This window comes from Sunxiuqinia sp. sy24 (assembly GCF_052677165.1).
The window spans coordinates 1-43,309 of record NZ_JBQYLH010000022.1; the positions used below are offsets into that span (position 1 = coordinate 1).

31 protein-coding genes and 1 tRNA gene are annotated in these 43,309 nt (G+C 43.3%); 8 read left to right on the forward strand and 24 right to left on the reverse strand.

The window, feature by feature from the left end:
- Positions 1–359: 359 nt before the first annotated feature.
- A tRNA-Arg gene (locus tag ACUNWA_RS16730) sits at positions 360–433 on the reverse strand.
- 89 nt (positions 434–522) lie between these two features.
- Positions 523–1,557 carry an aspartate--ammonia ligase gene (gene asnA, locus ACUNWA_RS16735; protein ID WP_445593078.1) on the reverse strand — a complete coding sequence of 345 codons (1,035 nt, stop codon included), beginning with the start codon at positions 1,555–1,557 and terminating at the stop codon, positions 523–525.
- A gap of 216 nt (positions 1,558–1,773) precedes the next feature.
- On the opposite strand from asnA, the gene ACUNWA_RS16740 reads away from it, so the two are divergent.
- Positions 1,774–2,946, forward strand: a complete 1,173-nt coding sequence (locus tag ACUNWA_RS16740; protein WP_445593079.1) for an MFS transporter — start codon at positions 1,774–1,776, stop codon at positions 2,944–2,946.
- A gap of 74 nt (positions 2,947–3,020) precedes the next feature.
- Here the strand turns inward: ACUNWA_RS16740 and ACUNWA_RS16745 are convergent, their stop codons facing one another.
- On the reverse strand, positions 3,021–3,800 hold the full coding sequence (locus ACUNWA_RS16745) for an MBL fold metallo-hydrolase (RefSeq protein ID WP_445593080.1): 780 nt from the start codon (positions 3,798–3,800) through the stop codon (positions 3,021–3,023).
- A gap of 79 nt (positions 3,801–3,879) precedes the next feature.
- Here ACUNWA_RS16745 and ACUNWA_RS16750 point away from each other — a divergent pair, with 79 nt between their 5' ends.
- Entirely contained in the window at positions 3,880–4,581 is a 702-nt protein-coding gene (locus tag ACUNWA_RS16750) for an SAM-dependent methyltransferase (protein WP_445593081.1), read from the forward strand.
- Positions 4,582–4,664: 83 nt separating this feature from the next.
- On the opposite strand, the gene ACUNWA_RS16755 is transcribed toward ACUNWA_RS16750, so the two are convergent.
- Genes ACUNWA_RS16755 through ACUNWA_RS16770 form a run of 4 tightly spaced genes read right to left on the reverse strand, consistent with a single transcriptional unit; the run spans position 4,665 to position 7,838 of the window.
- Positions 4,665–5,726 (reverse strand): NUDIX domain-containing protein, encoded by a 1,062-nt coding sequence (locus ACUNWA_RS16755; RefSeq protein WP_445593082.1) that lies wholly within the window; start codon positions 5,724–5,726, stop codon positions 4,665–4,667.
- A 38-nt stretch (positions 5,727–5,764) separates the two neighbouring features.
- Positions 5,765–6,271: an FKBP-type peptidyl-prolyl cis-trans isomerase gene (locus ACUNWA_RS16760; RefSeq protein WP_445593083.1), complete on the reverse strand. Its 507-nt coding sequence runs from the start codon at positions 6,269–6,271 to the stop codon at positions 5,765–5,767.
- 17 nt (positions 6,272–6,288) lie between these two features.
- A complete protein-coding gene (locus ACUNWA_RS16765; protein WP_445593084.1) occupies positions 6,289–6,792 on the reverse strand; it encodes an FKBP-type peptidyl-prolyl cis-trans isomerase in 504 nt (167 codons plus the stop codon).
- 8 nt (positions 6,793–6,800) lie between these two features.
- Positions 6,801–7,838 carry a DHH family phosphoesterase gene (locus ACUNWA_RS16770; RefSeq protein WP_445593085.1) on the reverse strand — a complete coding sequence of 346 codons (1,038 nt, stop codon included), beginning with the start codon at positions 7,836–7,838 and terminating at the stop codon, positions 6,801–6,803.
- Positions 7,839–7,954: 116 nt separating this feature from the next.
- Here ACUNWA_RS16770 and ndk point away from each other — a divergent pair, with 116 nt between their 5' ends.
- Positions 7,955–8,380 carry a nucleoside-diphosphate kinase gene (gene ndk, locus ACUNWA_RS16775; RefSeq protein WP_445593086.1) on the forward strand — a complete coding sequence of 142 codons (426 nt, stop codon included), beginning with the start codon at positions 7,955–7,957 and terminating at the stop codon, positions 8,378–8,380.
- On the opposite strand, the gene ACUNWA_RS16780 is transcribed toward ndk, so the two are convergent.
- On the reverse strand, positions 8,377–8,667 hold the full coding sequence (locus tag ACUNWA_RS16780; RefSeq protein WP_445593087.1) for a DUF721 domain-containing protein: 291 nt from the start codon (positions 8,665–8,667) through the stop codon (positions 8,377–8,379). The two genes, ndk and ACUNWA_RS16780, sit on opposite strands and share 4 nt — an antisense overlap.
- Positions 8,664–9,782: a DNA replication/repair protein RecF gene (recF, locus tag ACUNWA_RS16785; protein WP_445593088.1), complete on the reverse strand. Its 1,119-nt coding sequence runs from the start codon at positions 9,780–9,782 to the stop codon at positions 8,664–8,666. Before recF ends, ACUNWA_RS16780 begins: the two co-directional genes overlap by 4 nt.
- 239 nt (positions 9,783–10,021) lie before the next feature.
- On the opposite strand from recF, the gene ACUNWA_RS16790 reads away from it, so the two are divergent.
- Positions 10,022–10,711 carry a tetratricopeptide repeat protein gene (locus ACUNWA_RS16790; protein ID WP_445593089.1) on the forward strand — a complete coding sequence of 230 codons (690 nt, stop codon included), beginning with the start codon at positions 10,022–10,024 and terminating at the stop codon, positions 10,709–10,711.
- Between the two features lie 75 nt (positions 10,712–10,786).
- Positions 10,787–11,281: a 6,7-dimethyl-8-ribityllumazine synthase gene (gene ribH / locus ACUNWA_RS16795; RefSeq protein ID WP_445593090.1), complete on the forward strand. Its 495-nt coding sequence runs from the start codon at positions 10,787–10,789 to the stop codon at positions 11,279–11,281.
- 265 nt (positions 11,282–11,546) lie between these two features.
- Here ribH and ACUNWA_RS16800 read toward each other — a convergent pair whose 3' ends face one another.
- From ACUNWA_RS16800 to ACUNWA_RS16820, 5 genes are all read right to left on the reverse strand, one after another.
- A complete protein-coding gene (locus ACUNWA_RS16800; protein ID WP_445593091.1) occupies positions 11,547–13,145 on the reverse strand; it encodes a hypothetical protein in 1,599 nt (532 codons plus the stop codon).
- Between the two features lie 3 nt (positions 13,146–13,148).
- The gene (locus tag ACUNWA_RS16805) at positions 13,149–14,213 is read right to left on the reverse strand and encodes an HlyD family secretion protein (protein ID WP_445593092.1); all 1,065 of its coding nucleotides are present in this window, start codon (positions 14,211–14,213) and stop codon (positions 13,149–13,151) included.
- 32 nt (positions 14,214–14,245) lie between these two features.
- Entirely contained in the window at positions 14,246–15,574 is a 1,329-nt protein-coding gene (locus ACUNWA_RS16810; RefSeq protein ID WP_445593093.1) for a TolC family protein, read from the reverse strand.
- Between the two features lie 85 nt (positions 15,575–15,659).
- The gene (locus ACUNWA_RS16815; protein WP_445593094.1) at positions 15,660–16,517 is read right to left on the reverse strand and encodes a helix-turn-helix domain-containing protein; all 858 of its coding nucleotides are present in this window, start codon (positions 16,515–16,517) and stop codon (positions 15,660–15,662) included.
- Between the two features lie 169 nt (positions 16,518–16,686).
- Positions 16,687–17,097, reverse strand: a complete 411-nt coding sequence (locus ACUNWA_RS16820) for a Spy/CpxP family protein refolding chaperone (protein ID WP_445593095.1) — start codon at positions 17,095–17,097, stop codon at positions 16,687–16,689.
- Between the two features lie 193 nt (positions 17,098–17,290).
- Here ACUNWA_RS16820 and ACUNWA_RS16825 point away from each other — a divergent pair, with 193 nt between their 5' ends.
- A complete protein-coding gene (locus ACUNWA_RS16825; RefSeq protein WP_445593096.1) occupies positions 17,291–18,034 on the forward strand; it encodes a nucleotidyltransferase family protein in 744 nt (247 codons plus the stop codon).
- A gap of 105 nt (positions 18,035–18,139) precedes the next feature.
- Here the strand turns inward: ACUNWA_RS16825 and ACUNWA_RS16830 are convergent, their stop codons facing one another.
- The 10 genes from ACUNWA_RS16830 to pta form a co-directional block, all read right to left on the reverse strand.
- Positions 18,140–20,947 (reverse strand): M16 family metallopeptidase, encoded by a 2,808-nt coding sequence (locus ACUNWA_RS16830; RefSeq protein WP_445593097.1) that lies wholly within the window; start codon positions 20,945–20,947, stop codon positions 18,140–18,142.
- A gap of 404 nt (positions 20,948–21,351) precedes the next feature.
- Positions 21,352–22,818, reverse strand: coding sequence for a rhamnulokinase (gene rhaB / locus ACUNWA_RS16835; RefSeq protein WP_445593098.1), 1,467 nt, complete (start codon positions 22,816–22,818; stop codon positions 21,352–21,354).
- Between the two features lie 109 nt (positions 22,819–22,927).
- Positions 22,928–24,202 carry a glucuronyl esterase domain-containing protein gene (locus ACUNWA_RS16840; RefSeq protein WP_445593099.1) on the reverse strand — a complete coding sequence of 425 codons (1,275 nt, stop codon included), beginning with the start codon at positions 24,200–24,202 and terminating at the stop codon, positions 22,928–22,930.
- Positions 24,203–24,351: 149 nt separating this feature from the next.
- A complete protein-coding gene (locus ACUNWA_RS16845) occupies positions 24,352–25,632 on the reverse strand; it encodes a cation:proton antiporter domain-containing protein (RefSeq protein WP_445593100.1) in 1,281 nt (426 codons plus the stop codon).
- A gap of 151 nt (positions 25,633–25,783) precedes the next feature.
- Positions 25,784–27,898, reverse strand: a complete 2,115-nt coding sequence (locus tag ACUNWA_RS16850; RefSeq protein ID WP_445593101.1) for an amino acid permease — start codon at positions 27,896–27,898, stop codon at positions 25,784–25,786.
- Between the two features lie 413 nt (positions 27,899–28,311).
- The gene (gene buk / locus ACUNWA_RS16855) at positions 28,312–29,415 is read right to left on the reverse strand and encodes a butyrate kinase (protein ID WP_445593102.1); all 1,104 of its coding nucleotides are present in this window, start codon (positions 29,413–29,415) and stop codon (positions 28,312–28,314) included.
- 4 nt (positions 29,416–29,419) lie between these two features.
- Positions 29,420–30,325, reverse strand: coding sequence for a phosphate acyltransferase (locus tag ACUNWA_RS16860; RefSeq protein ID WP_445593103.1), 906 nt, complete (start codon positions 30,323–30,325; stop codon positions 29,420–29,422).
- A 184-nt stretch (positions 30,326–30,509) separates the two neighbouring features.
- A complete protein-coding gene (locus tag ACUNWA_RS16865; protein ID WP_445593104.1) occupies positions 30,510–31,721 on the reverse strand; it encodes an acetate/propionate family kinase in 1,212 nt (403 codons plus the stop codon).
- 29 nt (positions 31,722–31,750) lie between these two features.
- The gene (locus ACUNWA_RS16870) at positions 31,751–32,722 is read right to left on the reverse strand and encodes a 3-hydroxyacyl-CoA dehydrogenase family protein (protein WP_445593105.1); all 972 of its coding nucleotides are present in this window, start codon (positions 32,720–32,722) and stop codon (positions 31,751–31,753) included.
- Positions 32,723–32,734: 12 nt separating this feature from the next.
- Complete coding sequence (gene pta, locus ACUNWA_RS16875; protein ID WP_445593106.1) at positions 32,735–33,739, reverse strand: phosphate acetyltransferase; 1,005 nt, start codon at positions 33,737–33,739, stop codon at positions 32,735–32,737.
- A gap of 482 nt (positions 33,740–34,221) precedes the next feature.
- On the opposite strand from pta, the gene ACUNWA_RS16880 reads away from it, so the two are divergent.
- Complete coding sequence (locus ACUNWA_RS16880; protein ID WP_445593107.1) at positions 34,222–37,140, forward strand: FAD-binding and (Fe-S)-binding domain-containing protein; 2,919 nt, start codon at positions 34,222–34,224, stop codon at positions 37,138–37,140.
- Between the two features lie 616 nt (positions 37,141–37,756).
- Positions 37,757–43,309, forward strand: a 5,553-nt coding sequence (locus tag ACUNWA_RS16885) for an MBG domain-containing protein (protein ID WP_445593108.1), incomplete at its 3' end; no start/stop codon positions are given.

Below are 43,309 nucleotides of genomic sequence, written 5' to 3' on the forward strand. Positions count from 1 at the left end.
AGCTACAGGAGAGAGAGCACTTAAACATTTCTGCTCAATACATCCAACTTCAAATAAGATTCGTTTTAAGCCTCCCGCATTGGGGGGAAATCAATTTTCTCTATGCCGGTAGGGGTAATCTGCTTCTGAATATATGAACGTCTAAACAGGGGCAATATGGAGAGTAAATACGGCTGTTTTTCAAATTACAATAACTAGATTTTATCAAACCCAACTAAGCATCCTTATCCCTACTTAACTCACTGTATACTTTACTCTTACTACAAAACCTTAAAACCAATCATGTTAGTTACTTTGTTAGTAAACAGGCATAAAAAAAGAGAATCAGCTAAATAGCTAACTCTCTCATTTTCAAACTGTACCCCGGACGGGATTCGAACCCATGACCTACTGCTTAGAAGGCAGTTGCTCTATCCAACTGAGCTACCGAGGCATCCTTAAAGCGGTTGCAAAGATATAAAAATATCAAAAACTGCAACCGCTTTAATGGTATATTTTCTTCTTCTCGTTTAAATAGTTTGATTAAACCAGATGAATATTGTGTTCACGACATTGTTTATACATTTCATCGGGCCATATACTCGATTGAATTTCACCAATATGTGCTTTACGAAGGAAATACATACAGAGGCGTGATTGCCCAATTCCTCCACCAATACATAAAGGAAATTCATTATTCAACAAACGACTATGCCACAACAGCTCTTTCCGATCTTCTGTATTGGTGAGTTTTAACTGATGCAAGAGAGTTTCTTTGTCCACCCGAATACCCATCGATGATATCTCTAATGAACTCTGCAGAACAGGGTTCCATATTAAAATATCACCATTGAGGCCTTTGTAGCCATTAACTGTTTCGGTCGTCCAATCGTCGTAATCGGGAGCACGTCCATCATGGATTTCACCACTGGGCATTTCACCACCAATACCTATAATAAATACAGCTCCAAATTCTTTGGCGATGGCGTTTTCCCGTTCTTTAGAGCTCAAATCCGGGTATTTGGCTTCCAGCTCTTCAGCATGAATAAAGGTGATCTCTTCGGGTAAAATAGGAGTAATTTGAGGATAGTGCTCATACACATAAAACTCCGTGCGAAGCAGAACCGAATAAATCTTACGTACGATTTTCTTTAAAAATTCCAGCTTACGCTCATCATCGGTAATAACACGCTCCCAATCCCATTGATCAACATAAAGCGAGTGTATATTCGACAATTCTTCGTCCGGACGAATCGCATTCATGTCGGTATACAATCCGTATCCAGGAGCAAATTCCTGATCAGCCAGTGTCATTCGTTTCCATTTGGCCAGCGAGTGTACCACTTCAGCCACCTGATCATCCAATTCTTTTACAGGGAAGACAACCGGGCGTTCGATGCCATTCAAATCATCATTAATTCCGGTTCCTTTCATCACAAAAAGTGGCGCCGTAACCCGGCTCAACTTCAATTCAGAAGACAAATCTCGTTGAAAAAAATCTTTAACCAACTTGATCGCTTTTTCCGTTTGTTTTAAGTCGAGATGCGACTTATAATTTTCGGGGAAATATAGTTTCATAATATGCTAAATATCAAACTCCTGACAACAGGCCAGTATCTTATTAATAATTTCTAGGCGCTAAAAGTAGCAAGAATCTTTCAATTTGACTTAGAATTCGTCATAAAATCAACAAACTGAAACTAAGACAAACAAAATTCACCATTACTATTTACATTTCTAGCAAATATTCAGATTCACAAAAGTTACTATTTTTACAGCGCAATACGTCAAAGCATGCAATCGAATATCATCAAACTTTATCTGATCAAATTCTCTAAGTGGTTTAACCTGATTATGCCGGTCGTTGTTCTTTTCTATCAGGACAATGGATTAAGTATGCAGGAAATTTTCTGGTTGAAATCCATTTATTCCATCGCTATTGTCATTATGGAGATTCCATCGGGCTATTTAGCCGATGTTTGGGGACGCAAAAACACCCTCCTACTGGGTGCAATACTTGGAACCGGTGGTTTCGCCATGTATAGTTTTTCGTATGGTTTTTGGGCTTTTGCTGCAGCCGAAATCGTTCTTGGTCTTGGTCACAGCTTTATATCCGGGGCCGATTCGGCCTTGCTGTACGACACCCTCAAAGCCCAAAATCGCGAAAAAGAATACATCAAGCAGGAAGGCTGGATCACTTCATCCGGCAATTTTGCAGAAGCCATAGCCGGAGTTTCGGGGGGTTTGCTGGCGATACTCAGTTTACGCACGCCTTTTTACGTTCAGTTTGCTGTGGCTGCCATTGCCATCCCAGCCGCTTTTTTGCTGAAGGAGCCGAAAGTGCAGGCCAACGAAGTGACCAAAACATTCAAATCCATTCTGCAAACGATCCGACAAACATTTTTACACCGGGAATTACGGTCCGCCATTCTGGTTTCATCCTTCACCGGTACAGCCTCACTTACCTTTGCCTGGTTTGTACAGCCTTATTTTAAAACCGCCGGACTACCGCTGTCGCTTTTCGGAATCCTATGGACCTTGCTCAACCTATCGGTCGGGGTTTCCTCCATGCTTAGCTATAAAGTAGAAAAACGGCTGGGCCAACGAAACTCTTTACTAATTATCATCTTCGGACTAACTATCGGCTATCTACTGGCGGCGTGGGAGATTAGCCTGGCCGGAATTGCCATCTTGTTTTCGTTTTATCTTTTCCGCGGAATCGCCCATCCCATTCTAAAAGACTACATCAACCGCTATACCCGCTCCGAAGTTCGCGCGACGATTTTATCGCTCCGAAATTTTGTCATCCGCATCAACTTTGCCATCATTGGACCATTGCTGGGCTATTTAACAGACCAGTTTAGCTTAGGAACTTCTCTGCTTGTGGCAGGTTTAAGCTACGCTGTCGTTGCCCTCATTGCCGCTCTTCCTCTCCTTTCAAACAAAGCCAAAAACATTTCAGACTAAGCCTATCGATCCAATTTACATGCCAGTAATATATAAACCGATAGCCGGCTAAGCTCCAGCCAAGATTATTGTAATTATAGTTCCAGTTTTAGTCCATCGTGAGCAAGAGAAATATTGTCGGGGAGCTGCCGCTGAACATCTTCATGCTTGCCCATCAGGTGCGAGATGTGTGTGAGGTAAGCTTGTTTTGGTTTTACTTGCTGTATAAGTTGGATGGCTTCTTCGAGGTTGAAATGCGAAATGTGCTTTTCAAAACGCAAGGCATTCACGATCAGAATATCGAGATTACGCAGTTTTTCCTGCTCTTCCGGTTCCACCCGGTTAACATCAGTGAGGTACGCCATTTGCCCCAGACGAAAACCAAAAACAGGCAATCTATGATGAAAACCGCGCACGGGAATGACCTCAATTTCGTTCAGCTTGAAAGGTTTATTCTCAACCAGATGAAGATTCATCTGCGGAATACCGGGGTACTTATTCGTTTCAAATACATAATCGAACACCCGCTTGATTGAACTTTGAACTCGTTTTTCAGCATAAATATCGGTGGGGTGTTTCTGCACCCAGTTGAACGCGCGAATATCGTCAAGGCCAAAAATATGATCGGTATGCTCATGCGTCAGAAAAATCGCATCAAGCTTACAAAGGCCAATACGCAACATCTGCTGACGAAAGTCGGGTCCGGCATCAATCACTATTTTTGAGCCATTAGCATCGATGAAAAGTGCCGATCGCAGCCGGTTATCTTTCGGATTGCTGGACCGACACACCGGACAGGCGCAAGCTACTACCGGAACTCCTTGCGATGTACCGGTTCCTAAAAATTCAATCTTTAATTCTAAATTTGGCTTCATGTATGCAGGCAAAACTACAAAAAATAGATTTTCTTATGTCGGCCGTGTAAATTAATTAATTTTGAAGAAAATTTGATGTATGGCCCATTTATACCTGATTCCGATTACACTCGGCGAAAGCGAACTCAATACGGTTATTCCGGAAAACCACCGGGAAATTATTCGTTCAATTTCTCATTTTATTGTAGAAAATATCCGGACTGCCCGACGTTTTCTCAAAAAAGTAGATAAAAACATTGACATTGACTCGCTGCATTTTTACGAACTAAATAAGCACACCAATAAAAACCAACTACACACCTACCTGGATCCCATCAAGGAAAATCAACCCGTTGGGATTATGTCGGAAGCGGGTTGTCCGGGAGTAGCCGATCCAGGTGCCGATGTAGTTCGAATAGCCCATGAGCAAAATATACGGGTGATTCCATTAGTAGGTCCCTCTTCTATTCTATTAGCGATGATGGCGTCTGGAATGAACGGGCAAAACTTCGCCTTTAACGGTTATCTTCCCATCCAAAAAGGAGAAAAAGCGAAGCAAATCAAACATCTGGAGAACCGGATTTATTCTGAAAACCAAAGTCAGTTGTTTATCGAAGCCCCCTACCGAAACCTGCAACTACTGGACGACTTGCTGCAAAACTGCAAGCCTCAAACCAAGTTGTGCATTGCCTGCGACCTGACGCTGGAAACAGAATCCGTAAAAACCCTTTCGATTGGCGATTGGAAAAAACAAAAACCAGACATACAAAAGCGCCCTGCGATTTTTGTTTTGGGCAAATAAAAATTGATTGAATTCCGGGTAGCTTTTCCTCTCGAAAGTCACTGCTAATCATTGTGCAAAATTTGGAATTCAAGACTTCTACTTCAACTAAAAAGAAGCTTGAATTCATGTTCAAAGTTGGGGGTAAAAACACCTTGCCCCAGCGTTCTGGCGATCTGCTTTTTGGTCCAGAACTTTCCTTCTTCCACTTCCTCGGAGTGCAAATGAATGCTTTGGTAATCGTGGCTTACAAACACGTAAACCAGTTCATGCTCGATTTCACTTTCCCAGATGTACTGCTTGACTAATTTGGCGGAGAATCCTTTCAAACCAATTTCTTCCCAGGCTTCGCGCTGCAAGGCGGTCTGCAAGTCCTCGCCAAAGGCAATGTGTCCGCCTACTGCGGCATCCCACTTACCAGGCTGTACCAACTTATTCAGTGGACGTTTTTGTAGGTAGATGGCACCTTTTTGATTAAAAACATGCAAATGAACTACCGGATGAAGCAGCTTTTGCCCACTATGACAAACCGACCGCGGAGCTTTTCCAATCACCTGTCCTTGCTCATTGACCAAAGGAAGCTGTTCTTCTTCAGCCAATACTTGTTGCGATTTCTTCTGTTTGAAATATTCAATAACGAAAAGCAGTCCAAACAGAATATAAAACAAGCCTCCGCTAATGAAAGCCCACGCTTCGTTGGACAGATAAAAAGCAGCATAAAATACCAAGAGAGTATGTCCCACAAACATGTAAAACATCAACTTCAAACTGGCTCGCATACGACTCATTTGCTCATCACTCAGCGTCATATCCTTAAGGTAGCGCTTGCTCATTAGGGCAACAATATTGACTTTTGAAAAAGCCGACAAAGCCAGGATTACACACAGGATTAATTCAACAAGCGCCGGTTTCAGTTTAAAGAACAAATCGTTGTCCAACAAAATTGAGACACCACCCAAAGCCAATAAAAGCAGCGTATCAAACAAGACAAACCGGTCGAATCGTTTTTCCTTGATTCCGATCCATAGCAATTCGACCACACCAATTGCAAGGGCAGCAACCAAGCCGACTTTCGTTCCCCACAGTTCGTCAACAGCAATAAAAACAAACAAGGGGATAAAGCCTGGAAGTAGTTTTTTAAGAAGTTGTATTCGCTGATTTTCCATCTATAAAAAACAAAACCCGCAAAAAGCGGGCTATTTCGTTATTCGGATTGCGTATCGGACAGCTTATAATGCTTATAAACTTCAACATCGAAAATCAAAGTAGAGAAACGAGGAATTCCGCTTGAACTGTTGGATGCTCCATAGGCCAGATTCGATGGAATAACAAAGGTTGCCTTACCTCCCTGCGTCATATAAGATACTCCTTCGCTCATGCCCACAATCACATCCGAGCCTCCCACAATAAATTCAAATGGCTCATACGTTCCTGACATATCAAAAACAGTGCTATCGATAAGCATACCGGTATAGAATACTTTAACCCGGTCGCCCAGTTTAATGGTATCTCCGGTTCCTTTCTCGCGCTCAATATAATACATGCCCGACTCCGTAGGCTCTTCGTCAATGTTATTGGCTTCAATAAATGTGTCTAGTTTCTCGAGCTCTTCAGCCCGCAGTTTTTCCAAATCAATGCCATCATCCTTACATGACACTGTTGTGATCAAAAGACCACCGATCACAGCCAAAAAGAAAAATATTTTTTTCATATCGTATCCTTACTATTTTATTGGTATATCTTTTTCAATTCTAAGCTAAAAGAAAGCGTGGTATATGGAGGGATTGATCCTGAACCATAAGCTCCGTATGCCAGGTTGGAAGGGATAATAAAAAGCCCCTTGGTCCCTTCATTCATAAGCATTAAGGCATCTTCAAATCCATCAATTAAATCGCCTGGATTGTAACGAAATTTCCATATTTTATCTTCGTAATGATAAGAGGATGCATCAAAAATCTGACCATTCTCCGGCATAAAGCCAGTATAGTCGATACCAATCGAATCGCCTGACTGGACATAAAGTCCCTCGCCCTGTTCCTCTATCACATAAAAAATACCGGTAGCTGATGTATCAATATCATAACCGCGATTAACCAGCGTATCCAAATATTCCTTCAATAATTCGGCTTCGCGTGCAGGCGTATAATCAACTGTTTCTTGCACCGGATCGTCAAAGCAAGAATACATGGCAACCAGAACAACCGCCATCAATAAAAATTTAATCCCTTTCATTTGTTTTTTCATTTTGATTTTGTCTTCACTAATTTCTCCTGATAAACGGGTAATAACTTCCGATATTTATCAAGTGTTTCTGCTAATGATGCAGAAACCTCCCCTCCGGCTGCGTTGCGATGTCCTCCTCCGTTAAAATTTTCGGAAGCAAACCCATTTACAGCGAATTCGCCTTTCGAGCGAAACGAAGCTTTCACCATTCCATCTTTCTCGGAAAATAACGTACTAAAGTGAATCCCTTTTATCGATAACGGATAATTGACAAACCCTTCACTATCACCAGGCGCAAAGTTAAATTTTTTCTGCGTTTCTTTGGATAAATACATCACAGCTGCGTGATATTCCGGAAAAACCTCCATACACTCATTCAAACAATACCCCAACAGGCGCATCCTGTCGACCGAATAGTTATCAAAAACCTCGCCGTGAATGTAGTCCTGATCAATGTCGAATTTCAAAAGCTCGCCCACCGTCTGGAAGGTTTGCGGATCGGAAACATTGTAATCGAACGACCCCGTATCGGTCATAATCCCACAAAACAAGGCTGAAGCGGCTTCGCGATCCAGGTGCTGATCAAGCCCGGAAGCTTTTAGCACATGATAAACCAACTCAGCCGTCGACGAACATTCGGGATGCGAAATCTGCACATCGGTAAAGTCCTCGGGGTAAGGATGATGATCAATCAAGATGCTATTTTTGGAATAACTTTCCACCAACGGCCTCAAGTCACCGGTGCGTGATAAGTGATTAAAATCCAGACAGATCAGCAAATCCGACTCCACTAATAGCTGCTGTACCTTTTTCGGGTTTTTCGAAAAAAGCGTCACTTGCTCGTGGCCCTCAATCCAGTTATAAAATGAGGGATAACCATTGGCAGAAATTACTTCCACCTGCACCCCACTATTCTTCAAAACGCGCGACAATCCCAATGCCGATCCAACAGCATCGCCATCCGGATTAACATGCGGAAGAATAACTACTTTTTGATTGGTTTTACCAACCCAAGCGCTAAATGACTTAATTATTTCTATATCAAGTTCTTTCAAGACATCAATTTTTTATTCGGATACAAATATAAAAATAATGCATCCGCTATTTAATTTTAGCTAATTAATTTTCTAAATTAGTTCACTCTATCAAACCTTATATTAAACTAAACAAAATGGCTGGAAAAAGAACCCTTACAATCATTAAGCCGGGAGCCGTTGAACGGAACCTCATTGGACCAATTCTTACAAAAATTAACGAAGATGGCTTCGTCATTAAAGCATTAAAGTACACCAAATTAAAAAAAGAACAAGCGAGAGCTTTTTATGCTGTCCATCAAGACAAACCATTTTACAACGATTTAGTTAAATTCATGAGTTCTGCTCCCATTGTTGTGGCAATCATTGAAAAAGAAAATGCTGTTGAAGATTTTCGTAAGCTTATTGGAGCAACTGACCCTCTGGAAGCAGGCGAGGGCACTATTCGTAGAATTTTCGCTGAATCAAAAACCCACAATGCGATTCACGGATCCGATAGTGATGAAAATGCAATTAAAGAAAGTGACTTTTTCTTCTCACGAATAGAGCGCTTTTCATTTTAACGAAAAACAATATCATGGACAATCGTATTGCCCGCGTGTTCATTCAGGCGGGCTTTTAATTGCTCCTTCATCATTACCAATTCACTTCTCAGTGCCGGCGAACTTGTTTTCACAAACAAGGTTCCATTACTAATTTTTAGCGACTCGGTGTATCGGGCAATCGTCCGCCCCACTACTGTTTCCCACGAAGCAATTAGCTCAACTTCGGTCAGTTTCTTGTTCAACTTATTTTGTTCGATATAATCCCGAAGGACTTCGCTTAACTTTTGGGTATTGCTTCTTCTCATTTTACTACTTCATTTACCGTTCCGTCCACCACCTGGAAAATCTTAAAATCGGCCTCCACCTCAGCAATCATCTGATCGAGATGCTCTCGGTTAGTATCCGTTATAAAAATCTGTCCAAAATGATCATCTGCCACCAACTTAACAATTTGTGTTACCCGATTCTTATCCAATTTGTCGAAAATATCATCTAACAACAAAATAGGAGTCATCCCTGCCAAGTCTTTAATAAAGTCGAACTGCGCCAGCTTTAAGGCTACCAGGTACGTTTTCTTCTGTCCCTGCGAACCAATCTTCTTAATCGGGTATTCTCCTAAATTGAACAGAATATCATCCTTATGAATTCCAACTGTCGTGTATTGCATCATCCGGTCTTTGCCAACAGCGTCTTTCATCTGTTGAGCAAAATTTCCTTCGTACAAGCTCGATTCATGCATCATTTCAATTTGCTCTGTTCCCGATGAAATCAGCTCGTAATATTGCTGAAAAACAGGTTGCAACTGATGAAGATACTCCACCCGTTTTTCATGAATCAACTCACCATAATGGACGAGCTGATCGCTCCAAACCTCCAGACTTTCCGCATTGAAAAAACCAGCACTGGCAAACTGCTTCAGCAGTTTATTTCGCTGCATTAAAGCCCTGTTATAACGAATCAGGTTATCCAGATACACTTGATCATATTGCGAAATCAGTGAGTCCAGAAACCGACGTCGCTCATCGCTACCACCCATAATCAGATTGATATCCGTAGGGCTAACAATAATCAGAGGTAAGAGTCCGATGTGCTCCGAAAGCTTTTTATACTCTTTCTTGTTACGTTTGAAATGCTTTTTCTGTCCACGCTTTAAACCACAATAAATGGTTTCCTCATTTTCCAGCCGATGATATTTGCCCTGAATCACAAAGAAGTCCTGATCATGCCGAACATTCATGCCATCAATGGCATTCGAAAAGCTTTTGCAAAAAGACAAATAATAGATCGCATCCATCAAATTTGTTTTTCCGGCTCCGTTGTTCCCGATAAAACAATTCAGGTTTGAAGAAAAGCTCAATTCGGCTTCTTCAAAGTTTTTAAAATTCACCAGCGATAAGTTCTGAATATACATGAGTGGCATTCTTATTAAGGAACAAAACTAAGAAAATAAAGAATGAAGGTAGAAGTAAAACCAAGGTGACTGATTTTTTTATTTCTTCAACCCGCCAAATAAATCCGAGTAAATACCTGTTTTAGCCACGAAAAGAGATAATAACACCAACATGTTTATTAATATTAAATTTTATAAACCTTTCCTGCCTTTTATTTTATAAAAAAACATATTTTTGCGTCACTAATTTGGAATAACCTATTTTAAAGATGGCAAAGAATAAAGATCAAAGAGAAGACAGCTTTTCAGAAGTTGAAAGCACATTAACTAAAACCGAGCAGTTAATTGAAGATAATCAGAAAATGTTGACCATCGTGGTCGGTGTTATTGTTGCGATTGTCGTTGTTTACCTTGGTTTCACTCGGTTGTACATTCAACCCCGCGAAACCGATGCTCAGGAGCAAATGTTTATGGCGGAACAGTATTTTGAAAAAGATTCTTTCAATTTAGCCATCAATGGAGATGGAAATTACCTTGGCTTTCTGGATATTATTGAAGATTATGGCATGACTGATGCCGCTAATCTTGCCAGCTACTACACCGGTGTTTCTTATCTTCGCTTGGGCGAATACGAAGCCGCTGTTGATTACCTGAACGATTTTGACACAGACGACTTATTACTCGTGCCCGTTGTTGAAGGAGCTAAAGGTGATGCTTACCTGGAATTGGGAGAAACGGACAAAGCAATCAGTGCTTATAAAGCCGCTTACAACAGCTCGGACAATGAGCTGACCACTCCTATTTACATGATGAAAGCAGCCAACGTAATGGAATCAGAAGGTGAACTTGATGATGCATTGGAAGTTTACCAAAAGATTAAGGAAAAATATCCGACAACCACTGAAGGTCGTAATGTTGAAAAATACATCGCCCGCGTGGAGATTAAACAGAACAACTAAGAATCATTCGAAAATAATACATTGAAAATCCCCTCATCGCAGGGGATTTTTTATTTTTGTAGAAAATTAAAGCATATGGCAACAAAGAATTTATCAGCCTACGATCTTGAATCGGTACCATCAGCCAAAGGATATAAATTTGGAATCGTGGTTGCTGAATGGAATTATGAGATTACAGGTGCATTGGCACAAGGCGCAATTGACACGCTCAAAAAGCATGATGTTGAAGAAAACGACATTCAGATAAAACATGTTCCCGGAACCTTTGAGTTAACGCTGGGCGGACAGTTTTTAGCAGAATACACCGATGTTGATGCAATCATCTTAATTGGTTGCGTGGTCCAGGGAGACACCCGTCATTTCGATTTTATTTGCGATGGTGTAACACAAGGAACAACCGATTTGAATCTGAAATACAATAAGCCCTTCATTTTTGGAGTACTAACTACGAACAACGAGCAGCAAGCGTTGGATCGAGCCGGCGGCAAGTTGGGCAACAAAGGTGACGAAGCCGCTGTAACTGCCATTAAAATGGTTGCTCTGCAAAAAGGAATGCAAGCTAATCGATAAATTATTTTGGCAGAAAAAGCAGGATAGATCCTTCTGCTTTTTCTGCCAAAAACTCTTTTTCCTCCACTTTACGAGTGACAGCCTCTTTCAATCAACACTCGACCTGTAGCTTCCCTGTCACAATTATCTTCAGGAAAACAATCTTGATTAAGCTGTTCAGGCAGCTATTTCATACAAAAGAATAACTGCTAGGCAACTAAAAAACTCCTGACAAAACTGTAGAAACAGCTTTCATCAGGAGTTCATCAATGAAAAATAATCAATACTATATTACTGTTGGGAATACTTCAGCAGTAGCACCTTTAATTTTATACCCATCAATATCATGCCCAGCCAGGCGTTTATTGAACAACACAAATCGTCGGGAAGGTACTTCAAACCGATGCTGAATGACGAAAATAATAGCAACGATGGCAGCGATGACAATAAATCCAAACATCTGTTTTGCCGAAATTAGTAGCGCCTGAATCTGTACAGGTCCATACAAGCGCATAGCACCGCCACGCATCATTCCAAGCGTATCAGCCGGATCGATGGCTCCGGCCAAGTCAATCCCATGCTGAACTCGAAGTTTGTAAAATCCCCAGTTGATAACAGCTCCAAAGATGGCTGTTCCTACAAAAGAGCGAAACAACACAAAAAGCGTAGCCGCCGGAAACATTTCATCCATCGTCAGATTACGGGCATTGTAAGCTGTTAACGCAACATACAGAAAGCCCATCCCCATGCCTTTTAGTATATTGGGAGCAACAAAATAACTTATCTCGGAGATCGGTGTCACCAAAAAATACATCATCAGGTAAGACAACAAAAAGGAAACAAAGCCCATGATGACTAATTCTTTCAGTTTTCGGCTAAGTTTATTGAGCCAGATATAACAAACCGCTGAGGCAATAATGAAGCCCGGAACCATCAGAAAAGTCAAACCGGCAATGGTTTCATTGCTGTACTTAAGTACCCCGACAAAATAAGTTGTTTGCACACTGGTTCCTGCTAAAAAAATCCCCATCAGCGAAATCAGCAAAAGCGATCCGTACACGGTTTTCTTTTTAAATACCTGAAGCTTCATATAGGGCCTTTTCAATACCGTTTGGCGGTATACAAAAACAGCCATGACAACCAATAAGGCTATCGTTGAATACACAATAACCGGGCTGTGAAACCAATCATAATACTTCATGAATGAGGTGATGAAGTTCAGCAACATCATAATAACGACAAATAAAATGATGCTAGCCCAGGGAAGCTGATACATCGGCACCTTTTTCATACCACGCTTATTGTGCATAAAGATGACCATCAAAGCAGCAAAGCACAGCATGTAAATGGTATAAATCAAGTACACCTGGCGCCAATCGTACTTATAAGCAAGCATCGAAGCCCAGTACACACCAGCCAAGCCCAAAACAACGGCAATGGGGTAAAAGATCGGATAAAAAATCTCGCGCTTCATTTGTGGGCTGATGATAAAAATTACGGGCAATAGAAATTCAAGCATGCCACTAAATTTCACCATGCCAATCAGCAAAGTACATACAATAATTAAGGGTTCGCTGTCGGTGGTGTAAACAATCATGCTGAAGAAAGACATCAACAGCAAACTTCCCAGCACGATTTCTTTGGAACGAAAGTACTGCTTGATCCGAAAAGACAAGGGCATCATCACCATCATTCCAATGTAACTGGAATTGTTGGCCATCATAAAAAACTCCGTGATAGAATTCAAGCCGTTGGACATGAGCATAATGTTGCCCGAATAAACGCCATTCACCCCTAAATAAGGAGGGAGCCCCAACAAAATCAGCAGCAACTGAACCGGTTTGGGCACCCACTCATGAAATAAACCTCTGTTGTACTGTGCCATAAATTAATCGATTACAGAAACAATCACATTCATACCAGCACGCAATTGTTGCACATCTTCTTCCGAGTTAGCATCGGTAAATTCAATCCGAACAGGAAAACGTTGCTGTACTTTCACAAAATTACCCGTAGAGTTGTCAACCGGAATAGCTGAAAACTTAGCACCACTGGCATACGAAATGGCTTTAATTACTCCTTCGTATTCTTTATCATTAAGGGCATCAACAGTAATTCGCACCTTTTTACCAATGGCAATAACAGGCATCTGTCTTTCTTTGAAATTGGCCACCACCCATTGCTCTTTGCTTTTCACGATGGAAAGTAGTTGCTGTCCCGGCTGAATCAGCTGTCCAACCTGAAGTTTCTGGCGTCCGGCAGTACAGTCGTAGGGAGCAATAACAGTGCAATACTCAACATTCAACTTAGCCATATCAAAAGCCGCATTAGCACTTTTAATCTGAGCTTCATTTATTTTCAAACGCTTTTGTACCTCTTGAATAGAAAACTGAATACTCTTGCGTTGTTGCGTCATGGCTTTTATCTGCGATTTTAAAGCCTCGTATTCTGTCTCCACATTTTCCAACTGAGCTTTTGTCACCACTTCATCCTGATATAAGTTCTGGTAACGGGTATAATTTTTTTCCAGATTCAGCAAACGTGACTGACTAGCCTGAATATTGGCATCGCTTACACTCAAGTTATTCCGGATGGTTTGTATGCTTGACTCGGTGACTTCCTGAGCTGCCAGTGCATTCAAATAAGCTGCTTCGGCTTGAGCTAACCGAATTTGATATTCTGAATCATCCAGGATTAAAAGGGTATCACCCTGACTTACATGCTGGTGTTCGTCAAAACCAATGTACTTAATGTATCCCTGTACTTTTGAATTAACCGGACTAATGTATTCTTCAATTTGAGCATCGTTGGTATAGCCAGCATCTCCTAAGTGAAAGTATTCCCGGATTCCCCACACAATCAACACTGAAATCAACAGAAACAGCGACAAATTGGCGATAACAATTCGCTTCTTAGATAAACTCTTATTTTTCTTCGTTGTATTCTTTCCCATGATTATTTTTTCAAAAAGTAGAACATGAAGGCTTACAATGAGCCCGTTGCATTTAATAATTTGTAATAGGCAAACAAAATATTGATTTCGGCATTGGCGTATTGCAGATCGGCAGCCAGTTTCGAGTTACTCGCATCCAGCATATCAATCAGCAGGGCCAGTTGATTTTCATATTTTTTCTCAATCATCCGGTAGTTTTCATCGGCTAGCTTTTTGTTCTCCTCATGCGATTTCAACTGCGATAAAGCAACCTGATAGCTCGAGTAAACCGAATTGACAGCCAAGTTGGTATTCTGCTCCTGCATCACAACCGCCTCCTGCGTTTGAGCAACCTGCAACCGTCTTAAATTGACTTTACGCTTTGAGGTGTACAAAGACGAAATATTGAACGAGAGAGCCGCTCCAACCTGCCATCCGTTGGAGTACTTATCGACTACCGGACTCGTATTTGTCAGCGGGCGCTGCAGACTGTTGCCAGCAAAAAGACTAAGCGCCGGACTCCTGTCCGACTTGGTAATGTCCAACGCCTTCTCGGCAATCTTAACGTTTTGTCTGGCTGTAAGCAAACCGGTATAGTTTTGACTGGCTTGAGACTGATAATCAAGCAACGGATCAACAGTTGGCTTGTTTAGCAAAATAGACGAGTCGGGGAGAATTTTCATCGCTCCATCAATTCCGGCAGCCGTTGTCAATTGATCATTGACAATGCGAATATGGTTATCGATTTGCTCCAAAGCCAAATATAAATTAGCAACCATCAATCGTGTCCGAATAATATCATCTTTCGTCACCAAATCCTGCTCAAACATAGCCGTGATATTTTTCAAGCGAATCTCGGCTAACTCAATATTTTTCGAATAGATGGCCTGCTGATTGTAAAGGCGAAACAAGTCGAGGTAACTGCCGGTCACCAAAAACTTCATGCTTTCTATTGCTTCCCGGGCTTTCAGTTCGGCCAGTTGCCTTTGTAAATCGGTTAACTCAACCGACTCATTGATTACATTTCCTTTAAACACCAGTTGCTGGGCTTGTACCGAAAATGAATTCCCAAAATGAGGCATGTCAACTCCTACTCTATTCGAAAAATTGGGATCGTAAATCGTCACATTTCCCAGATAAAAAGCATTAAGAGACGTATTAATCGTTGGCAAGTGACTCAACTTCTGAACAGCTACTTGCTGGGTAGCAACCTTCACTCCCGCCTCTGACACTTTAATGGCCTGATTGTTCTCCATGGTCAGCGACCAAATTTCATCCAGAGAGAAAATCTTTGCCTTTTCCTGGGCATTCAGGTTCAAAACTCCGCATAGCAAAAGCATAAACACGGAATACCTCAGTTTCCTGTTCCTAATTTTCATCATTGTTTTCTGACTTTAATAATCCGCTGCAAAGGTTCGTTTTCGTACCGAGAACGAAATAGACTACCAACGGCAAAGCATGTCTGAATTACGGATTGCCGTCCAAAGAATGACGTTTAAAATAGGCTGTCGGATTAAGGGCGGTTAATCGTTTGAAGAATTTACTAAACGCAAACTGGTCACTAAAATGAAGTATTTCAGCGATTGTAGCCACTTTCAGATCATTATTTGCCAATAGCATTTTGGCCTCCCGAATAAGCACCATATTAATCAGCTCTCGGGCCGTGTGACCAGTTACTTTTTTAAGGGTTTCAGAAAGATGTTTCGAGCTGACTTTCAAACGTTCAGCATAGAAATCCAAGTTGTGATGTTTTCGAAAATGAATTTGCAAGAGTTTAATAAACTCAAGGGTAAGCATTTCACTTCTGTTTTCCGAAGTGTTTTGCTGAGCTGCAACCTGCCCAATCCGTTCAATAAGCATATAGGCCACCGATGCAAAAAGAGTATGGATCAAATCATCTGCAAAACGATAGTTTTTAGATTTATTCTTTGTCCTGATCATCTGGACCAATTGCCAGGTATGTGAAAAATCTTCAGCGATGAACGTTAAGTGAAGAATAGAAGACGTTGCAAAATAATGAATGGTATCCAACTTGCTAAAACGAGTAGGCACAAGCAATTGAAAGTTCTTTTCCACAACCATCATCATCATAGCTCCTGCTTTGGAAATATTCAAAAACTCATACACGACCTGCGGATTAATCATTAAAACGTCGCTGGGCTTAAGCACATGCCGGCTCAGCTTATAACGTACTTCCACAAAGCCTTCTTTTACCAATAAAAAAGCATAGTACGAGGGTTTAAAAGGGCAATTTAAGTCCAGAAAGCCTTCAATCTCTTCGCCTGTTAAAACCCGGATATCGGTATGTTTTTTTGCCTCATTCATCTTCAAACCAAGAGCCGAAAATAACGAATTTCAATTTAAGTTGACGTACTTTATGACAGGATTAGGAAATTGAGTAGAAAGGGTATAAAATGAAAGAGACCGTCCATAACATTGGACAGCCTCTTTTCTGACATCTAACTAATTACCAGCCGAGACCTTACTCCCTGGTCTACTTTCCAGGTCTTCTGGCACCTCCCCGCTCACTGGGAGTGCGTCGGTTGTTCATTCGTTCTTGTCGTTTCTTTTGCATTTCATCAAACTTCTCCGCTTGTTCTTTGGTCAGCATCGCGCGAATTTCTTTGTTTCTTTTTTCCATTTGTTCCCGCATTTTAGGAAATAGCTCCCTGCGCTCTTCATCGGTCGCTTTTTGCATTTGCTCACGCATCTCGGTAAACGACTTTTGGTACTTCTCATTAATTGCAGTCAGCTTTTTCTGTTGAGCCTCGTCCAATCCGAGTGTTTCAATCATTTGCTTATCCCGATCTTCCTGGCTCATGCGTTGTCTTTGTCCTCCGGGCTGAGCATAGCTGGCACCAATAGTAGCTGCCAACACGACTAATAATACATACAATTTTCTCATTTTATTTCTGCTTATTGTTATTTGAACTTGATGGAACTTGCCGGGGAATTTCATTCTCCTGTAATTATTCGAGCTTATTTCATCGGTTGTTTTTTGACATTCAACCTATTGACTACGAAATCCTACATTCGTTTAATTCAGATTCATTTTCTTTCCTGAAAGAATGCATTATTTTTACCAAAAAAGAGATCACATGCAAGCAATGATATTTGCCGCAGGGCTGGGAACACGGCTTCAGCCGCTAACGAATAGCCGGCCCAAAGCGCTGGTTGAAATTCATGGGAAAAATTTACTGGAACGCTGCCTTTTGAACTTGAAAAAGCAAGGCATCAACGATGTTGTCATCAACGTTCATCATTTTGCGACACAAATCAAAAGTTTTCTTCAAAGCAACAACAACTTTGGAATGCGGATTCAGATTTCGGACGAAACGGATGAACTGCTGGACACCGGTGGCGGTATTCTTAAGGCCAAGCCGCTGTTCAAACCAAATGAGCCGATATTAATCCTGAATGTCGATGTACTGACCAACCTCTCATTTGGCGCATTACTTGATTTTCATCAGCAAGAAAAGGCCCTGGCCAGTCTGGTTGTCCGCCAACGAGATACCTCGCGTTACCTGCTGTTCAACAAAGATCAGCAGCTCACCGGCTGGAAAAACATGAAAACCGGAGCCAGCAAAATAGCCCGACCAGAGCAATTTGAGCAATCGGCGCCCTATGCCTTTAGTGGTATTCAACTCATCCAGCCCGAACTGCTAAATCGGATCGAAGAGCACGGTAAGTTTTCGAGTATTGATTTGTACCTGCGCCTGGCAAAAAGCGAAACCATCAAAGCGTTTATCGATGATCAATCGATTTGGATGGACCTGGGCAAGATCGAGCAGATGCAGGAAGCCGCAAGCCTGATTGAAAAGATGGAACAACGATCGAAGTAAAACCTGCAAACCGAAGTTCGATCTAACTTTTGGTACAAAGGATAAGAGCAAAAAAAAGCGAAACTGGCTAATACCGGCTTCGCTTTTTTCAATTCTAGAGGATGTTTATTCCGAATCCGAAGGGACAAAGACCACATCAATCAAATCAGCACCGTCGAAAAAGTCGGTGGCAAATTGCTGAATATCATTGGAGGTCATGTTTTGCAGGATTTCCTCATAATTGGCCGGTTCGGCTGAATTAATTCCTGTAAAATAGTAGTTGTACAACGAACTCAACCAGAATCTGTTGTGCTCACGAGATTGCTCACGGTCTTTCAATAAATTCTTGATGGTTTTATCAAAATCAACATCCGTTGGGCCTTCAGCAATAACTTTATCAATTTCGCGATAAACAATCGACTTGAGCTGGTCGGCACGCACGGGATCGCAATCGAAAAGAATGCGCATTGTTCCTTTGCTGATTGGGTATTTGCTCATTCCGCCACGAATGCCAACGCCATAAGTTCCACCTTCATCTTCGCGAATGGTTTCGGTAAAACGAAGATCAAGAATTCCCTCGAGAATCTTAATTGCCAGCAAGTTTTTCTGTGTATACTCCACTTCACTTTCATAGCGAACATTAACATTGGCTTTTGGAGTGGTCAAAGGCACGGGGATCACTTTTTCAGTCTTACCTTCCGGAGAGCGAATATCGCGATCTTTCCAGTTCTCTTCCCGATCCGAATCGGCTAGTGACCCCAGGTATTTTTCGGCCATCGCCAGCGCTGTCTCTTCTTCAATGTTTCCGACAATAAAGAAAGTGAAGTCGCCCGCATCCTGTATCCTGTCTTTGTAAATCTTTTGAATCTCGTTAAAATCAACATCCTGAAGGTATTTCGTATTCATTGTTCTTACCCGAGGATTATAATCAGCAATGATGAAGGATAAGGAATCGCGCATAATTTTCTGCGGATCTTTTTCCATATTGGCTACAAAAGCCAGGTAACGAGACATTAAAGCGTTGTGCGCTTCCTCATCAAAACGTGGCTTTTCAAAATACAGATAGGCCAACTGCATCATGGTCTCAAAATCTTTGGGAGTCGTTGACCCGCTAAACCCTTCGGTCAACGAACCAAGTGTAGGCGAAAGTGAAACTTTTTTACCTGTCAGCATTTTCTGCAGACTAATCGCATCAAAATCACCCACACCGTAAGCTTCCATAAAAGTTGAAGTCATATCGGCTGAAGGAACGTATTCATTGTCCCACAACGAACTACCACCAAGGCTGTAAGCAAGCAGCGTCACATTATCTTTTTCATAGTCAGCATGACGAAAAACTACTTTCACATTATTCTCCAGAGTCCACTCCACCGCATCAAAGGCATCCAAGCGTTTCGTGGTCTTCACTTTAGATCCCTGTAGTTCTTCGCTAATCAACGAAGCAGCAGCAACCTTATCTTCATAAGGAGCTATTTCCATCGACTCCACCTTTGCGATAATACTCTTGGCTTCTTCTTCCGAAAGATGTTCAGCATCGGTTGGTCCGGTAATCACGATGGTGCGATTTTCCGCTTTGATCCACTCTTTGGCTTTAGCCGAAATCTCCTCTACTGAGATGGTCGGAATCACCTCTTTAGCAAATTCGTACTCCCGTTCGATGCCAGGAACAGGCTCCTTCACCAAGTAGTTTTGCGCGTACTCCCGGGCATAACGATCATTCGAAATTTTATCGCGCTCATTGTACTGATTCTCAAAACGGGTCAGGAAATTAGTTTTCGCTCTTTCCAACTCACTTTCGGCAAAGCCATAACGTTTAACACGTTCTGTTTCGACCATAATAGCCTCCAATGCTTTAGCTTCTTCATTGCTGTTGGCCGTCACGCTGATACTGTAGGCATCATAGCCCCGAACCAAACCGCCTCTGCGAGTTCCTCCCGATACGAAAGGCGGAGTTCCGGTTTGCAGCAATTCCTGAATACGCATGCCACTCATCGAGTTAAACAACGAAGTAATATAAGCATCTCTTAAGTCGGCATAGCTTTTCTCCTGACCATCTTTATTTTCATCCAGAATATAAATATTGATTTGCGATTGAGTGGCTTCATCATCTGTTGCCAACACATAGTAAGTTTCTTCATGACTAGGGATGCGAAAATTGGGACGTTCTTTGGGATTCTCAACCGGCTCGATCGATGAGAACAAGCTCTTCACCTTCATTTCAATAGCATCAACATCCACATCGCCAACAATAGCGATAGCCTGAAGGTCGGTGCGGTACCAATCATGATAAAACTGACGTAAAGTGGCCGGATCGTGATATTTTATCACCGTTGTGTCGCCAATAATATCGCGCTCAGCCCATTTCGATCCTTTCATGACCACCGGAAGCCATTGATTAAACAGGCGAAAATTAGCATTCCGACGCGTACGCCACTCCTCTCCAATAACGCCACGCTCCAAGTCAATCTCATCTTCCTTCAGCTGCAGAAAGTCAGACCAATCATGCAGAACCAGCAAGCAGGTATCCACCAAGCCCTCATGGGTCGTCGGCACATCGCTCAGGTTATATACGGTCTCATTGAAAGAGGTGTAAGCATTTATGTTGCGACCAAATGCCACCCCATGCTTCTCCAGGGTATTCAAAATGCCCTTGCCTTCAAAATTCTCCGTGCCATTAAAGGCCATGTGTTCCAGAAAGTGAGCCAAGCCATTTTGGTTATCTTCTTCCAGCAAAGCGCCTACGTTCTGAATAATGTAAAAACTCGCCCGGTTCTTGGGCTCTTCATTGTGGCGAATATAATACGTTAAGCCATTATCCAAAACTCCTTTTCGAATTTCGGGAGCTTCAGGAATTACACTGTTTAAATCAAAGCCTGTTTGCGCTGTTGCAACCAGCGAAAACAGCAAAAAAAGCATACTGAGTTGTTGTTTCATCGGACTAAAATTTATATTTCAAATAGGTCTGTCTTTCATGTTCATTATTACAAAAATCGATGGCTTTTTGTTTTGCAATAAGCTGATTCGTTCTCCCAGAGTTGCAGTTTGCTTTCACAGTCAGAATTATAAGTTGCTTTTGACGGAGTATTCGATAAAAAAAACAAACCAAGCAGTGTTTAAGGAAAATTATTAATATCAAAAATAGGCTTTCTAATTAAAACATAACGAATAAGGCAACAGGATTTTGCACACACTAATAAAAAGCCCTGATAAATCATTAACAGATTTATCAGGGCTTTGTGCTTCAGTATATTTTTCACAGCGATACTGGAAAGCTGTTTTGAAAACGATGAAATGCCGTTACGGCTAGCTACAAGTTCTCAGATTCAGTAACTCCCGCCTTACAAACTTAAGTATTTTTGATAAGCATTATCCCAATCTAGAGTAGGATTTGGCTTGAATTCTTCAACTTCGAAAGAATCCCGAACCACCTGACGCATGGCCTCCAACGATTGCAACGCACCCATCGCTTTGGCCTGCACCAAGATGTTTCCGGTAGCCGTAGCTTCTGTTGGTCCTGCAATCACTGTCAACTTCGTTGCATCGGCAGTCAACTGATTTAAGAAGCGATTATTCGCGCCACCTCCGATAATGTGGATTCGTTCAATGGGCTGCTCACTAACCATACGAATCTGCTCCAGTGTGAAGCGATATTTCAGGGCAAGACTATCGTACACACATCGAATAATTTCGGCATGAGTTTCCGGACTTCCCTGCCCGCTCGCCTGACAATAATCGTCAATGGCTTTGGGCATATTACCTGGATTCAGAAATACCGTATCATCGGGATTGATCAGATATTTAAAAGGCTCAGCACCTTTCGCCAGCTGCACCATCTCGTCCCAGCTATAATTTTTCTCTTTCAGCCAGGTTCGGCGGCATTCCTGAACAAGCCACATCCCCATGATATTTTTCAAAAAGCGCGTCGTTCCTTCCACACCGCCTTCATTGGTATAGTTCATTTTCAGGGTTTGGTCCGAAACCAAGGGCTGGTCGCTTTCAATTCCCATCAACGACCAAGTACCGGAGCTGATATACGCGTAATTTTTATCGATAGCCGGAACTGAAGCGATTGCCGATGCCGTGTCGTGTCCGGCCACAGCAACAACAGGAACCTGAAGGCTGCCAGTCTCTTCTGCAACATCCGCCTGAATGGTTCCGATGACTGTTCCCGGATCAACCAATTCGGTTAATATTGAGCTCGGAATGCCGGCTTTATCCAACAGCTCGGTTTGCCATTCCTTTTTGCCTGGAACAATCATTTGACTGGTGCTGGCAATCGACAATTCAGTGACTGCCTTTCCCGAGAACAAGTAATTCAGGGCATCCGGCATAAATAAAATCTTATCGGTAATTTCCAGCAACGACGATTGATCCTTCACCATAGAAAACAACTGGAATAAGCTATTGAATTGCATAAACTGAATTCCAGTTTGCAGATACACCTCTTCTTTGGGAACCTGCTGAAACAAATCTTCCATGGCCGTGTCGGTCCGGGAATCGCGGTAGGCAAAGGGCAGCGAGATAAGCATGCCTTCTTTGTTCAGATGAACAAAATCGACACCCCAAGTATCCACGCCAACCGAATCGGGCTGAATACCAAACTCCTGAACACACTTCTTCAAGCCGGTTTTTAGTTCATTAAACAAGCTAAAAATATTCCAGAAGAAATGTCCCTGGATTAATTGCATCTGATTTTCGAAACGATGAACTTCCGTCAACTCCAGCTTTCCATCGTTCAGCGTCCCCAGGATAGCTCTCCCGCTTGACGCTCCCAAGTCAAAAGCCAGAAAATTATTTTTTTTCATATATTTTGTCTTTGATCGTTTTGTGCTTAGATCAAACAAATAAAAACAACTTCGGAAAGAAGTCTATCCTGTTCAATCCTGAGCGGCAGCCTGAGGAACTTTTCAGGTCTTATTCTGCAGGTGTCAGCCGTTCGTTGGCAAAATCAATAAACTGCTCCCAATCATAAGAGGTAATGTTGTGCTTTCCGGCTCGGATGTGGTAACCAATAGTTCCAAATACAGGCGTATCCGGCACAGGCATTTCAGTCACAGGCAACCCTTCCTTTTCATATAATCCATATACTTTCCCGGCTTCAACAGCTGCCAAAAACTCGCCTTTCGGATCGGCCCATAAATCTTCAGTAGCACTCGTAACATATAATGGGCGTGGTGCGATCAAGGCCAGCAACATGTGCTGATCGACCGGAAGTTTTTCTTCCCGGGAAGAATACTTGCTTAGGTTTTCGCAAAACCAATGTGGAAAGGCATGCGTAATGACACCAACCGTTTCGCCAAATTGTCTTCGGGACAGAGCAGCGCCCAGACACCCCGAGTTATTTGACACACACATGGCAAACCGCTGATCAAGAGCCGCAGCCCACAAAGCAGCTTTCCCTAAACGCGAGTGACCAACAACAATGACTTGAGAGGAATCAATATCGGTATCGCTTGTAAAATAATCCATCGCTTTGGTCAGTCCCCAAGCCCAGGCACTAATCGTTCCCCACTCATCATATCCCGGACGAAATTGTCCCAGCTGGTAGGAAAATGGGTGAATGCCATCCTGAAAATTATCCCGATCCGGATCAACATCGCCACAATAAATAGTAGCCACCCCATAGCCTGCTTCGATGATGGTCTTGACAGGCCAGCGCTCACTTTTAGCGCCACGCGACTGCTCGGTCACCTGGTTGTGCACAATGCCAAGCGATGGTTCGTCGCCCACCCACGATTCGGTTAAACGAATATCAGGGTCATCAGCTACAGTATGGTTTCCGCTAAAATTATAGCCCACAAACAGAGGGGCTTTTTCATTTATCTTAGGCAGATACAGCAGAATTTCCACGCTTAATTCTTGATCATCTTTTCTAAAAATCAGTTCCACCTGCCGCCGCTTAGCCAGGCCATCAAATGCATCTCCGGCTTGCTCATGCACCACAACCTCATCAATGTCTATTTCCTTGGGGATTTTACCATACACTTCCTGCTGAAAAAGCTTCACGATTTCAGGACGCCGAATTTTCTCCCAACGCTTGGTATTTTTGATTTTTCGCCCGCTTTTAGAAATCAGTAATTCTGGAAGGTTGTAGCCAGGCACTTCATTTTCATCGTAATTCACGTCACTCCGCTGAGCATTAACCTGAAGGCTACAAACTAGTGATATAAGGAGCACACAATATTTCATAACAGCTTCGTTTATTTTAGGTTTCTTTAGTGGCCAAATACTGATCCGATCAAAAATAGGAGTTTTCTTTTGAAACAAAGAATTCGTAGTGATTCTTCTGCTGTGAAGAACCTATCTTACTTTGCAAGTCCTCGCCTACTTATTCCGGCTTAATTCCTGTAAAAATATTCATCGTAATGATTTTTGCTACTCTGCTCTTCCGATGAATTGGTCGGCAATTCCGGATCACCATTTCCTTTTCGCTTCAGAGCCCGTGCCTTACTTGTTTGTGAAATTAATGACCAGGCCATAATCAGACTCGAAAAGATGATCACGACCAGTAAGGCCCCGCTTTCAAATTCAGGCACTTTAAAGTCTTCGGGAATAGCAAAAAACAACAGAATGGATATCAAGCCGCGTGGAGCCAAAAAAATCTGTGGGAAGATATCTTTTCGTTCCACCGTGAAAAACATGAAATAGCGAATGACATACAAAATCAGCAAGAAAAGGCCACTCATCATCCAAACTTCCCAGTTGACCAATGTTTCGACAGACAAGCTAATTCCGAAAACAACAAAAAAGAAGGTGCGGACCAAAAAGGAACTCTCAATAGTTACCATCTTAAAGTTTTCAAACAGTCCGTCTATCGCTTTGTCGTTAAGCCATCGTGATAACCGGCCCCACAGCAAAATTTTGTGATTTCGAAGCAACAAACCAAACATCAGAATAATTAACAACGAAGAAAGGTGAAACAACTTGGCCACCGCATATAACAGTACAAGAACAGCCAAAAACAGGAAAAAGCGGGCACTTGTTTTAATGTACTGAATCACATAAGTCAGTCCATAACTTAGCACCACTGAAATAACCAGGGTAAGTATAATGTTGCTGCCCACCGCAAAAGCGACTTCACCCGCTCCGCTGGCGTTAACATTCTCAATCAGGAAATAAAAAAGCATGATTCCAAGAATATCCGAAAAGGTACTCTCATAAATCATAAATTCGCGTTTGTCTTTACTTAAGTTTGCTACACTGGGAATGATAATGGCACTACTCATGATGGAGAACGGAATGGCATAAATGAGCGCCGGAAAAAATTCCATGTTCTGGATGAAAAACTGAGTGACATAAGCAATTAAAACGGAAGAGAATGCCAGAGATGCAAAGGCAATAACAAATGATTTCCAGATAATCGGCCACTTCTCCTTCTTCAGTTCGAGATCAAGCGCAGCTTCAAGCACAATCATGATCAACCCAACAATACCAAGCACTTCAAGTGTATTGTAGTATTGAGGTACAATCCCATAATATTTCAACACCTGCTGAAGTCCCAAGCCCAGCAGAATAAGCATTAATACACTGGGGATATTTGTCTTCTGCGCCAAAAGATTAAAGAAAAAAGAAACGATCACCACTACACAAAGACCAATCACAAACAAATATGCACTCATGAATTCGCTTTTATTTTAAGCTCCAAGATACAAATAAGCTTCAAACAGTCTACGATTTTTTTGTTTTTCGGTTCGTGCATAAACCTTTCCCAACGGGTGATTCAGCCATATTTAGCCATAAAAAACACAGAAGTTAACTATAACCAGTCACTTAAGGTTGTCCCATATAAAGATCAAACATTTGCTTAATCGAACGTGGTTCGCCAATAATGGTCAACACATCATTTTCCTGCATCACCGTGTAGCCATGAGGTGCAAAAGAGCGTCCATCACGTTCGACAAGCGCCACCAACACATCGGACGGAAATTTGATATCTTTCAGCTGCTTGCCAATCATCTCAGCCTGTGTTGTATTTTTCAACAGTCTTACCGTGATGAAACGTTCGTTATGCAGCAGGTATTCCTTGATCTCCCGATCATTGGATTGAAGCAACATATTTTGCACAAAGTCTTCACGTTCAACAATATTCATTAGCCGCGACAACATCCGCAACTGTAAGCGAAACTCCTTAGCCGGATTAACCAAAAAGAAAAATACTTTAATATGATCCACGGACTGGATATCTCCTTTACCAACCGGCTTGGAGATACCCGGATTGGCAAGCACAATATGCAAAGTTGGCTCTTCGATCTTTTCATATCGGGCATATTGAATGGACACCTCGGGCATAACCAGTGCAGGATCAATAGCAGACAGGGTATGAAATTCTGTTACGAGGAACTCTTTGTCGATCGCCATCTCTTTCGACAGCGAATCGGATACTTGATCCACCAGACCATTAAAGTCTAAATCCGAATGGGCCGTCACAATTCTCGCCTTAATAATGGTGGTATCAAACGGATCGCCCTGCCGAAGACCTTTTTCTTTCAAAATGGTCATAAATTCATTTTCCAGTTCCACATGCTGGTTTTTCCCCAACAAAGCGAACCAGTGAAAAACAGCTCCTTCGCGCTTGACTTTACCTTTCGCATAGTAATTGTACCAGAGCACCGCCAGGAAAGTGATTAATCCGCTAAAAAGAATCGCCATCCATCCCATGTAAATAATCAAAACCAAAGAAATAAAGATTCCGGCCACCTGCATGCCCGGATACAAGGGTGACTTAAACCCAGGATCATACGATTCGATGTTGCTTTTTCGAAAAACGATTACCGCGAAGTTGATCAGCATAAAAATGATCAGGTTGAAAGTACTGGCCAATTTAGCAATGCCTTCTTCTGAAAAAACCAGGATGAAGATAATAACCAAGGCAGTCGTCAATAGGATCGAAGTAATGGGTGCACCGCTTTTCCCAACCTTAGAAAACATTGGGGGGAAAAGTTTGTCGCGGCCCATCGCAAACGGATAGCGGGAAGACGAAAGCAAACCGGCATTTCCCGTTGAAGCAAAGGCAGCCATGGCGGCTCCAATCATCAGGTAAGTTCCTAAATCACCCGGCAGCCAGCTGAAAAGATGCTTCGCAACAGTCGCAGCGGGTGCCAGATCTTGAGCAAAATCGGTAGGATTGATTATGGAAACCATTATAAAAACCCCTAAAAAGTAGATTGTGCCTGTAACAATCAGCGATAAAAGCATGCCTAAGGGAATATTTCGCTCCGGATTTTTAATTTCTTCCGCCACACTGGCAATCTTGGTCAAGCCCAAGTAAGAAACAAACACAAAGCCAGCCGTGGTTATCACACCTTCAAATCCGTGCGTGAAGAAAGGTTCGAAATGATTATTAATCGACGGTTTGTCGATTCCTTCGGTAAAAAAGATCCGGAAAAGCCCTTCAACAACAAAAGTACCCAACACCACCAATAAAAAAATGACGAAGAAATTTTGGAGTCGTGAAGTCTTCTTGGCGCCAATTAAGTTAAGGCCCATAAAAAAGAAAGTTGCAGCAATAGCAATCGTTTTGACAGGTACGTCCCAGAAAAAAGCGGCATAAGCACCTATACCCACAATGGCAAAAGCGGTTTTAAACACCAGCGCCAGATACGTCCCTAAGCCGCCAATCGTACCAATTAATGGCCCCAAACTGCGATCAAGAAAAAAATAAGCCCCTCCCGAACGTGGAAGCGCTGTGGAAATTTCAGCTATGCTAAACATGGCAGGAAGGATAAGCAAACCTGCCACCAAATAGCCAATAAAAACAGACGGTCCGGTAAATTGGGAAGCCAGACCTGGCAAGAGAAAAAAGCCGGAGCTAAACATGGCTCCCGTGCTAATTGAAAAAACATCAAACAGACCCAATTCCTTTTTTAACTTTTCTTTTTTAGCCATACGCTCTGATTATGGTTGCTAAGGTGTTCCATAAGATGCTACTGATGACTATCGTGTCCATTTTAAATATACAACTTTATTAAAAATCGACAAGCACTTTAGAACACCGCCTTGTCCTTTTTTCCAGAAGGAAAAGGCTAGGTTTATTAACATGAAAATCGTCTTTCAAAACCAACAATGCCATCAAGGTTCAGCACAGCCATTTTTTTGAAAAACCTTATATTAATAAGTTCCGAAGAGGGATAAAAGTTTATGCATCTTATTCAACAACACAAAAAAGTGGGTTTAACATACCTTGAATTACCGGAAAAGATCACAGCCGAGCTTAATGACCATGAAGTTATAAGTACTGAAAACAAGCTCATTCAGCAAGGGCACCCCAAAAAGTTCGCCAACAGAAGACGAACAGAAAATTAGTATGTATCGACTCTATCAATCATAGGCTGATAGGCTTTCGCTTGAGTTTCGTGACGGGCAACCCGCAGCGCATTTTTAGCCAGGGCTTCCAATTCGTCTTCCCCGGGATACACATAAACACGACCTAAGAATCCAACTTTCCTCTCAATATAAGCCGTGATGTAATCACTATAGGCCACCCCTCCGGTAAGCAGAATACCATCGATTTGACCATCCAGAACAACAGCCATTTCGCCAATTGCTTTAGCCACCTGGTATGCCATGGCATCCTGAATTAGCTGCGCTTTCGCGTTTCCCTGGCTGGCCATTTCTTCGACCTCCCGGGCATCATTAGTCCTTAAATAGGCCACATAACCACCTTCGCCCACCACCATACGCCGAATATCCGCTTTGCTCATACGACTGTCAAAGCACCAATCGATGATTTGCCCGGTTGGCAAGCCTCCACTTCGCTCAGGGCTGAAAGGACCATCGCCATCCAAGCCATTGTTTACATCAACTACCCGCCCTTGTTTATGAGCTCCTACGGAAATCCCCCCGCCCAGATGGGCAACAATCAGGTTCAGTCTTTCATAGGGCACATCGTGCTTTTTAGCATGTAAACGGGCTGTGGCCTTTTGGTTGAGCGCATGAAAAATAGATCGTTTTTGAAACCGGGGATGCCCCGTAATTCGGGCAATTTCGTCCAGTTCATCTGTAACCACCGGATCGGCGATAAAGGCTTTTGCTCCCGGAATTTGGTTGGCAATAAAGTCAGCAATCAGCGGCCCCAAATTACTGGCATGTTGTCCGTAAACGCCTTCGCTGGCGTGTTTCAACATATCATTATTAACCAGGTATACCCCCGACTCCAAAGGATAAGTCAGGCCACCCCGTCCAATAATGTATTTCAGGCTATCCACATCAAAACCTTCTTCCATCAAGGCATCAATGATCATCCCCTTCCGATAGTCGAATTGCTTTAAAATACTTTTGTAACTGGACAATTCATCGATGGAATGACGCAAAGTTCTATTCAGCTTACATTCATCATTGAAATAAACAGCAAATTTGGTTGACGTAGAACCTGGATTAATAGCTAAAATTCGGTATTCATTCATAGTTTTAATGACTCATTAATGCAGCCAAAGCAATGGAATTCAATTTAGTTTGCGTGCGATCGCCCCGGGATGATAAAACAACCGGGACCTTGGCACCGACAACTACTGCAGCCTGTTCGGCCTGACACAGTTTGGCATTGGTCTTGTAAAACACATTGCCGGCATCAATGTTTGGAAAAAGCAGACAATCCGCATCACCAGCCGTTTCTGAGTTCATCTGTTTAATAGCTGCCGACTCTTGATCGATGGCGACATCCAAAGCCATCGGCCCATCGACAAAAGCGCCGGGGAACTGCCCTTCTACTGCCATCTGTTTCAACTTAGCAGCATCAACACAAGCAGGTATCGATTCAATCACTTGTTCTGTTGGCGCTATCAGTGCTACCTTGGGCTGCCTGATTCCCAGCTTTCGGGCTACCTGAATCAGATAGCGAACCATGATTTCTTTCTGCTTAAGGCTTGGATACGGAATGATAGCCACATCTGTAACAATTAATAATTTGTGGTACGACTTGTTGTCGATTAGCGTAACATGGGTGAGCAAGCCTCCTGGGTCAACCAAGCTAAATTGCTTATTTAGAATAGCACGCATGTACTTATCGGTGCTGATTAGGCCTTTCATGACCAAGTCGGCCTTTCCTGCCTGAATCAGCTTAACTGCCTCCAAGGCTGATTCATCTTCAGAACATGCCTCGATGATTTGGAAGTTGGCCGCTTCAATTCCCAATTGCTCGCAGCTTGTTTCAATACGCTTTTTATCACCGGTAACAATAACCTCCACGATACCAAGCTTCCGGGCATGCTCGGCCGCTTCAAGACTATGATTGTCGACTCCGTTGACGACAACCATCCGTTGGGTTGGTTGCTCTTTGGCTAAAAGCAACAGCTCTGTTATGTGTTTTATATTCATTTGCTCATTATATCAGTGTAAAGATAGACTAAGAACAGTTGAATTTACAGAACAAATATCAATCTAAAAAAATGTTTTTAAACCCCTGAAAAACAAAACATCCGACACATTGCTGCATCGGATGTCAAATGAAAAATATTTTTAATCCTGAACTTTCGGATTCTGATTTTCAAACTAAAACAACTTACGATTTCACAAGTTCCTTCACTTTTACCTCAGTATCCAAAGCAATCATTAATTCTTCGTCTGTCGGAACGACCATCACTTTTACGGGTGAATCGTCGGTACTGATAACAGCTTCTTTAGCACGAAGTCCGTCATTCTTTTCATTGTCCAGGTAAATCCCCATACACTCTAATTCGCCAGCAGCTCCAAAGCGTGTGGTATCACCATTCTCACCAATTCCACCGGTAAAAATCAAGATATCGACCCCACCCATTGCTGCGATGTACGAACCAATGTATTTCTTAACGCGATAGTCATAAATATCAAGCGCCATAGAAGCCCGCTCATTACCTTTATCTCTTGCATCTTCAATTTCACGCATATCTGATGAAACGCCAGACAAGCCGAGCATTCCACTGTGCTTATTAAATAAAGTATTCGCCGATTTAATGCCCAGCTCTTCTTTTTCCATGATGTAAGTAACCACACCAATGTCGAGATCACCGGAACGAGTTCCCATCACCAAGCCTTCCAAAGGAGTGAATCCCATGCTAGTATCAAACGATTTGCCATCTTTAATAGCAGCAATTGAAGCTCCATTTCCTAAGTGACACGAAATAATTTTCTGTGTTTCGTAGTCGCGGCCCAGCAGTTCACATGCACGTTTGGTAACGTAGCGGTGGCTGGTTCCGTGAAAGCCATAACGACGAATGCCATATTTTTCATACAACACATAAGGAATACCATACATGTACGACTTCGCGTCCATAGTTTGATGAAAAGCCGTATCGAACACCCCTACTTGCGGGATTCCGGGAATCAACTCTTCCATGGCATGAATCCCCTTTAGGTTTGGTGGATTATGCAACGGAGCCAGGTCAGTACATTTAACTAAGGCATCAATTACTTCATCAGTAATCAATTCGCTGGAGTGAAAATACTCTCCACCATGCACAACCCGGTGTCCAACCGCATCAATTTCTTCGAGACTCTTCAGGCAACCATATTTAGCGCTTGTTAGTACCCCAAGAATATATTCAACACCACTTTTGTGATCTAAGATTTCACCTTCGAAAACAATTTTTCGTCCGTCTGCATGTTGGTGCTTTAAAAATGAGCCTTTCATGCCCAGCTTTTCAACTCCTCCTTTGGCAACCACTTGCTGGCCATCCATATTGAAAAGTTGATATTTTATGGAACTGCTTCCGCAGTTTAATACCAGAATTATCATTCCTTCAAAATTTTCGTTGAGATTGTTTTTTAACAAATATTTGCGCTGTTTAAGATCCGGGTTCCTTCCTCATCGTATTCATAGAAACCTTTTCCGGTAGAAACGCCCAACTGCTTGGCACGTACCAAGCGCTTAATAAATGGAGACGGTTTAAAATGAACGTCACCAAATTCAGCATAGATGTTTTCCATCCAACGGACAATTTTATCCAAGCCCATTTTATCGGCCAATTCAAATGGTCCCAATCTCATTCCCTGCCCAATTTTCATTGTGGTATCAATATCTTCCATCGTGGCTATCCCTTCCATCAGGATTTCACAGGCTTCATTGAGTAAAACCACAAAAAGACGAACGCTTACCAGCCCTGCAGACTCTTCAACAGGAATAATTGTCCGGTTGATGAGTTTGACAAACTGACAAACTTTGGCATAAGATTCTTCAGACGTATAAAGTCCTTTGACAACTTCCATGATCCGCGATTCGCGCGATGAAACAGAAAAATGAAAGCTGATGCAGCGATCTTTATATTTCATTTCCGACGACAGTTCGGTAATGATGATCGTGGTCGAGTTCGTTGCGATAATGCAATCGCGATCAACCACTTCTTCAATCTGCTGAAAGATTTTTTTACGTTCCTTAATTTTTCCACCACGGTTAACCGCACGGATGGCTTCCACCACAAAATCACAACCTGCCAAATCCTTGTAATCCAACGAACCTTTGATTCGCGAAAGGATGGCTCTTTTTTCACCCTGAGTCAAGCCCCAGTGTTCAATCCGGTTATCCAGAACTTTTTCAATATTCCGGTAAGCTTCTCTGATTTTCTCTTCGCTAACTTCAATAAAAACGACTTCAATACCGTAGAAGCTCGCCACGCGGGCAATATTCTGTCCTACGAGTCCACAGCCTACCAAGCCGATTTTAGAGAAAAGCGCCTTTGAAACTTGTTTCTTAATTAAACCAAATTCTTCAATTGGTTCATAAATAACTTCACTAGCCATTTGCAACTAAATTTATTCGAACGAGGTAGCCGCCTGATTAGAGGTAATCGCTACCATATTAACAATATCACTTACCGAACAACCTCTGGATAAATCGTTAATTGGAGCTGCCATTCCTTGCAGAACGGGTCCAATTGCTTCGGCTTTAGCCAGTCGTTGTACTAATTTATAGCCAATATTGGCTGCTTCCAAACCAGGGAATACCAAGATATTCGCACGTCCGGCAACTTCACTATCAGGAGCTTTCAACCGGGCAACATCCGGCATCAAAGCTGCGTCAAGCTGCAGTTCACCGTCAATCTTCAGTTCGGGAGCCATTTCTTTGGCTAGTCGGGTTGCTTCCACAACCTTATTAACCCGCTCGTGCTGGGCGCTTCCTTTAGTTGAAAAGCTCAACATGGCTACGCGTGGCTCCATTCCAACAATGGCTTTAGCTGTTTTGGCTGTTGTTACAGCAATTTCAGCTAGTTCACGTTCATTGGGATCGGGCATAACAGCGCAGTCAGCGAAAACAAGAATTCCGTCATGTCCAAAGTGTGGATCATTCACGAACATCAAAAAAGCACCGGAAACGACACTTACGCCAGGTAAGGTTTTAACAAACTGAAAGGCGGGACGCAAAACATCACCAGTAGAGTTAACAGCACCGGCAATTTCGCCATCTGCATCGCCATTCTTAATCATCATAGGCGCGAAAACCAAGGGTTCGTCCAACATCTCCAACGCCTTTTCCCTGGTCAGACCTTTTGACTTTCGGATTTCCACCATCATGTCAGCATAATGCGACCGACGTTCGTCAGTCTTGGGATCAACTACAACAGCTCCTTTGATGTTTACGCCACACTCTTCGGCTGCCTGCATAATTTCTACCGGATTTCCCAATAAAATAATCCGGGCAATATTTTCATTTAAGATGATTTCTGTGGCTCTCAAGGTACGAGGTTCAGTTCCTTCCGGAAGAACAATTCGTTTTTGATAATTCTGAGAGTTCTTAATAACACGTTCAAGTAATTTCATTCGAAAAAAACTTATCTGATTTATTAATAGCTGCTTGCCATGCTTTTCCTGTCAATGGGCAGAAACAGACAAACAAGCAAGTTGTCTTTTCTTATCTTGCTTTATCTTTCACACACAGATACCAAATTAGCTCATGACTAGCTGGTACGATCATTTCATCTTAAGGTTTAAGATTTTTAACTTTCGAGTAAAAGATTCAAAATGCAAAAGTAGCGAAAATAACCTCTCCATTTCCCCAAACAAAGATAATTAATTGTTAATCCTGAGAATTATTCGTTTTTTGAACCCATTGTTTTTAAGCTGCAAACGAACAAAACACAATCGATTGCATGAAGATATAAGGTTTTTCGACAGTAAAACAATGCAAGGCAATTTTGAGCAAATGAAATCTGAATCATCACCTTTTACTCAAACATCCTGAAACATCTTCAACTCACCAAAATAAATTGATATTTTTGTTAGTCTACAAACTAAAATTAGCCATGAAAGAAACCGACCCGTTTTATACGCTCAAGCAAAATCTGGAGGGAGATGTTTACACCAGCAATGTGCAACGCATTATTTATGCTACGGATGCTTCATCGTACCGCGAGATGCCGCAAGCGGTATGCAAACCCAAATCAAAAGCCGACCTCCAAAAGATTATTACGTTTGCCCAAGAACATCAAACATCGGTGATTCCTCGTGCAGGCGGGACCTCCCTCGCCGGACAGGTTGTAGGGAAAGGAATAGTGGTCGATATTTCGAAATACCTGAGCAAAATACTTGAATTTAACGCAGAGGAACGATGGGTAATTATTGAACCTGGGGTTAACCTGGCAGAACTAAATCAATTTCTAGCTCCTCATGGGCTGCAATACGGACCCGAAACATCGACCGCCAACCGCTGCTGCATTGGCGGCATGGTGGGCAATAATTCCTGCGGACTGCATTCGCTCATTTATGGCAGTGCCCGCGATCATATTCTGGAAGCTGACTGTTTGTTGGCTGATGGCTCATCAGTTCATTTCAAAGCATTGAGCACCGAAGAATTTCAGGCCAAATGTGCTGGCAAGTCCGAAAGTATGGAAACCCGGATTTACCAAAACATCAACACCATCCTGTCTAATCCGACCAACCAGGAAAGTATCCGAAAAGAATATCCTGATCCCAAAGTGAAGCGCCGAAACAATGGCTATGCACTGGATGTCCTGCTCGAGACCGATCCATTTACCGGCAATGGTAAAAAAATAAACCTCTGTAAATTACTGGCCGGAAGTGAAGGGACACTGGCCTTTTCAAGCCAATTAAAGCTCAACCTCATCCCCCTTCCGCCCAAGCACAAAGGCTTGGTGTGTGCCCATTTTGATAGTTTACAGGAAGCTTACCTAGGCAACTTAATTGCCCTCAAACACAATCCCGGTGCCATTGAATTAATGGATGACATCATTATGAATTGCACCAAAGGAAATATTGAACAGCGCAAAAACCGCTTTTTCATTCAGGGCGATCCCAAAGCCATGCTCATGATTGAGTTTGCCCGCGAAACAGAGGCCGAGATTCTTGCTATTGCGCATCAACTCGAAGCGGATTTCCGCTCGGCTAAACTTGGCTACCACTTTCCGCTGGTTCAGGGACCCGATAACATCAAACGCGTGTGGGCACTTCGTACGGCGGGACTGGGTTTGCTATCCAATATTCCCGGAGACAAGCGCAGTGTAACCGTCATTGAAGACACTGCTGTCGCTCCGGAATATCTGCCGGACTACATGCGCGAATTCGACGAAATTCTGGCACGCTACGGACTCAGTTGCGTAAAGTATGCGCACATTGCCACAGGTGAAATTCACCTGCGCCCGCTTCTGAATTTAAAAGAAGAGGCCGATGTGGAGCTTTACCATACCATTGCTCGCGAAATAGCGGCACTGGTGAAAAAATACAAAGGATCGCTAAGCGGCGAGCATGGCGATGGACGGCTCAGGGGCGAATTTATCCCTTTCATGCTAGGCGAACACAACTACCAACTGATAAAAGATCTCAAACAAACCTGGGATCCGCATCGAATTTTAAACCCGGGAAAAATTGTGGACACCCCTCCCATTACCGAGAACTTACGTTTTATGCTTGGCGAAACCCGTAAGCTGGAAACCACCTTCGACTTTTCGGAACAAAAAGGCCTGTTACGGGCCGTGGAAAAATGCAATGGCTCGGGCGATTGCCGCAAGAGTGTGGCCATTGGCGGCAGCATGTGTCCAACATTTATGGCTACTAAAGACGAAGACAAAACAACGCGTGGACGAGCCAATATCCTCCGCGAATTTCTGACCCGGTCCGAGAAGCCCAACCCTTTTGATCATGAAGAAATAAAGGAAGTGCTTGATTTATGTATCTCTTGCAAAGCCTGCAAGTCCGAATGTCCATCCAGTGTAGATATGGCGAAGCTGAAAGCCGAGTTTTTGCAACACTACTATGAAAGTCATGGCATTCCGCCTCGATCATGGCTTATTGCCTATCTCCCCCGGCTAAACCAACTCGCCCGTTTGGCACTCCCCGTAAGCAATTGGATAACGGGAACCACCACCTTTAAAAAACTTGTGGGTTTTGCTCCCGAGCGGCAGGTTCCTAAACTGTCAAAGCTCAGTTTGCGCCAGTGGTACAAAAAACCGATTCAGCTCAATGGTTCTGCCAAAGGCAAGGTTTACCTGTTTGCCGATGAATTCACCAACGACAACGAAAGCCACATCGGAGTACAAGCCATTCTGTTGCTGAATAAGCTGGGCTACGAGGTCGCCATCCCCAAACACCGGGAGAGTGGACGAACCTACCTGTCGAAAGGATTGGTAAAAACGGCACAGAAAATTGCCAACAAAAACGTTGAACTCCTCCATCAACTGGTGACTAATAAAACGCCACTTCTGGGCATCGAGCCCTCCGCTATTCTGGCCTTCAGAGACGAATACCCTGAATTGGTCGGACACGAATTACGGGAAAAAGCAAAAGACTTGGCTCAAAATACCTTCATGCTGGATGAATTTATCGCAACTGAATTTGAAAAAGGAAACATCAGCCCGGAGCTGTTTACAAAAGAAACGAAACATATAAAACTGCACGGACACTGTCAGCAAAAAGCGGTTGCCTCCGCATCATGTACGAAGAAGATACTGGAAATCCCCTCCAATTATGCCGTTAGCGAGATTGCCAGTGGCTGTTGTGGCATGGCCGGCTCATTCGGCTACGAAAAGGAGCACTACGAACTCAGCCAACAAATTGGCGAGCTGGTGCTGTTTCCGGCTGTGCGCGAAGCTAGTTCCAAGGAAATCATCGCTGCACCCGGTACATCCTGCCGGCATCATATTGCTGAAGGAACCGGACGTGAAGCAATGCATCCGGTAGAAATTCTTTATGATGCCTTGGTAAATTAAGTCCCCTTAAGAATAAGACTCCTTCAACCAAACTAAAGGAATCAGAAAGATGAGTTTCTGATTCCTTTTTTTCGTCCAGCCACACCGAGTCACTCATTAACAGAAAGTTGAAACAGCTTTTTCAGTATTGCCTGAATGGTAATGCCAAGGATTCGCTCATCGAGAAAGCCCGTTTGAAAACTAATCCGGGCATTCAACCATTCATTATAACAATGTCTTTAACAAGGTATTGTCCCAAACTAAAAATTGTCATAACTTTTTATTCTGTTTTTCAATCAACATTTAACTTTACTGACTGAATCACTGAACATTGATTCCAATACAAAAGGGATCTAATCTATTTTTCAGGGAAATAAAACTCACATAGCAAATGTGAAGCACCCCACTATTACAACCTGAAAATGCGCCTTGCAAGCATCTTTAAATGAGTATAAACTCATTTTTTAAGATGAATACTGAATCTATTGAAGATTAAACTCAAACTACACGCTGTTATTTCTAAAAAACAAAAAAATGGTACGACGTATCACTAACTTACTAACAAAAGTTACTGATAATCACCCCGACGCATACTTCAATGCACTTTGCAAATTGATAAACTAAAAAAAGAATACTTATGAAGGAAAAATCTTTACCTCAGCCTCAAAAGCTTTTCAGCCTCTTGATGCTTACCATTTCTTTCCTGATGCTTAGTTTCATAAGTGTAGCTCAGGATGTAACAATCTTTACCGATAAAGACGACTACTGGCCCGGTGAATGGGTTATTATAACCGGCTCCGGCTGGTTTGACGACGATAGTGTTTTAGTGACACTTACGCACATCGACCCCAACATTCCGGATCACTCCCATGATCCGTGGTACATCATCCCCGATGCCAATGGCGACATCTACGATGATTGGTATGTTTTGGAACAAGAATTGGGAACCGCCTTTCAACTTACGGCCTTGGGCTACAACTCCGGCTGGTTTGCAGAAACCTTTTTTACAGATGCTTATCAGACTCAACTAATCAATCTGGGGCCAACAGAAGGAATTTGTGGTGAAGTCATAGAAGTCACTGCGCAGCTTCAATATAAGCAAGGATCAGACTCCTGGCAAAATGCTGCTGGCGAAACACTAACATTCATTCTCGGCTCGAACACAACAACAGCCATTACAGATGCTAATGGGATTGCAACAACCTCCATGACAATTCCAAACCCAGCCCCCACCGAATTGGAAGTGGATTATGCAGGTTCCGGAAGTGGGAACGAAGCTTATCAGAAAGAAAATGAATCAATTTCAATAGCTGTCACAACCGCTGTCGCAAATGCAGGCCCCATCAGTGGTGAAACGAATGTTTGTGCCAATGCAACAGCAATAGCCTATTCTGTTGCTCCCATCGATGGAGCACTAACCTACACGTGGACCGTACCAAGTGGAGCAACGATCAGTGATGGACAAGGAACTCCATCTATCCTGGTTGATTTCGGGGAAACCACCGGCAACATAAAAGTTACCCCAGCCAATGGATGTGAAACCGGAAACTCCCGTTCAAAATATGTAACAATAAATAACCTACCTAATAATACTTCGGGAGGATTTAGAGGCAAGCTGATATGTGCCGGAGAAACTGGACAACTTACATTCAATGCATTGGACGCCTATTTTTCAATACCCTACATCATTGAATATACCGATGGAACAACAATTTGGTCACAGGAAATAACAGATCCCGGAGAATTTACCTTTGACGTTGAAGTTAATCCTACAATAACTACCAAGTATTACCTCGTTTCAATCACCAATGGAAAGGGCTGTGTACGAACAGAGGGCCTCATGGATGCAACAGCGCAAATTACCATTCATGCATTACCGGAAGCTCCGATAGCTGCAGACATGGAGGTTTGCTACGACGGACAAATACATACAGGCAGTGCCTTGGCAGCCACACGCGAAACAATAGTATGGTATTCAGAAGCAAGCAATGGCACGAGGGTCTCCGCTCCATCAGGAACTGAACCAGGAACATATTCAGCCTATGCGGCGGCAAGAAATAGTCCAGGAGGATGCGAAAGTGAAACCCGCACCTTAGTAACAGTTACCATTAATGAATTGCCTGCTGCCCCAACTGCCAACCATGTGAACACAAGCTACAACGGTAATGAGCAATCAGCCTCGGCCAGTGCTCCCAGCGGTATCGAAATCGACTGGTACACCACCGAAACCGGTACAGAAACAACGACAGCTCCTACAGGCACTGATGTTGGAATCTACTCCGCATGGGCCGAAGCCCGGAGTACAACAACCGGCTGTGTAAGCGCTGAACGAACAGAAGTTATACTGGAAATAGAAAAGCGTCCAATCACCATCACAGCCGATGCCGGACAAACCAAAGTGTATGGTGAAGCTGATCCGGCAGCATTTACTTATACCGTTGGAGGTGATGGACTGGCAACTGGTGATTCTTTTGACGGAGCACTAAGCCGTGATCTTGGTGAAACAGTCGGCAACTATGCAATCACCAAAGGAACGCTCACCATCGTGAAGGGTGCGACCAATAAGGAAGGTAACTACAACATCACTTATACCAGTGCAAACTTGACGATCACTCAACTTCCGGTTACCGTAACTGCAGATGCGCAGAGCAAAACTTATGGTGATCTTGATCCTGCCCTGACTTTCGTATCCAACCCAGTTGTTGGAACGCCGCTGGCAAATGGTGATGTGATTGCCTTTACCGGTGCGCTTTCACGAGATGCTGGCGAAAATGTTAACACCTACGCCATCAGGCAAAACACGCTGGACAATGCCAACTACAACATTGCTTATACCAGTGCTGATTTGACGATTGCCCAACTGGCGGTTACGGTTACTGCTGATGCCAAGAGCAAAACTTACGGTGATGTCGATCCGGCACTGACTTTCGTTTCTGTGCCGGCTGTTGGAAGTCCTCTGCCAAATGGTGAGGTGATTGCCATTACAGGTGCGCTTTCACGAGATGCCGGTGAAACTGTTGGCACCTACGCCATCAGGCAAAACACCCTGGATAATGCCAACTATAACATCGCTTATACCAGTGCGGATTTGACGATTGGGCAACTGCCCGTTACGGTTACTGCTGATGCGAAAAGTAAAACCTATGGCGACCTTGATCCAACGCTGACTTTCGTTTCTGTGCCGGCTGTTGGTACTGTTCTTGCAAATGGTGAACTAATCTCATTTGCCGGAGTTCTGGATCGAAATACTGGTGAAGATGTTGACACCTACGCCATCATCCAAAATACGCTTGACAATGCCAACTACAGCATTGCTTATACCAGTGCGGATTTGACGATTGGGCAACTGGCGGTTACCGTTACTGCTGATGCCATGAGCAAAACTTACGGTGAACTTGATCCGGCGCTGACTTTCGTTTCGGTGCCGGCTGTTGGAAGTCCTCTGCCAAATGGTGAGGTGATTGCCTTTACCGGTACGCTTTCAAGAGATGCTGGCGAAACTGTTGGGAACTATGCCATCAGGCAAAACACCCTGGACAATGCCAACTACAGCATTGCTTATACCAGTGCGGATTTGACGATTGGGCAACTGGCGGTTACCGTTACGGCTGATGCCAAGAGCAAAACTTACGGTGATGTCGATCCGGCACTGACTTTCGTTTCGGTGCCGGCTGTTGGAAGTCCTCTGCCAAATGGTGAGGTGATTGCCATTACAGGTGCGCTTTCACGAGATGCCGGTGAAACTGTTGGGAACTATGCCATCAAGCAAAACACGCTGAATAATGCCAACTATAACATCGCTTATACCAGTGCGGATTTGACGATTGGGCAACTGGCGGTTACGGTTACTGCTGATGCCATGAGCAAAACTTACGGAGAACTTGATCCGGCGCTGACTTTCGTATCCAACCCAGTTGTTGGAACGCCGCTGGCAAATGGTGATGTGATTGCCTTTACCGGTGCGCTTTCACGAGATGCTGGCGAAACTGTTAACACCTACGCCATCAGGCAAAACACGCTGGACAATGCCAACTACAACATTGCTTATACCAGTGCTGATTTGACGATTGCCCAACTGGCGGTTACGGTTACTGCTAATGCCAAGAGCAAAACTTACGGTGATGTCGATCCGGCACTGACTTTCGTTTCGGTGCCGGCTGTTGGAAGTACTCTGCCAAACGGTGAGGTGATTGCCTTTACAGGAGCACTTTCAAGAGATGCCGGTGAAGATGTTGGCACCTACGCCATCAAGCAAAATACGGTGGACAATGCCAACTACGATATCGCCTACACCAGTGCTGATATGACCATTAGTCAACTCGCTGTGACTGTTACTGCTGATGCGAAAAGTAAAACCTATGGCGACCTTGATCCAACGCTGACTTTCGTTTCTGTGCCGGCTGTTGGTACTGTTCTTGCAAATGGTGAACTAATCTCATTTGCCGGAGTTCTGGATCGAAATACTGGTGAAGATGTTGACACCTACGCCATCATCCAAAATACGCTTGACAACGCCAACTATAACATCGCTTATACCAGTGCAGATTTGACGATTGGGCAACTGGCGGTTACCGTTACGGCTGATGCCAAGAGCAAAACTTACGGTGATGTCGATCCGGCACTGACTTTCGTTTCGGTGCCGGCTGTTGGAAGTACTCTGCCAAATGGTGAGGTGATTGCCTTTACCGGTACGCTTTCAAGAGATGCTGGTGAAACTGTTGGCACCTACGCCATCAAGCAGAACACCCTGGACAATGCCAACTACAACATCGTTTATACCAGTGCAGATTTGACGATTGGCCAACTGGCGGTTACGGTTACTGCTAATGCACAAAGCAAAACTTACGGTGAACTTGATCCGGCGCTGACTTTCGTTTCGGTGCCGGCTGTTGGAAGTACTCTGCCAAATGGTGAAGTGATTGCCTTTACTGGAGCACTTTCAAGAGATGCTGGTGAAACTGTTGGCAACTACGCCATCAAGCAGAACACCATGGACAATGCCAACTACAACATCGTTTATACCAGTGCAGATTTGACGATTGGGCAACTGGCGGTTACCGTTACGGCTGATGCCAAGAGCAAAACCTACGGTGAGCTCGATCCGGCACTGACTTTCGTTTCTGTGCCGGCTGTTGGTACTGTTCTTGCAAATGGAGAAGTGATTGCCTTCACCGGTGCGCTTTCAAGAGATGCCGGTGAAGATGTTGGCACCTACGCCATCAAGCAAAATACGGTGGACAATGCCAACTACGATATCGCCTACACCAGTGCTGATATGACCATTAGTCAACTCGCTGTGACTGTTACTGCTGATGCGAAAAGTAAAACCTATGGCGACCTTGATCCAACGCTGACTTTCGTTTCTGTGCCGGCTATTGGTACTGTTCTTGCAAATGGTGAACTAATCTCATTTGCCGGAGTTCTGGATCGAAATACTGGTGAAGATGTTGACACCTATGCCATCATCCAAAATACGCTTGACAACGCCAACTACAACATCGCTTATACCAGTGCGGATTTGACGATTGGGCAACTGGAGGTTACCGTTACTGCTGATGCCATGAGCAAAACTTACGGAGAACTTGATCCGGCGCTGACTTTCGTTTCCAATCCGGCTGTTGGTACTGTTCTTGCAAATGGTGAAGTGATTGCCTTTACAGGAGCACTTTCAAGAGATCCTGGTGAAACTGTTGGCAACTACGCCATCAGGCAAAACACGCTGGATAATGCCAACTATAACATCGCTTATACCAGTGCGGATTTGACGATTGGCCAACTGGAGGTTACGGTTACTGCTGACGCCAAGAGCAAAACCTATGGTGAACTTGATCCGGCACTGACTTTCGTTTCGGTGCCGGCTGTTGGAAGTACTCTGCCAAATGGTGAGGTGATTGCCTTTACCGGTGCGCTTTCAAGAGATGCCGGTGAAGATGTTGGCACCTACGCCATCAAGCAAAATACGGTGGACAATGCCAACTACGATATCGCCTACACCAGTGCTGATATGACCATTAGTCAACTCGCTGTGACTGTTACTGCTGATGCGAAAAGTAAAACCTATGGCGACCTTGATCCGGCGCTGACTTTCGTTTCGGTGCCGGCTGTTGGAAGTACTCTGCCAAATGGTGAGGTGATTGCCTTTACCGGTAAGCTTTCAAGAGATGCTGGCGAAACTGTTGGGAACTATGCC

Excerpts from the sequence above, each read along its gene's own strand:
- asnA (WP_445593078.1), bottom strand. The coding sequence starts at position 1,557 with ATGAAACTATATTTCCCCGAAAATTATAAGTCGCATCTCGACTTAAAA.
- ACUNWA_RS16740 (WP_445593079.1), top strand. The coding sequence starts at position 1,774 with ATGCAATCGAATATCATCAAACTTTATCTGATCAAATTCTCTAAGTGG.
- ACUNWA_RS16745 (WP_445593080.1), bottom strand. The coding sequence starts at position 3,800 with ATGAAGCCAAATTTAGAATTAAAGATTGAATTTTTAGGAACCGGTACA.
- ACUNWA_RS16750 (WP_445593081.1), top strand. The coding sequence starts at position 3,880 with ATGGCCCATTTATACCTGATTCCGATTACACTCGGCGAAAGCGAACTC.
- ACUNWA_RS16755 (WP_445593082.1), bottom strand. The coding sequence starts at position 5,726 with ATGGAAAATCAGCGAATACAACTTCTTAAAAAACTACTTCCAGGCTTT.
- ACUNWA_RS16760 (WP_445593083.1), bottom strand. The coding sequence starts at position 6,271 with ATGAAAAAAATATTTTTCTTTTTGGCTGTGATCGGTGGTCTTTTGATC.
- ACUNWA_RS16765 (WP_445593084.1), bottom strand. The coding sequence starts at position 6,792 with ATGAAAGGGATTAAATTTTTATTGATGGCGGTTGTTCTGGTTGCCATG.
- ndk (WP_445593086.1), top strand. The coding sequence starts at position 7,955 with ATGGCTGGAAAAAGAACCCTTACAATCATTAAGCCGGGAGCCGTTGAA.
- ACUNWA_RS16780 (WP_445593087.1), bottom strand. The coding sequence starts at position 8,667 with ATGAGAAGAAGCAATACCCAAAAGTTAAGCGAAGTCCTTCGGGATTAT.
- recF (WP_445593088.1), bottom strand. The coding sequence starts at position 9,782 with ATGCCACTCATGTATATTCAGAACTTATCGCTGGTGAATTTTAAAAAC.
- ACUNWA_RS16790 (WP_445593089.1), top strand. The coding sequence starts at position 10,022 with ATGGCAAAGAATAAAGATCAAAGAGAAGACAGCTTTTCAGAAGTTGAA.
- ribH (WP_445593090.1), top strand. The coding sequence starts at position 10,787 with ATGGCAACAAAGAATTTATCAGCCTACGATCTTGAATCGGTACCATCA.
- ACUNWA_RS16800 (WP_445593091.1), bottom strand. The coding sequence starts at position 13,145 with ATGGCACAGTACAACAGAGGTTTATTTCATGAGTGGGTGCCCAAACCG.
- ACUNWA_RS16805 (WP_445593092.1), bottom strand. The coding sequence starts at position 14,213 with ATGGGAAAGAATACAACGAAGAAAAATAAGAGTTTATCTAAGAAGCGA.
- ACUNWA_RS16810 (WP_445593093.1), bottom strand. The coding sequence starts at position 15,574 with ATGATGAAAATTAGGAACAGGAAACTGAGGTATTCCGTGTTTATGCTT.
- ACUNWA_RS16815 (WP_445593094.1), bottom strand. The coding sequence starts at position 16,517 with ATGAATGAGGCAAAAAAACATACCGATATCCGGGTTTTAACAGGCGAA.
- ACUNWA_RS16820 (WP_445593095.1), bottom strand. The coding sequence starts at position 17,097 with ATGAGAAAATTGTATGTATTATTAGTCGTGTTGGCAGCTACTATTGGT.
- ACUNWA_RS16825 (WP_445593096.1), top strand. The coding sequence starts at position 17,291 with ATGCAAGCAATGATATTTGCCGCAGGGCTGGGAACACGGCTTCAGCCG.
- ACUNWA_RS16830 (WP_445593097.1), bottom strand. The coding sequence starts at position 20,947 with ATGAAACAACAACTCAGTATGCTTTTTTTGCTGTTTTCGCTGGTTGCA.
- rhaB (WP_445593098.1), bottom strand. The coding sequence starts at position 22,818 with ATGAAAAAAAATAATTTTCTGGCTTTTGACTTGGGAGCGTCAAGCGGG.
- ACUNWA_RS16840 (WP_445593099.1), bottom strand. The coding sequence starts at position 24,202 with ATGAAATATTGTGTGCTCCTTATATCACTAGTTTGTAGCCTTCAGGTT.
- ACUNWA_RS16845 (WP_445593100.1), bottom strand. The coding sequence starts at position 25,632 with ATGAGTGCATATTTGTTTGTGATTGGTCTTTGTGTAGTGGTGATCGTT.
- ACUNWA_RS16850 (WP_445593101.1), bottom strand. The coding sequence starts at position 27,898 with ATGGCTAAAAAAGAAAAGTTAAAAAAGGAATTGGGTCTGTTTGATGTT.
- buk (WP_445593102.1), bottom strand. The coding sequence starts at position 29,415 with ATGAATGAATACCGAATTTTAGCTATTAATCCAGGTTCTACGTCAACC.
- ACUNWA_RS16860 (WP_445593103.1), bottom strand. The coding sequence starts at position 30,325 with ATGAATATAAAACACATAACAGAGCTGTTGCTTTTAGCCAAAGAGCAA.
- ACUNWA_RS16865 (WP_445593104.1), bottom strand. The coding sequence starts at position 31,721 with ATGATAATTCTGGTATTAAACTGCGGAAGCAGTTCCATAAAATATCAA.
- ACUNWA_RS16870 (WP_445593105.1), bottom strand. The coding sequence starts at position 32,722 with ATGGCTAGTGAAGTTATTTATGAACCAATTGAAGAATTTGGTTTAATT.
- pta (WP_445593106.1), bottom strand. The coding sequence starts at position 33,739 with ATGAAATTACTTGAACGTGTTATTAAGAACTCTCAGAATTATCAAAAA.
- ACUNWA_RS16880 (WP_445593107.1), top strand. The coding sequence starts at position 34,222 with ATGAAAGAAACCGACCCGTTTTATACGCTCAAGCAAAATCTGGAGGGA.